A 57671-nucleotide genomic window follows, 5' to 3' on the forward strand; every position below is an offset into this window, starting at 1 on the left:
GGCAAAGGCCACGTACCAGCGGGCCGCTCGACGGCATCCGGTCGGGTTGTTATTTGTCATGCTCTGGCAGGTCTCCGCTGTTGCGCGCCAGCGCCGAATTCGCGGGTGGATTCAGCAAGCGTCCCCAATCCGTGCGCTGCGCCATCTGTTGCGCGATCTGTTCGCTCACTACCTGCTGCCCCTTCGCCACTTCCCAGCCGCCGCCGAGCGCGCGATACAGCGACACCGCTGCGAGCGCGGCGAGCCCCTGGTTCTGTGCGAGCGAGTCGCCATCGCGCAGGGCCGAACGCGATGCGTCCAGCACCGTGTCGTAAGTGACCGAGCCGGCCCGATACTGGAGATTGGCGAGTTTCAGCGCACGCTGCGAAGCATCGGTGGCACGCGCGGACGCCGCCAGCGCATCGAGCGAGGTACGCAGTCCGGCAATCGCGTCTTCCACTTCCTTTTGGGCCTGCAAAACGGTGTTCTGGTAATCGAGCACGGCTTCCTGGAAGGTCGCATCCTGGATACGCACCGCGTTCTGCAACTGGCCGCGATCGAGGATCGGCAACGTAATGCCCGCTGAAAACAGCCCGATCGTTTTGCTGCCCCATTGCGTGAGTCCGATACCGTGCTGCTCGCCCGAGGAAAGCCCGAACAGGCCGGTGAGCGAAAACGACGGATACAGCTTGGCTTTCGCCGCGCCGATCAGCGCGGACTGCGCCGCTGCATTCAGCGCGGCCTGCCGGACATCGGGACGCCGGCGCAGCAGATCGGCGGGAATGCCCACGTCGATCTGCGTCGGCGCCACGGGAATCGCCTTGGTGCCGGCGAGTTGCGCGTCGACGGCGTCGGGTGGATCGGCGAGCAGCACAGCGAGCGAGTCGCGGTCCTGCGCCCGCGCCTTGATGAGCGGCGGAATCTGCGCCTCGGTTTCGGCAACCAGCGTGGCCGCCTGCTCGACGTCGAGTTGCGTCGAGGCGCCGCGTTTGTACCGCGCCTGAGTGAGCGTGAGGCTTTGCTGCACTGCTTTCAGATTCTGCTGCGCGACAGCAATGCGCTGTTCGAGCGCGCGCAGGTCGATGTAGGCATTGGCGACGTCCGCGAAGAGCGAGACGAGCGCATTGTCGTAAGCGGCTTCGGACACCCGCAATTGCGCGCGATCCGATTCGATCTGACGGCGATATTTGCCCCAGAAGTCGATCTCCCACCCGGCGTTCACACGCAGATGTTCGGCCCACAGATGCGTGGGCGGCAACGGTCCCACGCCGCTCGTGTTGATGTGGTTCGCGCCGGCCGACACGCTGCCCGATTGCGGCAGCAGGTCCTGCACGCTGATCGCGAGTTGTGCGCGGGCCTTGAAGATATGCAGGCCCGCAGTCTGAAGCGTGAGATTGCGCTCGTATGCGCGCTGCTCCAGCGCGCTCAGCACGGGATCGTTGAATGCCGTCCACCAGGCCGCTTGCGCGCCGGGCGCGGACGACGCCTCGGCGGCCAGACTCTCGAGCCACTGGTTTTCCAGCGTGACGTCCGGCGATTTGAAATCGGGACCGACGGTCATGCAGCCCGTGAGCGACGTAAGCGACCCGAGCAGGACGGCCAGCAGCGCCGTTTTCGCCGCAGCGCGCACCGGCGCACTCTGGGTGCGATCGGCGGGCAGACGGCTGGACGAGGCTGGTTTCATCGCGCGATCGAGGCTCGGAGGATCGGAGGGAACTCGGATGACATCAACGAATTCAGGCGACTTCTACGATCCCGCCATTTCACGCGCGGCTCAGTGCGCTGCCCCGCGTTCCTGCATGAATGCCGCGATCTGCGGCAACGTGATATAGCCCGCTTTTTGCGTATCGATCTCGTCGAAATGCTTCGCGACGATCGGCATGCCCGCAGCGGCTTGCGCTTTCGTGAGCTTGCCGTCGTGCGTCGTGTTGGCGTTGGCAAAGCGCGCCTGCAGTTGCTGCGCCATGCGTTCCATCCGTTGCGGGTCGCCGCCCTGGGGCGCGGCGCTCTGCGCGAAGGCGGCGGTGGATGCGAAGCACAGCAGAACAATGGCGAGCAGCTTTTTCATGATCGACTCCTTGGGTTGAGGCATCGTGCGTCGCCTGCAACCTGCCGCGATCCGTTCGATGACAGGCCGAATTCTTGTCGATGCAAGACGCGACGGCAATCGAACAATCATGTCGCCGTATTTCACGGCAGCGGGCTAGGCGTTCACGCCCGGTCCGACATCGAATGAAATAACTCCGTGCTGCCGCTCCAGCGTGCATGTGCGTATCTTTCGTCTGGCGCGCTGAAGCCGGGTTGAGGCGATTTTGTCAGGCGCTTTTATCAGGAGTTCTCACCGTGAATCTTCGTCACGAGTTTCGTCATCGACTGGCTTATTTCGTCACCACGCTCGGCCTCGCCTGTTCGACCGTGGAATCCGCCCGCGCTGCCAATCCGCCGACCGTTTCCGTCCACGCGCCGCCGCCGCGACCGGCCAGCTTCTATGCGCCCGCTACATATGCCGCGCTGCGTTCGCGCATTACACCTGACGAAACAACCGTTAAATCAGCATAGGACATGCGTCACGCGGAATTGCCTGGTGAATTCCCGTTGTTCAACGCGTGGAAAGAATCGCAGGGTGTGCCGAGGCGCGGCCGCATGAATCCGCCAGCGGCGTCGCCGTATGGATTGAATGCGTGAGTTGAGTGAACAACCCGCCCCGTCTGGCGCGATCAATAAGCTGACGAAAACCAACGGTTTTAAACCGCTGCCAATAAGCCGGTGGCGAGTCGTGGGGAACGAGCCTTGCTCTATTTTCGACATCGAAATATCGACATCGAACGGTTCCATTCGTTAGACGCAAGGCGGCGGATACCATAGCGCCGCCTCTTTTCGACTCACATCATCTTTTCACTGGGATGCCAGATGAGCCACCTGGATATAGACAAAGAACTCAGCCACCTCGAACGGGTATTCGGGCAGATTTCCGCCAACGATCGCATTCCGCTTTCCTACTGGCGCAATCGCCTCGTCATGCTGCCGCGAGATTCGCTGATGCCCTCGCAGCGCGCACGGCTTGCACGCCTCGACGCCACCCTGAGCGCACTCGAACATTCCTCGCAAAAAGCCGTGGTGGACTGAGGCATCGGCATCCTCGCGCCTCAGTCCACCACCTCACCCCATCAGGATGCGCGCGCCGAGCGACAACACCAGCGCAGGCAGCATCACCACGACACCGACCTTCAGAAACTTCATGAAGCTGACGTCCTCGCCCTCGCGGCGGATCGCGTTCAGCCAGAGAATCGTCGCGAGCGATCCGGTAATGGAAAGGTTCGGACCGAGATCGACGCCGATCAGCAGCGCGTCGATCACGCGCTCCGGACTGTGCGTCGCGATCACCGTCGAACTCGCAATCAGACCCGCCGGCAGGTTGTTCATCAGATTGCTGGCGATGGCGATGATGCCGCCCGCCGACGCCGCAGCCGTCAGTTCGCTGTGTTGCGTGGCACGCTGCAACAGTTCGCCGAGCGCTTTGATCACGCCCGTGTGATCGAGCATTTCGACGAGCACGAACAACGCGGCCACCAGCGGCAGCACGCTCCACGAAATATCGCGGATCATCGGCAGCGGTGATTTGCGCTCCTGAATCAGCACGACGAGCGCCGTCAGCGCACCGAGTATCGCGGTGGGCAGCCCGAGCTGGATATCGAATGCCGACACCCCCAGCAATACGACTGCGGTCACGGCGATGCCGGCCAGCGCCACCCGTCCGCTGCTGGACAAGGTCAACGCGTCGAGATTCGCCTCGCAGGTGCCCGCCAGCGCTTCGCGCTGGGTCCAGCGCAGCAGCAGATACGTCGCGACGATCGACAGCACCGAAGGCAAGGTGAAGCGTGCGAGCCAGGCGCCGAGCGCGGGCGTGTGGTTGCCGTACAGCACGAGGTTGGCCGGATTGGAGATCGGCAGCACGAAGCTCGCGGCGTTGGCAATGAACGCGCATACGAAGAGCAACGGCAACGGTTCGGTTTTCGCCTTTTTAGCCGCGGCAAAAACGGCGGGCGTCAGCACGACCGCGGCGGCGTCGTTGGAGAGAAAAGCCGTGATGACCACGCCCACCAGATAGACGAGCAGGAACAGCTTGCGCGGCGAGCCTTTGGCGTGATTCACGGCATACACCGCGACCCAGTCGAACAGACCTTCGCGACGCCCCACTTCCGACAGCAGCATCATGCCGAACAGGAAAAGATAAACGTCCGTGCCTTTTCCCACTGCCTGCAGGGCGAGATCGACGGGCAACAGGCCGAGCGACACCAGCAGTACCGCACCCGCCACGGCCCAGATGGCCTCGGGCCATTTGAACGGACGCGTGATGACGCCGGCCGTGGCCACGGCGGCAATACCCCAGGAGAGGAAAATGGAATTCACTGCGCGTCGTCCTCAGCCCAGGCGGCTGACTGCCGCGATGCAGTCACGTCCGTTGTCTTTCGCGTGATAGAGCTGCGTGTCGACCAGATTCACGAATTCCACCGGATCGCCGGATTCCGCTGAGGGCATAACGCTGCCCACGCCGAAACTCGCGGTCACGATCTGCCGGAACGGCGACCGTTCATGAGCAATCTCCGCCGAGCTGATGCGGTCGCGGCAGCGTTCCGCCACCTGACGCGCGGCTTCGCTGCCGGTGTTGGGCAGAATCAGCACGAACTCTTCACCGCCGAAGCGGCCGACGAAATCGCCCGGACGCACGGCGGCGCTCAACACGCCGGCGACGCGCTTCAGGCACTCGTCGCCCTGTACGTGGCCGTAGTAGTCGTTATAAGACTTGAAGAAATCGATATCGACCATCACGAGCGAGAGCGGCGCGTTATTGCGGCGGGCCACGCTCCATTCGCGTTGCAGCACGGCGTCGAATTCGCGGCGATTGCCGACGCCCGTCAGGCCGTCCTTGAACGACAGCGCTTCGAGTTCGCACTGCAGTGCCAGCAGCTTTTCCTCGGTACGCTTGCGCTCGCTGATGTCGAACATGAACCCCACCAGCGACTCGACCTCGCCGCTCGCATTGCGCACCACGTGGACCACGTCGCGCAGCCAGACGTAATCGCCCCGGCTCGTCAGCGCGCGATAGTCGGCTTCGTGGTCGGTGCCCGCCTTCGATTGCGCCACGCAGAAATCGACCACCTTCTCGCGGTCTTCCGGATGCATGCGCGCCGCCCAGTCCTGCACGCTTTTCCAGCCCGACGGCGCCCAGCCGAGCAAGGCCTCGATCTGCGGCCCGATATAGGTGAATTCCAGCGTTGCCCAGTCGATCTTCCAGGGAATGGCGCGCGTCGACTCCAGCAAGGTCCGGTAGACCGCGGCGTCATGCTCCATATACCCCTCGACCCCGGCGGCCGGCGCCGCGTCGTGCCGCAAGAAATCCGCGCCGAGCGCGCTGTTGTTCTGTTCAGTTGGGTTCATTGTTTTAAACCTGTTCCAGGCGGTTGAGCCGGCAAATTACCACAATGCCGGGGCCGTTCCGCGATTTTTGCCGGGCAACGCGCATGGGCGCCCGATCATTAGCGTCACTGGCACAACAATCTGTTCTTCTCTACCCAGCTATTCAGTTTTCATTGGCTTACCTACTATCCGCTTCTGCAATCGGCATTCCCACTTAGGCCACCATGAAAACAGTCGAGAAATATCCTGTCGAGATCGACCGCTATAGCGCACCCGCCATTGCGTTGCACTGGCTGATTGCCGCGCTGATCATCTGCGGCTTCTATATCGGCTGGATCATGACGGACATTCCCGGCTTCACGCCGACCAAGCTCAAGTACTTCTCCTGGCATAAGTGGATCGGCGTGACGGTCTTCGTGCTCGCCGTTATCCGCGTGCTGTGGCGCGCCACCCACCGCGCGCCGCGTCTGGACGACGCGACACCCGCATGGCAGAAAGCCGCCGCCCATCTCGTGCATGGCGTGCTGTACGTGCTGATGCTGGCCATTCCGCTGTCCGGCTATTTCTATAGTTCCGCGGCCGGCATACAGGTGGTGTATCTCGGCGTCGTGCCGCTGCCGACCATCATCGGCCCGGACCAGGCGCTCAAGGCGAGCCTGCGTAGCGTGCACGTGCTGCTCAACTACACCTTGCTCGCACTCGTCGCGATGCATGTACTCGCAGCGCTCAAGCACCAGTTCGTCGATCGCGACGGCCTGCTTGCCAGGATGATTCCGTTTCTCAGGTAGACAATTGGCCACGGTCTGTTGGCAATTTAATTCCCAACGGTGTGCAATCAACGCCCGCCGGTTCGATAGGATGCGTAACACTATGAAAACACCTTTTTCTCACTCGCTTCTCGCCGGCGTCGCCGCCCTCTCCCTGTTCGGCGCGAGCCTCGCGCACGCCGATGTCGATACGTCCAAAAGCAGCGTTATCGCCACCACCAAACAGATGAACGTGCCGGTGGACGGCAAGTTCAGGAAGTTCTCCGCGCAGTTGAATTTCGATCCGGCCAAGCCGACCGCGGGCAGCGCCAATGTGTCGATCGACACCGGCAGCTACGACCTCGGCGCCGACGACTACAACAAGCAGGCGCAAGGCAAGGAATGGTTCGATAGCGCGACGTATCCGGCCGCCACCTTCGTGTCGAGCGCCATCGCGCCGGCCGGCGGCAACCAGTACAAGATCACCGGCAAGCTCACCATCAAGGGCAAATCGCAAACCGTCGTGGTGCCAGTCACCATCGCGAGCCAGGGTGCCACGCAAACCTTCGACGGCTCCCTGCCGATCAAGCGCTCGCAGTTCGATGTGGGCACGGGCGAATGGAAAGACACGTCGGTGGTTGCCGACGAAGTCGTCATCAAATTTCACATCGTCGCTTCGAAGAAGTAATCCGGAACGTCGAAGCGCAGTCTCCCTTTCTGAAACCTGGAGTAGAACATGAAGAAGCAAATCCTGATCGCCGCCGGCGCGCTGGCAGCGGCACTGTCGTTCAATGCAATGGCAGCGGATACGTATCAGCTCGACCCGACCCACACCTACCCGAGCTTCGAAACCGACCACTTTGGCGGCATTTCGGTGTGGCGCGGCAAGTTCAAGAAGAGCAGCGGCACCGTGGTGCTGGATCGCGCGGCGAAGACCGGCACGGTCGACGTGACGATCGACATGAACTCGGTGGATATCGGCAACGACAAGCTCGACGCCGAACTCGTCACCGACAAGTTCTTCGACGCCGCCAAGTACCCGACCGCGACTTACAAGGGCACGCAGATCCGCTTCGACGGCGACAAGCCGGTGGAAGTGATCGGCACGCTGACGATGCACGGCATCACCAAGCCGGTGAACCTGAAGATCGAATCGTTCAAGTGCTTCACGAACCCGATGCTCAAGCGTGAAGTGTGCGGCACGGAATCGACCGCCACGTTCAATCGCGACGACTTCGGCGTCGACTTCGGCAAGGCCTACGGCTTCAAGATGCAGACCACGCTGCATATCCAGGCCGAAGGTATCAAGCAGTAAGTATCAAGCGGTAGGTTTCACGCAGTAGCGCTGTAAACGACGACGGCCTGCATCGCAGGCCGTCGTATCGATTCACTCCCCTTCCTTTTCTTCAGCCGCCGGTCAGTGTGCGGAAATTGTCCACGCTTTCCGTATAAGTCCCCGTCTGCCCGTTTGCCACCACCGTAATACCGACCGTTGCCGCATTCTGGGCCGTGATGGTTTCGACGGTATCGTTCGTCGTCAGCTGGATGACGCCGGCCTGCACGTCGCCGTTGCTGATCGTAACCGGCGTGGGCGTGTTCACGTTGAAGGCGATCACCGCGTCTGCCGCGTTGATGCTAATACTGCCGCTCGTCGACAAGGTATCCGTGAGCGCATCGGCGCTGTGCACGCGCGAATAATTGAACGACGTGATCGTAATGGTCCCGGTGATGCTGCCCGAGCCCGCCGCCTGCTTGCGGTCGAGCGTGACGGTCGGCGCGCTGGCGGTCGTGGTCGTGACACCGGTTTTTGCGTCGTAAGTCATGGTGTAGCTGACCGTGCCGTTCACCGTGGTCGTGCCGCTGGCGGAGGTCAAGGTCAGCGCATTAGCAGTTTCGATCGCGCTATACGACCAGTCGTTCGTCGTTTTGCCCACCACCCCTTGCACGTTCTGAATCTGCACGCTCACCGTGCCGGTAATCGAAGCGCTGGCCGAGACGCCGGGCGCTTTTACCTGTCCCGAGCACTGATTGAAGCCGATGGTGGCAGCCTCTCCGTTCTGCAGGCCGCTGACTTGACCGCCCGAGCCGGCCGGCGCGCCCTGTACGGCAACGCTGATCGAACCGCTCGCGGGACAGGCCGTGGTGGTATTCGCCGTCGCGGCCGTCACGCCGTTCACGAGCGACTGCACCACCGACGTATAGATGGACGCGACACCCGGCCCGGACAACATGCCGAAAGCGCCCGCATAACGCGCGACGTGTTCGCTCTGCACCGCGGACGAGAGCTTCAGCACGTTACTCGCGGTGCTGCTGCCGCCGCCCGATCCTCCGCCGCCGCATGCGGATAGCAACACGGTTGCAGCCGCAACCACTCCAGTACTGATGATTCGTAAAGTTTGAAACGACATCTTTGCTGCTCCGATTCAGGAAAGCGGCCGCACGCGAGCGGCAACACAGTAAAACGAGATGCGCGCTACGCAAAAAGCGAAATGCAGCACACCTCTCTTCGTCAGACGAATAAAGTCCGCGGAATGCGTACCGTTAACAGCATTACGGGACTCTCGACGAGATGAATTATCGATGCGTGCACAACTTGTTCATCTCTCGAATAGCCCTTTAAAAAAGGCCTATTCTGACTTCAATCGCGATTTGAATCGGCTGTTCGGCAAGACTTACAGGTCATAAATTCCGCTTTACGCATTCGCTAAAACTTGAGCCGGAAGAGCCGCCATAATCACCCGCTGTTCTTCCATTTGAACCGCGTGGTTAAACCGTAAAGTCGCCAGCACGGAAATGATCCTTGTTGGAGACAGTGCGGTGAAACAGGTAAGAAATGCAGCCCTCGCTGCGCTTTTGGTAACGGCATTCACATTCGCCACGACCGGTTCGGTCAGTGCGCAGGAAATCTACGTGCATGGCGGCACGCTCGGTGCGGGTATCGGCGCGGCGCTGCCGCTCACTTCGTGGTCGGGCGTTCACGCGGAAATCGAAGGGCTGGGGTTTTCGCATTCGGTCGATGTCGATGAAAACCGCTACGACGGCCACCTCAAACTTTTGCAGGGCGGCCTGTACCTCGACCTGTTCCCGTTCTCATCGAGCGGCTTTCGCGTGACGGCCGGCGCGCTGCTGAACGACGACGAACTCTCGGCCCACGCGGTGCCGAATGCGCAAGGCAACTACAAGATCGGCGACGACTATGTCCCGGCCGTCGGCGCGGCGCCCTCGGCCACCGCCACGTTGCCGCACGTCATGCCTTATCTGGGTATCGGCTACGGACACAAGCCCGTGTCGAAGGGCTTCGGCCTGACCTTCGACCTCGGCGTCGCCTACGGTCGTCCGCGCGTGTCGTATAACGTGCCGCAGATCTACTCGCTCTTCACGACGCAGGCGAATATCGACAAGGAAGAAAAGGACATCAGCGACAAGGTGTCCCGCTACAAGCTGTATCCGGTGGTCCAGATCGGCGTGACGTATCGCTTCTAGGGCGCCCCGGCGGCCGGTGGCGATGCGCCGGCGCCCGCAGGTGCTTGCCGGCGGAGCAAGGTAAGATGACGGTTTGTCCGGCAGCGCACCGATCCGCTGCCCGCGCCGTCATCTGCTCCCGTCATCCATGAGTTCTGCAAGCCGCTATATCGCGCACCTCGACATGGACGCGTTCTACGCGTCGGTGGAACTGTTGCGCTATCCCGATCTGCGCGGCAAGGCGGTGGTGATCGGCGGCGGCCGCAATGCCGCGCCGCAATTACTCGCGGACGGCACGCGCCAGTACGCGCGCCTGCGCGATTACGCGGGCCGGGGCGTGGTCACGACATCCACTTACGAAGCGCGCGCACTGGGCGTTTTTTCCGCCATGGGCATGATGAAAGCGGCGGCGCTCGCGCCCGAAGCCATCCTGCTGCCCACCGATTTCGAATCGTATCGCCATTATTCTCGGCTCTTCAAAGCCACGGTCGCGACGTTCACCGACCAGATCGAAGACCGCGGCATCGACGAAATCTATATCGATCTCACCCACGTGCCGGGCGATCCGCGCGACACGGCCGCGCGCATCAAGCAGGCCGTCAACGACGCAACCGGCCTCACCTGCTCGATCTGCGTCGCGCCGAACAAGCTGCTCGCCAAGATCGGCTCTGAACTCGACAAACCCAACGGACTCACGATTCTCACGCCCGCCGACGTGCCCCTGCGCGTGTGGCCGCTGCCGGTGCGCAAGGTCAACGGCATTGGGCCGAAGGCGGCGGACAAACTGACGGCGCTCGGACTCGCCACCGTCGGCGATCTGGCGGCAGCGGACGCCGGTCTGCTGCAGGATCATTTCGGGCGCAGCTATTCGGCGTGGCTGATGCAGGTGGCGCAGGGCTATGACGAGCGGCCGGTCGTGGTGGAGTCGGAGCCGAAGTCGATGAGCCGCGAGACCACCTTCGAGCGCGATCTGCATCCGCGTAACGACCGGCCCGCGCTGTCCAGCTCGTTTACCGCTTTGTGCGTGCGGGTGGCGGAAGATCTGGTGCGCAAAGGCTACGTGGGCCGCACCGTCGGCATCAAGCTGCGCTACGACGACTTTCGCACCGTCACGCGCGACCTCACGCTGGATGAGCCGACGGCCGACGCCGTGGAGATTCGTCGCGCCGCGACCGAGTGCCTGAAAAGAGTGGAATTGAAGCGCAAGCTGCGCCTGCTCGGCGTGCGCGTCAGTGCGCTGAGCCCGGCCAATGCGCAGGTACCGCGACAGCGTCTGCCGGTTCAGGCCGACTTGCCCTTCAGCGACGAATAGCCCGCGGCGGCGGTCTGTTCAGCCGCGAGCGCCGCGGCACCCGCATTCACACGTGCCGTCGCCGCAGAATCGCTTTCGACGCGCGACGCCGCAATCGAAAACGCAAACGTATTGATCCCGTTCGCGCTCTCCACCGAGACCGCGCCGCGATGCATCTCCGCAATCGCCTTCACGATGGCGAGACCGAGCCCGTGATTCTCACGGCTATTGGTACGCGAGACCTCCGCGCGATAGAAACGGTCGAACAGATGTTCGAGCACGGCCGGCTCGATCGGGTCGCCCGGATTCGCCACCGCCACGCGCAACTGATCGACGTCGCGCGCAATCGTCACGTTGATCGTGGCGCCCGGCGCGCAGTGCTGGATTGCGTTCATCAGCAGATTGGTACAGGCGCGGCCGAATAGCGAACGGTTCACGCGCGCCATGGCGTCGCCGTGCAATTGCGCGAATACGCGCGCTTCTTCGAGCGGAATCTCCAGAAACTCCAGCGTATGCGCGACTTCCGCCGCGAGCGAGACTTCCACGAGACCCGTCGCGCGTTCGCCCTGATCGGCGCGTGCGAGGAACAGCATGTCGTTGATGATGGCGCGCATGCGCTCGAACTCTTCGAGGTTCGATTGCAGTGTATGGCGCAAATCTTCCACCGAGCGGTTGCGCGTCAGCGCCACCTCGGTCTGACCGATCAGGATCGTCACCGGCGTGCGCAGTTCGTGCGCCACGTCGGCGTTAAACGATTCGAGCCGGCCATACGCGCCGTCCAGACGTTCGAGCGCGCCATTGAAGGAGTTGGCCAGGTCGTTCAGTTCGTGCGGCAACGCGGCCGTATTCAGACGCTGCGAGCGGTTGTTCGGGCTGACCTCGGAGGCTTCGCGCGTCAGACGCGTGAGCGGCGCGAGACCGATGCGCGCCACCGAATAACTGAGCAGCAGCACGGCCAGACTGCCGAGCGCCGACAACGCGGCGAGCGCCGAGCCGAACACGCGCATGGTGCGAACATTGGGCGAATAGCTCGAGGCCACCTGCAACTGCACGGGCGGACGCGCGCCGTAAGCGGGAATCGTCACCATCACGGTGAGCATGTCCTGACCGCCGCCCGGCGGCGACACCCGCGCATAGCCGCCTTGCCAGCTCTTTTGCACGGTGCCCTGAACCGGCGCGCTGTAGTGGAAATACGGATCGGTGCTCGACACGGAATAAACCGTGCTGCCGTCGTGCGGCGTCATATCCGTGAGTTTTTCGCGCGCCATGCGCCATTTTTCCGGCGTGACCGCGTGATAGACGATGATGCGCGCGATCTGCGTGCGGTCGTCGAGCGACTCGCGCAAATGGTGCTCCAGCTGCGTGCGCAGCACCAGAAACAGACCCGTGCCGACCAGCGTAAAGACGAACAGCGCCACGAGGGCGAACATCAACGCAAGGCGGCGGGCGATCGAGCGGTTCATGACTGTTCAGCCTCTTCGCGCACTTCGAGCACATAGCCCATGCCGCGCACGGTGTGCAGCAGCTTGGACGGGAACGGGCCGTCGAGTTTCGCGCGCAATCGCTTGATGGCCGTCTCGACCACGTTCGTGTGACTGTCGAAATTGACGTCCCACACGAGTTCGGTGATCGCCGTTTTCGACAGGATATCCCCCTGGCGGCGAGCCAGCACGCTCAGCAACTGGAATTCCTTGGCGGTGAGGTCCAGACGCACGCCGTCGCGGGTGGCACGCCGTCCGATCAGATCGACGAACAGATCGCCCACGGAAATCAGCGTGGATTCCTGCGAGCGCGTGCGGCGCGCGAGCGCATGCAGACGCTCGACGAGTTCGAGGAACGAGAACGGTTTGGTGAGATAGTCGTCGGCGCCTTCGCGCAGGCCGCGCACGCGGTCGTTCACGTGATCGCGCGCGGTCAGCATGATGACCGGCGTGGATTTGCGCATGCGCAGCGCCTTCAGCACGCTGAAGCCGTCGCGCTTGGGCAGCATCACGTCGAGCACGATCACGTCGTAATCGAACTCGGTGGCCAGATGCATGCCCTCCTCGCCGTCGAGCGCAACGTCCACTACCCAGCCCTGCTCTGTCAAACCGGAGCGCAGGTAGTCCACCACTTTGTGCTCGTCTTCAACGATCAGCAATTTCATGCGCGTCCCCTTGTCCCTGCATTATACGAAACGCCTCGTTTTACTCTTTCCAGTGCGGCCATGCGAGTGCGGCACGGCATCCGCGCGTGTCTAGCGGGCGGGCGCCATCGCCGCCTGCATATCGGTGCTTTTTGCGCCGCTGCCGGTGGTGCGGGTACTGCCGATAGTGCTGGCAGCATTGCCCGGCTGCGCGGGTGTGTCACCGTCCCTGCCACCGTCCCAGCCGCCGCCCAGCGCCTTCACCAGCCCGACCGACAGCGTGAGCTGCTGGCCGTGAATCTGCACGTCCTGGCGCTCGCTGGTCAGGAGCGACTGCTGCGCGGTGATGACGTCCAGATAGGCGACGAGGCCGCCCGAGTAACGATCGTTGGCGAGCGCGAGCAGATGCTGCGCGTCGCTCACCGCCTCGTGCGACTGCTTCGCCGCGCCGTCGAGCACGGACAGTCCGGTGATGCCGTCCTGCACCTGCTGGAACGCGGTGAGCACCGTTTGCCGGTAGTTCGCCTCGGTGGCCTTGTAGCCTTCGCTCGCGTATTGCACGTTGGCGGCGCGCCGCCCGCCGTCGAACAGCACCTGACCGACCGTCGCGCCGAGCGTCCACATCAGCGTCGGCGCGCTCAGCAGACTGGCGAGTTGCGTGCTCTCCCAGCCGATGCCGGGCGTGAGCGTCAGGCTCGGGAAAAACGCCGCCTTGGCCACGCCGATCTGCGCATTCGCCGCCGCCATCGCACGTTCGGCGGAAGCGATATCGGGGCGCCGCTGTAACACGTCGCTGGGCACGCCGAGCGGGATCGCGGGCGCCTGCACGTCGAGCACTTTCGGCGCGACGCTGAACTGCGGCGCGGGCACGCCGACCAGCGCGGCAATCGCATGTTCGAACTGGGCGCGCTGGTTGAGCAGCAGTTGCGCCTGCACGCGAGTCGAATCGAGCAAGGACTTCTGCTGCAGCACGTCGAGGCCGGACACCGCGCCGAGATCGTGCTCGGACGTGACGTAGTCGAGCGCTTTCTGCTGCAGTTGCACGGAGCGGTTCAGCACGTCGATCTCGGCGTCGAGTTCGCGCAGCGAGAAATAGTCCGTCGCGAGGTCGGTGGTGAGCACGAGCCGCGCGTTGGCGAGGTCGTCCGCCGATTGCTGCGCGGACGCCGCCGCGCCTTCCACTTCGCGACGTATACGGCCGAACAGATCGGTGTCGTAGTTGATCGTCGGACCGAGCTGCACGTTGTTCTGCACCGTCGACATGGTCGGCGTGGCGTAATTCGTCACCGGACGATCCTGCGAAATGCGAAAGCGCGAACCGGTCACGCCTAGATCCACTTCGGGTATGCGCTGCGCGCTGTTGTTGGCGAGCGTCGCGCGCGCCTGCGCATAGTGCGCGCTGGCCGCGACCAGCGTCTGATTCTGGGCCAGCGCCTCGCCCTCCAGCGTGGCGAGCGTCGGGTCGCTGAAACTGTTCCACCAGTCGGGCGAAACCGGCGCGTGCGAGGGCGCGGCGACGCGCCAGTAGGAATCCGTTTGCCACTCGGGCGGCACCTGCGCCTCGGGCCGTTGATAGTTCGGCCCTACCGTGCAGGCCGCGAGCGCGGCCACGCCGCCGAGCGACGCAAACGCGCGGCAAAGGCTTCGCGGCTTCACGACGCCCCCTTGGCGTTTTGCTGCGACTGCGCGTTCTGCGGCTGCGTGACCTGCACGTGGTCGCCGTCCGCAATCGAATCGCTCGGGTTGATGATGATCCTGTCGCTCGCCTCGATGCCGCTTTCGATTTCGAGCGACTGCCCGAGGTCCTGCGCAATCACGATCTTGCGCAACTGCACGTTGCCCTTCGCATCCACCACGGCGAGCCGCGGACCTTCCGCGCGAAACAGCAGCGTGTTGCCTGGCACCATGAGTTGCGCGTGCGCGACGGCGGGCACGGCGACCTGCACATAAGCGCCGGGCCGCAGCTTGTCGTCGGGATTCGGCAGCGTCACTTCGATCTGCAGCGAGCGGGTCGGCACGTCGATCGCGCCGGAAATGTGGGTGATCGTGCCGTGGAACTGCTGTCCCGGCAATTCGGCCTGACTCACCGTCACGTTCTGTCCGACCGAGACGTTCTGCGCGTACGCCTGCGGCAGTTGCACATAAACCCGCAACGGGTCGGACTGCGCCAGCGCGAAGAGCGCGCGGCTCGTGCCGCTGCCCGCGTCGATCAGGTCGCCGACATCCACGTTGCGCTGCGTAATCACACCTGTGAACGGCGCGACGATGCGCTTGAACGATTCGAGCTGCTTCAGGCGCTGCACGTTGGCGTCGGCGGCGGCGAGATTGGCGACGTCCTGCGAATAAGTGCTTTGACGTTCGTCGAGTTCCTGCTGCGAAACCGCGTCGCGCTGACGCAACTGTTGCCAGCGATCCAGCGAGCTTTTGGCAAGCGCCAGGCTCGAACTGGTTTGCTGACGCTGCGCGAGCGCCTGGGCAAGCTCCTGATCGACTTCGGGTGTATCCAGCTCGGCGAGCAGCTGGCCCTGCTTCACGCGCGCGCCGATATCGGCGTACCAGTGCAGCAGATAACCCGTCGAGCGCGCGTAAATGGGCGACTCGACATTGCCGCGCAAGGTGCCCGGCAACAAGGTATTGCCGCCGCCCTCGGCTTGCGTCGGGCTCACCACGTTGACGTATTGCGTGGCGTTCTGCTTCGTCGTTTCGGCCACCGAACGATTTTGCAGCATGTCGGCGATCACCGTGCGCAACGCGCCGACGGCAAGCAGGGCCAGCACGATCCAGATCGCGATCTTCGCGCGTTTCCATTCGCGATTACGCGGCGGCAAAGCGTGCCCGCTTTCGTTTTCTCGCACGGGAATCGCCAGCGATGCATGAGTTTTTTCGGTCATCTCAGTCAGCCATCCAGTCTGCTATTTCACTCATTCGTCATGCACGGTTACGCGGGCTTGCCGGCGCCGTGATCGGGCGCGGGATCATGCGGCCCATGCTTACCGCCGCTATCGTCGTTGCCATTGTCGTTATCGTGGCCGTCGTCGCGCGCGTTGCGTCGATGGGCGAGCCGGTTATGAATGCCCGCGAACACGATCGGCACGAAAAACAGCGTCGATATCGTCGCGAACAGCAGGCCGCCGATCACCGCGCGTCCGAGCGGCGCATTCTGCTCGGCGCCCTCGCCCAGACCCAGCGCCATCGGAATCATGCCGATGATCATCGCGAACGCCGTCATCAGCACCGGACGAATCCGGCTCGCGCCGGCTTCGAGCGCGGCGGTCAGCGGCGGCGCCCCGGCCGAAAGACGCTGACGCGCGAACGCCACCATCAGAATACTGTTCGCAGTCGCGACGCCCATCGTCATGATCGCGCCGGTCAAGGCCGGCACGCTCAGATGCGTGCCCGTCAGGAACAACATCCAGACGATGCCCGCCAGCGCCGCGGGCAACGCGCTGACGATGATCAGCGGATCGACCCACGACTGGAAGTTCACCACGATCAGCAGATACACCAGCACGATCGCCATCGCCACGCCGATGCCCAGACCGAAGAACGAACTGCGCATGGTCTGCACCTGGCCGCGCACGGTGATCTGGCTACCGCGCGGCAAGGAAGCGCGCACGTTGCTCACGAGCTTGTCCACCTGGTTGGCGACGCTGCCGAGATCGCGCTTTTCGACGCTCACGTACAGGTCGATCACCGGACGGATGTTGTAGTGGGTGACTTCGGCGAACTGGGTTTGCGGAGCGACCCGCACGAGGTTGCCGAGCAGTTGCGTGGGCCCCGTCGCGGACGCCGACACCGGCGTGCGCAGCAATTCGTCGATCGACGAAATCTGGTACTGCGGCGTTTGCACGGCGACGTTGTACTCCACCCCGTTGCGACTGTTGAACCAGAAACCCGGCGACGTTTGCGAGCTGCCCGACAGGGAAATGAGCACGTTTTGCGCCACGTTGCTCGCGCTGAGATTCAACTGCTGCAAACGCGTGCGATCCATCTGAAGATTGATCGCAGGCTCGTCGAGTTTCTGCTGGATGTGCGTGTCGACGGTGCCGGGAATCAGGCGCACCTGCTTCATGAGCTTGCGCGCCACGTCGAAATTGCCCTGCTGGTCGGCGCCCGAAATCTGCACGTCCACGGCGGCCGGCAAGCCGAAGTTGAGAATCTGCGTCACGATATCTGCCGGTTGAAAAAAGAACTCGACACCGGGGAAACGCTGCGGCAGAAGCGCGCGCAGTTTGTCCATATACATCTGCGTGGGCTTGTGGTCTTCGTTCAGCGCCACCTGAATTTCGCCGTCAAGCGTGCCGATCGTGCCCGAATTGCTGTACGAGAGGTTGATACCGCTATACGGCAAACCGAGGTTGTCGAGAATCGTGCCCAGTTCTTTCGCCGGCACGACTTCACGAATCACCTTCTCGACTTCGTCCGCGAGACGCGCGGTTTCCTCGATCCGCGTGCCCGTCGGCGCGCGCATGTGCAGGCGAATGTCGCCCGCGTCCACACTCGGGAAAAAGTCTTCGCCGAGCACGAAAACGAGGCCCATCGACACGACGCAGAAGGCGAGAAACACGCTGCCGAATACGCCGCGGCGCACCAGCAGACTGCTGAGAATCACGATATACGCCCCGCGCATGCGCTCGAAACCCTGATCGAAGCGATGATAGAGACGCATGAACAGATTCGGCTTCGCGTCGGGCTTCGGCTTGTGCGCGTGCCCCATCAGCAGCATGGCGAGGGTCGGCACGAGCGTACGCGAGAGCACGTACGAAGCGAGCATCGCGAACACCACGGCTTCGGCGAGCGGCACGAACAGATAGCGCGCCACGCCGGTGAGGAAGAACATCGGCACGAACACGATACAGATACATAACGTGGACACCAGCGCGGGAATCGCGATTTCGCCCGCGCCGTCGAGAATCGCGTCATGCAGATTCGTGCCCATATGCAGATGCCGTTCGATGTTCTCGATCGTCACCGTGGCATCGTCCACCAGAATACCCACGGCGAGCGCGAGGCCGCCGAGCGTCATGATGTTGATGGTCTGGCCGAGCGCATGCAGCGCGATCAGCGAAGAGAGAATCGACAATGGAATCGAGATCGCGATGATGCAGGTGCTGCGCCAGTTGCCGAGGAACAGCAGGATCATGGCTGCGGTGAGCGCCGCGGCAACCAGCGCTTCGCGCACCACGCCCTGCACGGCCGCTTTCACGAACACCGACTGATCGAACAGCGGCGTGATGTTCAGATCCGGCGGCAAGGCCGCGCGCGCATTCGGCAGCAGGTTATGCAGCGTATTGACGATGGATAGCGTGGACGCGCTGCCGTTTTTCAGTACCGACATCAGCACGCCGCGATGCCCGTTCTGACGCACGATATTGGTCTGCGGAGAGAAACCGTCGCGCACGTGAGCGACTTCACGCAGATAAGTCGTGGCGCCGTTGAGCGTGCGCACCGGAATATCGTTGAGCCCTTCCACCGTGGCGGGCGAGCCGTTCATGTTGATCGTGTATTCCTTCGGCCCGATCTTGGCTGTACCTGTCGGCAGGATCAGGTTCTGCGCATTGAACGCGCTGACCACGTCGGACGGCGTCAGGCCTTTCGCCAGCAACGCGCGCGTGTCGAGGTCGACGGAGATCAGCCGCGATTTGCCGCCGTACGGATAGGGCACGGAGGCGCCGGGAATCGTCACCAGTTGCGGGCGCAGGAAGTTCAGCGCGGTGTCGTTGAGCGCCTGCTCGGAGAGCTTCGGGCTCGATAGCCCCAGCTGGATCACCGGAATGCTCGACGCCGAGTAGCTGATCACCAGCGGCGGCGTGGCGCCCGGCGGCATCTGCTTCACCTGCGCCTGTTCGACGGCCACCGTCTGCGCGATGGCGGTCTGGATGTTCGCATTAGGCTGCAGGAACACCTTGAGAATCGTGATACCCGCGAGCGACTGCGACTCGATGTGCTCGATGTCGTTGACGGTCGTGGTCAGACTCCGCTCGTTGACCGACGTGATGCGATTGGCCATGTCTTCGGCAGACAGACCCGTGTAAGTCCAGATGATACTGACCACCGGAATATTGATTTCCGGCAGGACGTCGACCGGCGTGGTCAACAGCACGAACGGCGTTGCCAGCAAAATCAGAATGGCCATCACGATGAACGTGTATGGCCGCTTCAACGCTACGTTGACGATCCACATGAAACGCGCCCGAGAGAATGCAGGTAGGAAATTCTGAGTAGGGGTGAATCGGTGCTTATGCTAGATCGGTAGCACCAACGCCTGCATGGCGCGAAAATGGCGAATTTGTCAGGAAGGCGAATGTAAGGGGAAATGGGCGTCGAACGGAGCGCCGAACGGCATGATGAGTGGCATGACGACATTCGCGTCGCAGCGGCCTGGCAAACGTTTGGCAGCGCTACGGCGGCTCAAAAGCAAGGCGCTGGCGAAGGCAGCATTGCACTGCATGAAGCGCTTCGAAGTAATTCTAATAAGAATATCCGGAGCGTGCAGCGAAGCTTCAAAACAGCAGGCGCTAAAAAAACAGGGCCGGCGCCTCATGCGAGGCGACCGGCCCGTTTCGTTGCAACGTCAGCGCTTATTTGGCGAACAGCGATGCCATGTCTGCGAACGCCTTGAATTCCAGCGCGTTGCCCGACGGGTCGAGGAAGAACATGGTGGCCTGCTCGCCGACTTCGCCCTTGAAGCGCACATGCGGTTCGATGATGAAGTCGATGCCGGCTTTCTGCAGCTTGTCGGCCGCGGCCTGCCATTGCTCCATCGACAGCACCGCGCCGAAATGGCGCACCGGCACGGCGTCGCCGTCGACCTTGCTGGTCTGCCGATGCCCCACTTCGTCAGGCGAAAGATGCGCGACGATCTGATGGCCGTAGAAGTTGAAGTCGACCCAGTCCGGCGAACTGCGCCCTTCCGGACAGCCGAGCAACTCGCCATAAAACTCGCGCGCGGCCGCGAGGCTGTGCACGGGGAACGCCAGATGGAACGGCGGCAAAACGGTTTGGTCAGCGCTCATAGGAAACTCGCAGGGAGAGTGAGGTTTTCGACGTAACGGCCCGCGCCATTCACGTCAGGCGGACTGGGGCGGACCGGGCAATATGAAGCGGATTTTAACCATGATTAAAAATGGTGAAAAACGATATATATTTGATCTGACCATCAAAAATATCGATCAATCCAGTCATGCTCAGCGAACTCAGAACCTTCATCGCCGTCAGCCAGTACGGCACGTTTTCCGGCGCGGGCGCGCACATCGGCCTCACGCAGTCGGCCGTCAGCGCGCAGATGCAGCGTCTCGAAGACGAACTCGGTTTCGCGTTGTTCGACCGCACCGGCCGCTCTGCCACGCTCAACGACGCCGGCCGCGAAACGCTGGCGCTCGCCGAAGAAATCATGACGCTCTACGCGAGGCTCTCCGAGCGCGGCGCGGGCGCCGCCGAGAGCGGCATGCTGCGGATCGGCGCCATCGCGTCTGCGCAGGTGTCGTTTCTCGCCGACGCGTTGGCGCATTTTCGCGTCGACCGTCCGGGCTGGCGGATTCGCGTGACACCGGGCGTCTCGCTCGGCCTGCTCGGCCAGGTGGATTCGGGCGAACTGGACCTCGCGGTCATCATCAAGCCGCCGTTTGCGCTGCCGTCCGAACTGGAATGGCGCACGCTCGTCACCGAGCCGTTCGTTCTGCTCGTGCCCAAGGCGCTGGCGCGCGGCAAACCCGCCTGGCGCGATCTGCTGCGCAGCGAGCCGTTCATTCGTTACGACCGCGGCTCGTTCGGCGGAAGACTGGTCGACCGCTTCCTGCGGCGTGCGCGGCTCAACGTGCACGATGTCATCGAACTGGACGAATTGCAGGGCATCGTGCAACTGGTCGCGCGCGGTATCGGCGTGGCGCTGATTCCGAATGCAGCGGGACTCGGCAAATGGCCCGCGCAGGTCGCGGCCATCGAACTCGGCGACGCCACGTTTCACCGCGAAATCGGCCTCGTGCAGCGGCCGCGTCATAGCCGTCAGACGATGGCCGGCGCGCTCGCAGACTGCATCGGCGCGGCGGCCGGAGATTGAAACAGGCGTTCGCGTCCCGGCAAGCCGGGCCGCAGGCCAGATTGTGCTGCCGCACGGGCGCGAAACTGTATCTGTGAGCTTCGGCCAAGGGCGCGCAGAATCGTCGCTCGCGCCCGCATTTGCGTATGCCTTTGCTTTTGCGTTTGTGTTTCCACGCTGTGCGCCCACGACACCGCACAGTTGCCCTTCGCCCGGCTCCCGAGGTTCCCGCCATGATTGCCAGCCCGCTCGTCACCGCCGACGTCCTGATCGCCTATAGCGCCTATTTCGTCGGGACGGCCAGTCCCGGACCGAGCAATCTCGCCATCATGTCGCTGGCGATGAGCGCCGGCCGCAAATCCGCGCTCACCTTCGCGCTCGGCGTCATGTCCGGCTCGTTCTTCTGGGCGTTGCTGGCGTCACTCGGTTTGTCGGCGGTGCTCGCCACCTACTCGGAATGTCTCGTGGCAATCCGGATTGCCGGTGGCCTGTATCTGCTGTGGCTGGGCTTCAAGTCGGCGCGCTCGGCGTTCGGCGCGCAAAAGCCGCTCGCCACGAACAACGGCCGCGACGAATCGCTCAAACGTCTGTATTTGCGCGGTCTGCTGTTGCACCTCACCAACCCGAAGGCCATTCTGGTGTGGCTCTCGATCGTCTCGCTCGCCATGTCGCCCGCCGGCGGCACGTCGCACACGCAGCAAGTCGTGCTGGGCTGCATGCTGATCGGCGCATGCGTGTTCAGCAGCTACGCGGTGCTCTTCTCGACCGGCTCCGCGCGCCGCATCTATCTGTCCACGCGGCGCTGGCTGGACGGCTCGCTTGCGGTGATGTTCGGCATCGCGGGCATCAAGCTGCTCACGTCGAAAAACTGAACGCCCGGCAGAACGGGCGCGCTGTGCCCGCATGACTTGCCCGCGTTGTCTGAGATACTGTCGCTTCACTATCGAAGCGGACCCATCATCACGATGACAGGCGGCAGCAACCCGAATCCGGCGGCACGACACTCGCCCCTGCAAAAGCGTCTCTACCTCGCGGGCATGCTGATCGCCGTCGCCGGAGTGATCGCCGGCGCGCTCATCTACCTCACCACGCCACCGGTCGACCCCGCCATCTCGCAGTACGCCATCGCCGACCCGCGCTATCAGATCGAACTACAGCAGATCGGCGGCAACATGGCGGTGCTGATGGCGCAGTTTCATCAATGGTTCGACAGCCTCTGGCATGGCGCGCGGCTCGGGTGGACGGTGGCCGTGCTCGGTATCGCCATTGCGGGCGCCTGCTTTTTCGTCGGGCATTTCTTCGCCTATGACGATTCGCACGACGCGCACCGCGACTGACACGCCCGCCCGCCGGCTCAATGCGCGCCCGTGAGCGGCGTGCCGGACTGCTCCACCCCTGCCGAGCGCAGCGCTTCGTGCAAGGTGCCGAAAATACAGCCGGCGCCGACGATCGGCGTAATGCCGTGCCGGTCCATATCCGAGCGCAGATAGCGGTTCACACGCGCGAAGATCACGCCGATGCCGCTGGCCTTCAGGTTCTCGCACAATTCGCCCACTGAGCGCGCCGCCGAATAATCGAGGTCGGTGATGGCGGCCGCGTCGATCACGAACCAGTGCACCGGACTCGGCGCGGCCGCAATCAGACGGCGGGTGTCGTCGACGAAAAAATGGTCGTTGGCATAGAACAGGTCGGCGCCGAAGCGATACACGATGAGCCCCGGCGCGGTCTGCATGCCCGGCACGGCCGGCACCGGCACCCAGACGCCGTCGTCGCCCGGCGCGAGGATCATCGTGTGCGGACGGTAGCTGTGCCGCACGTGGCGCAGCAGCGACAGCGCCACGGCCACCAGAATGCCGTGCTCGACGCCGATCAGCACCACCGCGGCCGCCGTGAACACCGCCAGCGTGAATTCGCCGGGGCTCTCCGTGCGAATCGCAAACAGCGTCTTCAGTTTGATCAGCCCGACGGCAATCGTGAAGACGATGCTGGCCAGAATGCAGTGCGGCAGATATTGCAGAAAGCGGCTGAAAAACAGCAACACGACCACCACCACCAGCGCGAAAACGACTTGCGCGAACTGGCTGCGCGTGCCGGCGAGATCGGCCATGGCGGTTTGCGTCGGACTGCCGTTCACCACGAACGCGCCGCTGAAAGCGGCGGCGGCGTTGGCGGCGGCAATGCCGAGCAGGTCGGCGTTGGTGTCGACCGCTTCGTGATAGCGCTCCGCGAACACGCGGCTCGCGGCGGCGCTTTGCGCGACGATCATCACGAAGCAGGACGCCGCCACCGGCAGCAGATCGAGCAACTGCTGCCACGTCACCGAGGGCATGGCGAGCGGCGGCAGGCCGCCCGCGACCGGCCCGAGCACGGCGATACCGTGGGCGGAGAAGTCGAACAGATCGCTGGCGGCGATGCCCGCCACCACGGCGATCAGCGGCACCGGCACGCGCGGCAGGAAGCGCTTGCACACGAGGATGGCCGCCACCACCAGCAACGAAATACCGAGCGTGGGCAGATCGATGCGCGGTGCCTCGCGGATCACCAGCAGCAATTGATCGACGCTGCGCGACGCGTGGCCGGGTACGCCGGTCATGTCGCCCAGCATGGCAATGCCGACCTGCACGCCGACACCCGCGAGAAAGCCCACGAGCACCGTGCGCGAGAGGAAGTCGGCGAGAAAGCCGAGTTTGAAGACGCGCGCGATCAGCAGCAAGGCAGCGGTGAGCAACGCGACCATCGCCGCGAGCGACGCATATTCGACGCTCGACGGCGGCGCCATGGTCGAGAGACGGCTGGCGAAAATGGTGGCGGTGGCGGAATCGGCGGCGACGACGAGATGACGCGAAGCGCCGAAAAACGCGAAGGCGACGAGTGGTAGAAAAACCGTATAAAGCCCGGTCACGGCGGGCATGCCGGCAATGCGCGCGTAGCCGAGCACCTGCGGAATATCCATCGACGCCAGTTGCACGCCGGCCAGCGCATCGCGCGCGGCGGAGGCCCGGCTCAAGGGCAGAATGCCCTTCAATACGCTGAAACGCTGGGTGATGCTTGCCAGAACGCTGGCCGGAGATTCCTGCATGCGCGATGCCGTCCGAAGCTGAGGTTATCGCGCATCGTGCCGCGACTCGGCGCACAAAAGCAAGGTCAGAAGAAAGACGTCGACCAAAGACGTTCCTTCATCCGGACACTGACTCGCCTTGCCGGCCGGGCGCCGGCAACACCCCAACCTGCGAGCGCGCGTTTGAAATCAGCGCTTGAACTGTCCTGTCACCGGATCCACATGCCGCGCGAAACTGAACAGCGCCGCAATGCCGAACGGACAGGCGATGAAAAAGAAGGTCAACATCTCGCACCCCGCAACAGTAACAACTTGTTACTCCAAGTTTAAGCGATGCATGGCGAATCAAGTGCGAGGAAAACCGCAAAACACTGTTGCTTTGGAATGAAACAACTAATCTCCAGGCGGGCCGCGAGCGAGCCTGCCGGCGCCTCGAACCCGCGTCCGTCGGCCACACCCGTATAATCCCGCATGACCCGAATCTCCCACTGCCTCTGCACGCCCGCGGCCATCCGCCGCCGCGTCGCAGCGCGCCGCCTCGTGGCGGTCGCATGAAAACACCCAAACGTCTGCTCCCGCTCGTCGAAGAAGGCCTGATCGACGAAGTGATCTCGCAACTGATGAGCGGCAAGGAAGCCACCGTCTACGTGGTGCGCAGCGGCGACGACACGCGCTGCGCCAAAGTCTACAAAGACGCCAAACAGCGCAGCTTCCGCCAGGCCGCTTCTTATCGCGAAGGCCGCAAGGTCAAGAACAGCCGCGAGCAACGCGCGATGGAAAAAGGCAGCCGCTACGGCCGCGAAGTGCAGGAACAGGCGTGGCAGAACGCCGAAGTCGATGCGCTGTTCCAGCTGGCGAACGCCGGCGTGCGCGTGCCGCAGCCCTATATCTGCACCGACGGCGTGCTGCTGATGGAACTCGTGACCGACGCCGACGGCAATGTCGCGCCGCGTCTGAACGACGTGGACATGAGCGAGGCGCGCGCGCTCGAACTGCACGCGCGGCTGCTGACGGAAGTGGTGCGCATGCTGTGCGCCGGCATGATCCACGGCGATCTGTCGGAGTACAACATTCTGCTGGCCGCCGACGGCCCCGTGATCATCGACCTGCCGCAGGCGGTGAACGCCGCCGGCAATCTCGAAGCGCCCGCCATGCTGGAGCGCGACGTGAGCAACCTCGCGGCGTATTTCGGCCGCTTCGCGCCGGCGCTGCTCGACGCAAGCTACGGCAAGGAAATCTGGGCGCTTTACGAAGCCGGCGCCCTGCACGTGGAGAGCGAACTGACCGGCCGAGTCGAACTCGACACCACGCCGATCGACCTCGAAGCCGTGCTGCAGGAACTCGAAGACACGCGTCTGGAAGAAGAGGCGCGTCTGCGTCACGAAGCGGCGTTGCGCGGCGAGTCCTGAGCAGTTCGCGTCGCGTTCGTTACGTCAGGAAATGCCCGCTTTCGTGGGCTTTTTCACCGCTTTTTCAGCGCTTTTTCAGCCTTTGCGGCCTTCGCCGCTTTTGCGTCTCTCGAAGCAAGCAGAGCCGCCGATGGCACCGGTCCGACCGATTCGCGCATCGTCACCGTGATCGGAAACTCGCGGAAAATTTCCCACGTGGTGCGGTAGCACTGATTGACCAGCCAGCGAACGGCGTTCTGCGTGAGTTCCGCTGTCGGGATATGCACCGAGGTGAGTCCGGGCGCCGCGTAAGCGGCGGAATAATCGTCGTCGTAACCGATGACCGACACTTCGGCGGGCACCGAAATGCCCGCCTGGTGAAAACGCGCGAGCACGCTTACCGCCATCGTGTCGTTCGCGCAGAACACGCCCGTGAAGGGCCGCTTCGAGTCGAGCAGCGTCTGCGCGGCGGCGTAGCCGCCTTCCGGCGAGAAGTCCGATTCGATCAGGATCACGTCGTCCTGCATGAGGCCCGCGCGGGCGAGTTCGGCGAAAAAGCCTTCGAGCCGCGCCTGGTTGTCCGACGCCGTGGACGGCCCGGAAATCACCGCGATCTCGCGATGGCCGTGATCGAGCAGCGTGCGCGCCGCCAGTTCGCCGCCGTGCCGGTGGTCGGCGCAGAAAGACGCCTCGGGCAACTGGTCGAAGGCACGGTTCAGAAACACCATTTTCGGGTGCATCTTGTGCAGCATGATGAGGTCTTCGTCGTGCAGATCATGACTGATGACCACCACGCCGTCGCAATCGCGGCCGATCAGGAATCGCACGGCTTCGATCGCCTGCTCGCGCGGCGAGGTCTCGCCGCAACCGGTGGCGACCACCACATGCCGGCGCACAGCGCGCAATTCGGTATCCGTCTGCTTGAGAATGGTGCCGTAATACGAGCCGAAAAACGTCGGCACGAACAGCCCGACCATGCCGAGCGACTGCGTGGCCATGGCGCGGCCGATCGACGACGGCCGGAAATTCAATGCCTCGATCGCGGCCTTCACGCGCGCGGCGGCGTCGGCGGAAATCGGCCCCTTGCCGGATATGGCACGCGACGCAGTCGACATGCCGACTCCGGCGAGTGCCGCGACATCCTTGAGTGTTGCCACGCCCTTCTCCGGTCAAACCCTTGTTATATCCATCACGCGAACGGCCTTGGCCGCCCGCGCCATCACTCGACGCGCTACAGACGCGCGCCGCCCGCTTCGTCGAACAGCGACACGTGCGCGCCGTCGAACCGGAACGCCGCGGTGTCGCCTACCGACACCGGCGCTTTCGTCTGATCGATCGACGCGATCTGAACGCCATGATAGTCGAGCCAGACGACGCGGTGGTTGCCCATCGGCTCGACCAGCGAGACGCTCGCGCGCTCGGACGCCCCTGCGCTGTCGCCCAGATGCACGTCTTCGGCCCGCACGCCGAGCACGCACGGCAGGCGGTCGGCCGGCGCCGCCTTGAACGGATAGCCCGAGACGTCGAAGCGGTGCTGCGGCGTGCAAAAGTATAGCGAGCCGTCGTGCCTTTGCAGCGTACCGTTGAGCAGATTCATGGCGGGCGAGCCGAGGAACGTGGCGACGAACAGATTGTCCGGTTTCGCGTAGACCTCGGCGGGCGTGCCGAACTGCTGGATCACGCCGCCGCGCATCACCGCCATGCGGGTGGCGAGCGTCATGGCTTCCACCTGATCGTGCGTGACGTAGATCATGGTGGCGCCGAGCCGCTGATGCAGTTGCTTGAGTTCGCGGCGCAGTTCGGTGCGCAGCTTGGCGTCGAGATTGGAGAGCGGCTCATCGAACAGGAACACGTCGGCTTCGCGCACGATCGCCCGGCCGATCGCCACCCGCTGACGCTGGCCGCCCGAGAGTTGCGCCGGTTTGCGCTTGAGCAGCGGCCCGAGTTGCAGCATCTCGGACGCGCGCGCCACGCGCCGTTCGATTTCCGCCTTCGGCGTGCCGTTGATCCGCAGCGCGAACGACAGATTGCGCTCCACGCTCATGGTCGGATAAAGCGCATACGACTGGAACACCAGCGCGATGCGCCGGTCTTTCGGGTCCGCCCAAGTCATGTCTTCGCCGGCAATCTCGATCGTGCCGTCCGTCACGTCGATCAGGCCCGCGATGCTGTGCAGCAACGTGGATTTGCCGCAACCGGAAGGCCCGAGCAGCACGACGAATTCGCCTGCCCGCACGTCGAGATCGAGATGTTCGATCACGGTGTTGGCGCCGAGCTGGATCGTCAGGTCGCGCACCGACACGTTGGCCGGCTGCGTCAGATCGGCCACGCCGGCTCGTTCCGCGCGTTTCGAGGCGTCGGCGATATCCACCACGTTAGCGAAATGTGTCATGCCTATCCCTTGACGGCGCCGGTTGCGATGCCGCGCACGAACCAGCGGCCCGAAATGAAGTAGATCGCGAGCGGCACCATCGACGTCAGTATGGTCGCCGCCATGTTGACGTTATAGAGCCGTTCGCCCGTCGTCGTATTGATGATGTTGTTCAGTTGCACGGTCATCGGCAGATTGCGGGTGCCCGCGAACACCAGCCCGAGAATGAAGTCGTTCCAGATGCCCGTCACCTGCATGATGACCGCCACGACGATGATCGGCGTCGACATCGGCAACATGAGTTGCACGAAGATGCGCCAGAAGCCGCCGCCGTCGATACGCGCCGCCTTGAACAGTTCCTGCGGAATCGACGCATAGTAGTTGCGAAACAGCAGCGTCATGACCGGCATGCCGAAGATGGTGTGGATCACCACGATGCCCGGCAAGGAGCTGAACAGATGCACGCTCGCCAGCACGCGCACGAGCGGATACACCATCACCTGCACGGGAATGAAGGCGCCCATCAGCAACACGCCGAACAGCACACCCGCGCCGCGCGGCCGCCAGAACGACAGCGCGTAGCCGTTCACCGCGCCGATCAGGATCGACAGCAGCGTGCTCGGCACAACGATGCGCACCGAGTTCCAGAAGCCGACCTGGATGCCGTTGCAGTCGAGTCCCGTGCAGGCCGATTGCCACGCCGCGCTCCACGCGTCGAGCGTGAAATGGGCGGGCAGCGCGAGCAGATTGCCGAGGCGGATTTCGCTCATCGGTTTGACCGACGTGACCAGCATCACGTACAGCGGCAACAGGAAAAACAGCGCGGCGGTCAGCAGGAAAGCGTAGACACCGAGACGCGCCGGCGTGAAAGCGCGGCGCCTGCGCTTTGGCGCGCGGTTTGGCGCGCCACTTTTCAGCGGAGAGCTGAGCGTGTTCATCAGACGTCCTTGCGCAACGCGGCGCGGCTGCGGGCATAGAAGAACGGCGCGAGAATCGCCAGCACCGTGGCGAGCAGCACGATCGACGCCGCCGACGCGAGGCCGATATTCGCGCGGCCAAACAGATAGTCCATGATGAACTTGGCCGGCACTTCGCTGGCCGTGCCGGGACCGCCCTGCGTCATCGCGACCACGGCGTCGTAGAGTTTCACCACCATCACGAAGAGCAGCACGAAGGCGGTGGACATGGACGGCCCGAGCATCGGCACGACGATGCTCGCATAGACGCGCCAGCGCGGAATGCCGTCGATGCGCGCGGCCTTCCACAGTTCGTCGTCGATGCCGCGCAGTCCGGCGAGCAACAGCGCCATCACCAGACCCGAGGCCTGCCACACCGTCGCGATGACGATCGTGTAGATCACCCAGTCCTGATCGACGATCCAGTCGAAGCGTGCGTGCACGAAACCCAGTTTGTGCAGCACGGCCTGCGCGCCGAGTTCGGGGTTGAGAATCCACTGCCACACGAGTCCCGTGGCGACGAACGACATCGCGTACGGATACAGGAAAATGGTGCGCAGCGCGCCTTCGGCCACCACGCGCTGGTCGATGAAGATCGCCAGCAGCAAACCGATCACCATGCACGCGGCGATGAAGCACGCGCCGTAGATCACGATGTTCTGCAGCGACAGCAACCAGCGGTCGTTGTTGAACAGCCGCTCGTATTGCGTGAAGCCCGCGAAGTCGCCGGACGGAAAAGTGCGCGAGTTGCTGAGCGACACGCGCGCGGTCCAGACCATGGTACCGAGATAGGCGAACACCACGGTCAGGACCATCGGCAGCAAGGCCAGCCACGCCGCGACCGGCAAGCGCTTTTTCAGCGGCTTTTTCAACGGCGCGGTCCGCGCGCCTTGAAGCTTGAGCGCGTGCATCGCGGCGCCTAGCTCTTCAGTGCGCTGGCGAACGCCTTCTGCGCGTCGTCGACCGACTGGTTCTTGTTCCAGAAGTTCGTGATGACGTCGATCAGCGCGCCTTGCGTGTCGGGCGACAACAGCATTTCCGGATTCGGCAATTGCCGCGACTTGTCTTTCATGATCGCCATGCCCTCCTTCGCGCAAATGTCGAGACTGCTGACGTCCACGTCGGGACGAATCGGAATCGAGCCTTTCTTCGCGCTGAACGCCACCTGCGCGGAAGGCGACGTCATGACGGTGGCCAGCAGATTTTGCGCCTTGATCGCGGTGGGGTTATCGGTTTTCGGGAACACGAACACGTCGCCCGCCACCAGATACGGCGAATGCGGACCGAAGCCAGGGAAGCAGCCGAAGTCTTTGCCCGCCGTCTGATTGGCCGCCGAGAATTCGCCCTTGGCCCAGTCGCCCATGATCTGCACGCCGGCCTTGCCCGAAATCACGAGCGCCGTCGCGTCGTTCCAGTTGCGCCCCGGCGAGCCCGGATCGACGAAATCATGCAGACGCTTGAACGCGGTCAGCACTTTCTTGAAGGCATCGGACTTCACCGCGTTCGCGTCGTGATCGCGATACACCTTCATGTAGAGATCGGGACCGCCCACGTCCGCGAACACGGCGTCGAAGGTAATTTTCTCCTGCCACGGCTGGCCGCCCAGCGCGAGCGGAATCACGCCGGCTGCTTTGAGCTTGCCAAGATCGGCGAGGAATTCGTCGTAGCTTTTCGGCTCGCCCGCAATGCCCGCTTTCTGGAATACCGGCTTCGAATAGAAGAACCAGGCCGGCATATGGATATCGACCGGCGCGGCGTAGTAATGCCCTTTCACCTTGATGCTGTCGATGATCGACTGCGGGAAGACGCCGTTCCAGTTTTCCTTCGCGGCGACGTCGTCGACGTTGTTCAGCAGACCCTGATCGATCAGGTCGTGAAACTGCCGTGACGTGTTGAATTGCGCAGCCGTGGGTGGATCGCCGCCGACGATGCGGTTGATCGCGGTCGAGCGCGCCTGGTCGGCGCCCGCTACCGCGTTGTCTACCCACTGCCCGCCGGCCTTGTTGTACGCGTCGGCGAATTGACGGATCGCCGCCGACTCGCCGCCCGAGGTCCACCAGTGAATCACGTTAGCCTTCAGGGGCTCCGCCTGCGCAACGACGCCATACAGCGACAGTGCCGCAACCATGCCTCGCAAGACCATTTTTCTGCTGTTCATTCCGTCTCCTGTCGGGCGCGCCGTCGCCGGGCGCCCGTGTTTTCGAGTCGACATACAAACCAGCTGCCGTGCCGCGATTTTCTTCTTCACCGAGGTCTAGGAACCGCGTGTCTTGCGCTCCTCCAGAAAGCCGGACACCAGTTCCGCGCTGCGCTTGACGGTGCGTTTCTGCGTACTGTAATCCACGTGTACGACACCGAAGCGACGCTCGTAACCGAACGCCCATTCGAAGTTATCCATCAGCGACCACAGGAAATAACCGCGCACGTCCACGCCCGCCTTGATGGCTTCGTCCACCGCGCCCAGGTGCCGTTTGAGAAACGCGATGCGCTGCGTGTCTTCCACGCGGCCGTTCACGACCTTGTCGTCCGAGGCCATGCCGTTTTCGGTGATGTAGATGGGCGGCAGATTGCGGTACGTGCCGCTGAAGCCGATCAGGAGATCGCGCAGGCCATCGGGGAAAACTTCCCAGCCCATCTGCGTGCGCTCCACGCCTTCGAGCGGCACTTCCCTAAACCCGTGACCGCCGTCGCTCTCGACATTGGTGCGGAAGTAATAGTTGATGCCCAGAAAATCCAGTGGCGCGGCGATTGTCTGCATGTCGCCGTCGAGCACCAGCGGTTCGGTGCCCGGCCACAACTCGAACAGGTCCTGCGGATACGCGCCCTTGAGCAGCGGATCGAGAATCCACGCGTTGTGCTGCATTTCGAACAGCTCCGCCGCGCGCCGGTCGGCGGCGCTGTCGCTGTTCGCGGTGCCGCGGCCGATGTTCGCGACGATGCCTTTTTTCGAGGCCGGATCGTTCGCGCGTAGCACCGGCAGCGCGAGACCGTGCGCGAGCAGCAGATGATGCATGGCCTGCGTGGCATAGCGTCCGTTGGCAAGACCCGGCGCATGGTGTCCGTTGCCGTAGCCGAGGAAAGCGGAACACCACGGCTCGTTGAGCGTCGCCCAGGCGTCGACCATGCCGGCGAATTCGCGGCTGACGAGGTCGGCGTAATCGGCGAAACGATAAGCCGTGTCGCGATTGAGCCAGCCGCCGCGGTCTTCGAGATGCTGCGGCAAATCCCAGTGATACAGCGTGACGAAGGTCTGGATGCCCTTCTCTTTCAGACGCGTGAGCAGACGCCGGTAGAAGTCGAGACCTTTGCGATTCGGCTGCCCCGCCGCGTCCATCACGCGCGGCCACGCAATCGACAGCCGGTAGGCTTCGAGGCCGAGGCTCGCCAGCAGATCGACGTCGGACTCCCAGCGGTGATAGTGATCGCATGCCACCTCGCCGGTGTCGCCCGCCAGCACCTTGCCGGGGGTGGCCGAGAACGTGTCCCAGATCGACGGCAGGCGGCCGTCTTCGTGCACCGCGCCTTCTATCTGATACGAGGCCGTGGCGGCGCCGAGCAGGAAGCTCTTGCGCCACAGCGAGGAGTCGGCGGGCGGCGTGAAGGGATTGGCGTTGGGATCGATCCGCGACTCGCGGGAGGAAGCGGCGAGCTGACCGGAAGGTGCAGCGTCGGATACCACAGATGCGTCGTTTGCCACGGATTCTCCTGCGCTGAGGTCATTGAACCGGGTACGGCGAAAGCGCGGGTGGAAGCGCTTCCACAAGACCAGCGAACGATATCAGCGGGCTGTTTGACGCAGCAATCAGGGTTTGTCTGGAGCGCGGCTGGCACGCGCCATGGCGGCATGCGCCGTGCATTGGCGCGCGCGCCGGCGGCGCTGCGCGCGTTTCATTTTTTCGCGGACAGATCGAACGCGCCGCGATCGTAGGCATCGCAATAGGCCTTCCAGTCCGCCACCACCTGCGCTTCGCATTGCGTCGCGAGATCGATCAGCGGCAGTTGCCAGTCGCGCCGCTGACCGAAGGCGATCAGGTCGTCCGCGATCGACGACTTCTGCCGGCCGCCGCTGCGCAGATGCGCCCAGGCGCTCAACTCGGCCATGCTGTTGATCACTGCTTCGAGGCGCGGCAGCTTGCCGTCCCAGTCGGCCAGCGCGACGCGATCTTCGGACGGTTGCAAACTGCGCAATACGTAGGATCGCTGATTGAATTCGACTGCATGCAGGAACGCCTGCGACACCGCCTGATTGCGGCGCTGAATCTCGACCACGCGTTGCGCTTCGGTCTGCCATGCCGGCTGCGGCGTGCGGACGTGCGGCGTGACCGACGAAGGCAACGCTTCCTTCAGGTCGATCAGATAGTTGCCGTCCGGCGAGCCCTTGCCCGCCACCAGAATCACGTAGCGATCCACGCCCAGGCTGCCTGTTCCCGCGATGCGTCGCGCCACGTCCAGCACGCGGTAAAAATCCGGATTCGGCTCGCCGGCAGCGAAGGTCTGCATGAACGACGTGACCTCGGCGCGCGCCTGATCGCTAACCGGCAGCGCTTTCTTGCCGTCCACTTTCAACACGCGCGTCTTGCCTTTGAGGACCGTGCGCCGGTCCAGGTGCGCGGCGCGCGAGCGGCTCGCCAAGGCGTCGAACAGATCGCGCACCATGCCGACCGACGTTTCCGGCTCGATCCAGCGCGCCTTGCCGAACGCCAGCGCGCCGCCGTACGACTCCACGGCGGTCTGGCACAACGCCAGCGCCTGCGCGCGGCTGAGCTTCAGATCGGCGGCGCCGACCAGCACGCTCGCGAGCAGCCGCACCAGTTCGTACAGATTCGGCGCGAGACAGGCCTCGTCGAAATCGTTGTTATCGAAGTAGACGAGGCGATTGTCGCCCTTGTAGCTACCGAAATTCTCCAGATGCATGTCGCCGCAAATCCACACCGGCGGCGCATGGTCGAGCAGTTCGTTGCGCGGCAGCCGCGTGTAGAACAGGTGGCAGGTGCCGCGCAGAAACACGAACGGCGAGGCGCGCATCAGCCGGTATTTCATGGCGAGCCGTTCCGGGTCGCGGCCTGCATTGAAGGTGGCGATGAGCTGCGCGATATCGGACATGCGTGACCTCTTCGTTGCGAGTACTTCGGGCGGAAATACGCGGTGTGGGTTGGGTGTTCGGGTGTTGGGATTTTGAAGTTCGACGTATGAAAGTGCGGCCCGAGGCCAGTCTTTCAGGCCGCGTCCCGCGTGCCGAACTTCTTGCGATAGGCCGCCGGACTCGTCGATACGACGCGGCGAAAATGCCGCCGCAGCGATTCTTCGGAACCGAAGCCGGCCAGCTCCGCGATACGGTGCATGGGCAGCGGCGTGGATGCTTCGAGCAGATCGCGCGCCATCGCCACGCGTTCGCGCACCAGCCATTCGTACGGCGCCATGCCGGTGGCGTCGTGAAACTGCCGCTGCAAAGTACGCGGACTCATCGACGCCTGCTTGGCCAGCGAGCGCAAGGTGTGCGGCAACGCGGGATTCGCGCGCACCCAGTCCATCAGCCGGGCCAGACGGCCGCCTTCATCCTGCGGCATCGGGCGCGGCACGAACTGCGCCTGACCGCCCTCGCGATGCGGCGGCACCACCAGCCGTTGCGCGACGCGGTTCGCTACCGCGCTGCCGTGATCGCGCCGCACCAGATGCAGCAGCATGTCGAGACCCGCCGCCGATCCCGCCGAGGTGATGATCTGTCCTTCGTCGACATACAACGCGTCGGGCTGCACGCGTAACGCCGGATAGCGCTGCTGCAGTTTCTCCGCGTAGCGCCAGTGCGTGGTGACGGTCTTGCCGTCGAGCACGCCCGCTGCCGCCAGCACGAAAACGCCCGAGCAGATCGAGCACAGGCGCGCGCCGCGTTCATAGGCGGCGCGAACGCGTGCGAGCAGCGCGGGCGGCGGCAGTTCGTCGGCGTCGCGCCAACCGGGAATTACGATGGTGTCGGCCTGGTCCAGCAATTCGAGCGTGTACGGCGCGGCGACGGTGATGCCGCCCGCCGCCCGGATCGGACCGGGCTCGCTCGCACACACGGCGAAGTCGTACCAGGTCACGCCGAGTTCGGGCCGCTCCAGCGCGAACAGCTCGGTCACGCAGCCGAATTCGAAGGTGCAGAGCCGGTCGTAGACCAGCGCGACGACGAGATGATTGTCCATGGCGCGATGTTACCGGAGATTGATGCGTGCGCCGCGGGTTGCGCCACCGGTTGCGCCACGCCGCGCGCCGGCTGGGCTCGCGTTTTGCTCACTGGAAGGTGTGGCCTCGACCGGCGCTCCGCGCACATAAGTGCGACACGGCAAGGCCCGCATTCATGTGAAGGAGACGACCATCATGAAATCCAGTGCAAACGGATCGAACGACGCGCAGCAGGACAAACGCGCCACGGATAAGCCTGCAAGCAAGGACGCGCACGCACCGTCCGACACGCAGCAAGGCAAACGCGACGCGAAGGAAAAGGCGAGGCACAGCGAGTCGGAAAATGCGTTGCCGTCTTCGCAGGATAAAAACCCGGTGCCGCCGGGATCGACGCGGGAATCCTAGGCGTCGGCGCAGGACAACAACCGCCCTGCGCCAACGTCCCTCACGTCCCGCACGTCCCTCACGTCCCGCACGTCCCTAACGTCCCTTACTAGCCGAAGATTTTATCCAGCGTCACCGGCAAATCGCGCACGCGCTTGCCCGTCGCATTGAACACCGCGTTCGCCACGGCCGCGCCCACGCCGGTAATGCCGATCTCGCCGACACCGCGCGCGCCCATCGGCGTGTGAGGATCGGCTTCGTCGTTCCAGATGATGTCGATCGCGGGCACGTCGAGGTGAACCGGCACGTGATAGTCGGCGAGCGACGGATTCATCACTCGGCCGGTTCGTTCGTCGAACTGGGTTTCCTCCATCAGCGCGAGGCCGAGGCCCATGATGATGCCGCCGCGAAACTGGCTGGCCGCGGTCTTCGCATTGATGATCCGGCCGCAATCGAACGACCCGAGGAACCGGCTCACGCGAATCTCGCCGCTGATCGCGTTGACTCGCACTTCGCAGAACAGCGCGCTATGGCTGTGCATCGACCAGTGTTGTAGTTCGAAAGGCATCGGCGCTTCGGCCTCGACGGTAATCTGCGCCTGCCGCGCGCGCTCCAGAATCGCGCCGTAGGATTCAAAGCGGCTTTCGTCCTCGAGCGAGCACAAGCCGCCGTCGCGTCCGCCCACCTCGTCCGGCAACAGACCGGACAGCGGCGAGCGATTGCCCGCGAATTGCAGCAAGCGTCCGACGAGTTTGTGATGCGCGGCAATCACGGCGGCGCCGATCGCGGCCGTCTGCTGCGAGCCGCCCGCCAGCACGACACCTGGCAACGTCGAATCGGCGTACTCGAAGTCGATGTCTTCCATGTTCAGTCCGAGGCGCTCCGCGATGATCTGCGTTTGCGCGGTCGAGGTGCCCATGCCCATTTCGTGCGCGGCGATGCTGACGGTGGCGCGTCCTTTGTCGGTCAGGGTGATGCGAGCCGCACCGCCCGGCATCCGGTAATAGGGATAGGTGCCGGTCGCGCAGCCCAGACCGATTAACCAGTCGCCCTCGCGCCGGCTGCCGGGTGCGCCGCGCGCCGCCCAGCCGAACCGCTCGCGACCCGCGTTCCAAGCCTGCACGATGCCGCGCTGGGAAAACGGCAGGCCGGTGGTCGGGTCGCGTTCCGGTTCGTTCGCGATCCGCAAGTCGATCGCATCCATGCCGATGGCGTGCGCGAGTTCGTCGATGCCGCATTCCAGTCCAAACGTGCCGACGGCTTCGCCCGGCGCGCGCATGAACGTATTGGCCGTCATGTTCATCTTCACGGTTTCGACGTCGAGAAGAAAACTGCGCGACGCGTACGCGCTTCTGGCCGGCAGGATGAACGGCTCCGGCATGTTGTTGTGCGGCGTCATCGCCACGAGGCCGGTGTGGATGAGCGCGTCCAGCGTGCCGTCGGCCTGCGCGCCGAGCGCCACGCGCTGCTCCGTGACGGTGCGCCCGCCGACGATGCGGAACACGCCTTCGCGCGACAGCGTGATGCGCACCGGACGTTGCACCAGCCTCGCCGCCGCCGCAGCCAGCACCTGATGCTGCCAGACGGTTTTCGAGCCGAATCCCCCGCCGACATACGGTGAACTCACATGCACCTGCTTCTCGTCGATGCCGAACACGTGCGCCATGGTCCAGGCTTCGTGGGCCACCGCCTGCACGGTGTCGTGGATGCGCAGCGTGTCGCCGTCCCAGGCGAGCGTCGCGGCATGCAGTTCGATCGGATTGTGATTGTGCCGGGGCGTCGTGTAGCGCACGTCGATTTTGTGCGGCGCGGCGGCCAGTTTCGCTTCGGCGTCGCCGATTTCGAGCTTCAGCGGTTCGCCCTGAAACACGCCGGGCTCCGAACCATTTTTGCGGGCTTCCGCGAGCGAGGTCACGCCATCGTCCGCCGTCTCGTAGGTCACCTGCACGAGCGATTGTGCGTAGTCCGCCTGCTCCTGCGTGTCGGCCAGAACCAGCGCGACCGGCTGGCCGTTCCAGTGAATCTGGTCGTCCTGCATGACGGGCAGACTGTCGCCGCCCGCGGCTTTCGGTTGCGTCATGAACGCCGGCATGGGTTTCAGACGCGGCGCGTTTCGATACGTCATCACCAGCACGACACCGGGCGCGGCCTCGGCCGCAGCGGTGTCGATGCCGACGATGCGCCCACGCGCGATGGTCGAATATTTGAGCGCGGCATAGGTCATGCCATCCAGCGGAAATTCAGCGGCGAAAGCGGCCCGGCCCGACACTTTCAACGGCCCGTCGATCCGGCTCACCGGCGCACCGATCAGACCGTGCCGATGGCTGATCAGCGGATCGGGCTCGCCGCCGGGAATGAAGCTGTCGGGGGCGAGTGCAATGGCTTTTTTCATCACCGCCTGCATGGTGTCCTTGATGATAGGCATCAGCGATTCTCCTGACGAGCCGTGAGCTTGACGAGCGTGTCGACTACGACTCGCTGAGCCAGTTCGATCTTGAATGCGTTGTCGCGAAGCGCCCGGGCGTCGGCGAGTTCCGCCTGCATCGCGGCGCGAAATGTGGCTTCGCTGGCCGGCGCGCCCGTAAGCGCGGCCTCGGCCGCGTTAGCCCGCCACGGCTTGTGCGCGACGCCGCCCAGCGCGATCCGCACCTGCTCCACCACGCCATCCCGCACCTGAAGCGCGGCCGCCACCGAGATCAGGGCGAACGCGTACGACGCGCGGTCGCGCACTTTGCGATAGGTCGAGTGGCCGTCGAATGCGCGCGGCAAGGTGACGGCGGTAATCAGTTCGCCCGCTGCGAGCGTCGTCTCGATGTGAGGCGTGTCGCCGGGCAGCGTGTGAAAGCCGGTCAACGGAATCTCGCGCGCGCCGTTCGGCCCGGCCACGCTCACACTTGCGTCGAGCGCGGCCAGCGCCACCGCCATATCCGACGGATGCGTGGCGACGCACGCGGACGACGCGCCGAGAATCGCATGCATGCGATTGAAGCCGTCGATCGCGTCGCAGCCCGTTCCCGGCGCGCGCTTGTTGCAATGCGCCGCGTCGTCGTAGAAATAGCCGCAACGGGTGCGCTGCAGGAGATTGCCGCCCACGGTCGCCATATTGCGAATTTGCGCCGACGCGCCGGCCAGAATCGCTTCGGACAGCATCGGATAGCGTTCGCGCACGCGCCGGTCGGCCGCCAGTGCGGTGTTTTTGACGCCGGCGCCGATGCGCAATCCGCCGTCGTCCGTGTCTTCGATATCGCGCGAAAGACCGCTGACGTCGACGAGCATCATCGGATGTTCGATGTCCTCGCGCATCAGATCGACGAGGTTGGTGCCGCCGCCGAGATAGCGCGTGCCGGGCTGGGTGCCGAGTGCGAGCGCCGCCTGCTGGTCGCCGGCGCGTTGATAATGGAATGGGTTCATCATGCGGCCTCGCGTTTTGCAGGCTGTTTTGCAGACTGTTCGGCAGGCTCGGCCGTGTCCGATCCGAACGTTTCCTGGATCGCGTCGACAATGCCGTTGTACGCGCCGCAGCGGCACAGATTGCCGCTCATCCGTTCGCGCAGTTCGAGGTCGGTGAGCGCGAAATCGTCGGCGGCCACGTCGTCGCTGACATAGCTCGGCACACCGCGCCGCCATTCCTTTTCCATCCCCACGGCCGAGCAGATCTGGCCGGGCGTACAGTATCCGCACTGAAAACCGTCGTGCTGCACGAAGGCCGCCTGCAGCGGATGAAGATTGCCCGGCTCGCCGAGTCCTTCGATCGTCGTGATCTCGCAGTCCTGATATTGCACCGCGAGAGCGAGACAACTATTGATTCGCGTGCCGTCGACGAGCACGGTGCACGCGCCGCAAGCGCCCTGATTGCAGCCCTTTTTTGCGCCGAAAAGATGAAGCCGTTCGCGAACCAGATCGAGAAGCGATGTTCTGGGATCGAACTCCAGATCCATCTCCTTGCCGTTGATAACGAAATGCATGATTGCTCCCGTTAAATTGGGGACTGCGCCGGGGTTGCGTGTCCCGCCTTTCAGATGCAAACCGTGGAGGGTTTGCCGTGTGCTGTTTGCCGCGTGCCATTTGCTGACGGGTGAGGAATGCGAACGGCCGCCTGCCTGCTCGACCTTTTCAGACGAGGTGCGAGCGTAGGCGTCGCTCAGCGCGCCGGACAGTTCGAACGTGGATGCGTGCGTTCCCGCGGAAGAGTGCAGCAAGTGAGATGCCTGATGCGGCAGTGCCGCAGCGATGGCGGCAAATGAGGTGCGTGCCGCGCGTGCACGAACGCGCGGCTGCGTTTGATGGCGAATGGTGGCGAGAGGGAACGATGGCGCCGTTGTATTGCATCGACGCCGATTCGTCGTAGTAGCGCGGGCGCCCTGAAAGAAGCGCCGCCAAGTCAGTCGGCCTACTTGCCGGCCGCTCCTGCGAAATAATCGCGAACGCGCTGACTCGCGGCTTCCCACAAATCCGGCGAGCCGCGTTTAATCACCGGTCCGTATCGCTCCATCACCTGCTGCTCGGTGACACCGTTTTCGGTCCACGTGCCGCCGTTCGACAGCGTGTTGATCAGCAGGGGCTGCAACCGATCGAGTGCTTTGGCAAAAATGGCTTCCGGCGTTTGCGCCGCCTCGAACTCGTGCCAGAGTGCGAGCAATTCGCGCCCCTGATCGTCGGGCAACAGGCCGAAAATACGCTCGGCCGCGCGTTGCTCGGCTTGCGCGATTGCCTCGGCCTGACCGCTCGTTGCATGCAGCGGATGATCGCCCGCGTCGATTTCCACGATGTCGTGCACCAGCAAAAGTTTGACGGCATGAAGCGCGTCGACGTCTTTCGCGTGATTCGACAGAACGAGCGCGAACATGCACAGGTGCCACGAGTGTTCCGCCGAATTCTCCTTGCGGCTTCGGTTGATCAGAGGCGATTGCCGCATGATCGACTTCAGTTTGTCCAACTCCATGAGAAAGGTGAGTTGGCGGGTGGTCTGATCGAGGGACGGACTAGTCATTTGAAACGTACCTGTTTGTCTGCAAAATGGTCGCGGTGTGTACTCGGTGGACACACCGTATGTGATGAGCGTCTGGACGGTCGAGGCCTGGCGCGATATTCATCAGAGCGCCCGGCGCTGGCGGCCACGCTCCGCACCACGGGTTGCGGGCGCGCGTTTGATTTCGAGCGACGGCGGGCGCTCCAGAAGCGAAGGCGACGCCTCGGCCTCGACGCGCCTCGCTTCCTTGAATTGCTGGCGGAAAGCCGCGGGCGTCAGCAGCTTCGCCGCCTTGAACTGGCGGTTGAAGTTGGCGATGTTGGAAAAACCGGAACGCGCCGCCACCACGGAAATGGGCAAGGCCGTATCGGCGAGCAGACGGCACGCATGACCGATCCGCACGCGCGCGATGTACTGGCCGACGCTTTCGCCGAGATGCTGGACGAAATGCCGCGTGAGCGAGCGCTCGGACAAACCGGCCGCGTTGGCGAGCGTGGCGAGCGGCAATGGTCGTTCGAACTGGGTTTCTATCAGCGAGAGTACGCGATTGAGCTGTTCCGGCTCGTAACCGGACGGTGCGCCGACACGTGCCACGAAGGCGCTGGGCGACGCGAGCGGCGTGGCCGGTAAATCCGCCAGCCACACCAGAATGTCCAGCACGGCGCCCAGACGCTCACGGGCATTCTCGGACAACAGCCGGTCCAGATACCGATGCATCTGCGCGCCCGAGCCTTCTTCGAACACGAGGCCGCACACGGCGCGCCGCAGAAGACTACGCAGATCGGAATACTCCGGACAGAGGTCGGCGAGGCGCCGCACCCACGTATCGTCGAACCAGACGACGATCGCGACCTGCGAACTCGACGGGTCGATCGAAAGATTGGACGCCCAGGTGTGCGGCATGTCCGGCGGAACCAGCACGAGGTCATTGTCGCCGTACACGGAAACCGAATCGCCGATGTACCGTTTCCCCTGACTGTTCATGGTGAGCGTCAGTTCGTACTCGGGATGATGGTGCCACTCGAACGGAATTCTCGGCAGCCGCCGATGATAGATCCTGACCGAACAGTTCGCGCCGAAGTCGACATGCTCGTAAGCTGCTTTCATGGCCGCATCCGCTAAGAGATTGGCTCGATGTTATCACCATGAAAAGCGCCGACGCCGTGGTCTCCGGCGCGAAGGTTCTTCCGGCGTTACGTCAGCGCTTCGCCTACCTGCGCAAGCTCGAAACCTTCGTCGAGCCAGCCCGTGATGCCGCCGATCATGATCTTCACCGGACGTCCCAACTCGGCGAGCCGGATCGCGGCGCGCGTCGCACCGTTGCAATGCGGTCCCGCGCAGTAGGTGACGAACAGCGTCTCGGGCGGATAGGCGGCCAGCTTCGACGCCACGATCTTGCCGCGCACCAGGTTCACGGCGCCCGGCACATGACCGCGCGCGAAATGCTCGGGACTGCGCACGTCGAGCAGAACGAAATCGACCGAGCGCGGATCGTCGTCCGTCAGGGCGGCGTGGACATCGGCGCAGTCGGTTTCGAAAGACAGCGACGCGCTGAAATGGGCCAGCGCGGCGGCGCTCGCGGCAGCAGGGACAGATGAAACAACGGACATGTCGGCTCCTTGGGCTCGGGTAGAAATGTGGGTCGATGACCGGTTGCGTGCGGCCAGTTGCTACGCATTGTCCGGCGCCCCGCTCGCTCCAGCCAGTGGCGCAAATGACAGATTCCGGTAACATCGCGCCACCTCCTGCTTCTACGGCCCGGTGGCATAGCCGCAGTGCGGCTCACCCGCCCTGCAGTTGCCGCTCGATAGCGGCTTTATCGATAATCGACCAGACCCGCCCGATCTTTCCGTCGAGAAATTCGTAAAACACGTTTTCCGAAAACACGACGCGCTTGCCGTTTACCGGCAGCCCGAGAAAGACGCCGACGGGCGTACAGTCGAAATGCAGCCGGCTCGCCACGTGCGGCGCTTGGCAAACCAGCGTGACGATCTCGAAGTGCAGATCGGGAATCTCGCGAAAGTCCCGCTCCAGCATGGCGCGATAACCGTCCAGACCGATGCGCTCGCCGTTGTACGCCACATCGTCGCCGACGTATTCGCCGAGCGCCGCCCAGTCCTGCCCGTTCAGACAGGCGATATAGCCACGGTAAGTTTCTGCAAGATCGCGTTCATTCATTGCGCGCTGCCTCCATCCATGAATAGATAAACCGATTCCCGGTGAAACGCTTAGGTGAAGCAAGCCGGACGGGCGATTGAGCCATGCCGGCCTATAAACATAGTCAATGGCGAATATGCCTAAAATCAATTAAATAAACGCCCCGAACTGTCGATAACAAGTTCAGCCGCCTCCCTCATCGCGGTTGGACTTGACATGCAGAGCTCATACAACTTTTGGCTGGTCGCGATTTCGTTCGCTGTCGCAATGCTGGCGTCGTTCACGGCGCTCGACCTGACGGGACGCATTTTCGTGCTCGCGTCGGCTCGCCTGCGACAGGCGTGGCGTCTGGGCGGCGCGGCGGCGTTGGGCGTCGGCATCTGGTCGATGCACTTCATCGCCATGCTCGCCTTTTCGCTGCCGACACCGCTCGGCTACGACCTGCCGATTACCGCGTATTCGCTCGCCCTCGCCGTCGGCGCGTCGTATCTGGCGCTGTTCGTGACCACGCAATCGCGCCTCACTTTTGCGCGGCTCGCGCTGGGCGGCGTGCTGATGGGCTGCGCGATCGCCGGCATGCACTACACCGGCATGGCCGCCATGCGCATGGAGCCGGGCATCGACTATCAGCCGGCCTGGTTCGCATTGTCGATCGCCATTGCCATCGTTGCCTCGACCGCCGCGCTGTGGCTCGCCCGCGCGCTCAGCAACGACGAGGATCGCTTCGTCCTGCACAAACGCCTCGCCGCGGCGCTGGTCATGGCGGTGGCGATTAGCGGCATGCACTACGTCGGCATGGCGGCGGCCAATTTCCCGGTCGGCTCGATCTGCGGCGCGGCCAACGGCGTGAACTCGGCGTGGCTGGCAACCTCGGTGATCCTGTTCACCTTCGCGATCCTGATCGTCACCCTGATGATGTCGCGCTTCGACGCGCGCACCAGTTTTCTGTCGGGCGCGGTATCGCGCCTGAACGGTCAGATCGTGCGACTCGCCACGCTCGACACGCTCACCGGCTTGCCGAACCGCAGCACGCTAACTGAACGAATCGACCGCGCGATCGGCAGCGCGCGGCGTCAGCGCGCGCTGTTCGCGATCCTGTTCATGGACCTCGACGGCTTCAAGACCATCAACGATTCGCTCGGCCACTCGGTCGGCGACGAAGTGCTGTCCGCCTTCGCCCAGCGTCTCCTGCAATGCGTGCGCTCCAGCGACACGGTCGCGCGACTGGGCGGCGACGAATTCGTCGTGCTGTCGGAAAACCTGCCTTCGCGGGAAGCCGCGGGCATGCTGGCCGAAGGCGTGCTGGAACGGATGCGTCAGGGCATGTGGACCGATTCGCAGCCGCTGCAGGTCATGCCGAGCATCGGCATCGCCCTCTATCCGCAGGACGGCGACACCGTCGACACCCTGCTCAAACACGCCGACGCCGCCATGTACGAGGCCAAGCGCGCCGGCCGCGGCACCTATCGCTTCTTCGAGCGCAGCATGAACGAAGCGGCCACCCGCACGCTACAGATTCAGAGCGCGCTGCACGACGCGCTGGCCGCCGGTCATTTCTCGCTGCACTTCCAGCCCAAGTTTCACGGCAAGGGTGACTCGCTGGCGGGCGCGGAAGCGCTGATCCGGCTGGAGCATCCCGAACTCGGCGCGATCACGCCGCTGGAATTCATCCCGATTGCCGAACGCTCCGGGCAGATCGTGCAGATCGGCAACTGGGTGTTGCGCGAAACCTGCCGGCAGATTCGCCGCTGGGTCGACGAAGGTCTGCCCGCGATGAAAGTCGCGATCAATCTGTCGCCGCGTCAACTGGCGCAACCCAATCTCGTCGCGATGATGCTGGAGATCGTGCGCGACGAGGGCGTGCGTTGCGAGCAGATCATGTTCGAAATCACCGAGACCGTGGCGATGCAGGACGCGCCGCGCACCATCGAAATGATTCGCGAATTCCAGGCGAGCGGCTTTGAGATCGCCATCGACGATTTCGGCACCGGCTACTCCAGCCTCGCCTACCTGCAGCGTTTTCGCGTGAAGCAGCTGAAAATCGACCGCTTCTTCACCAACGGACTCGACGAGCACGGCGCGGAAGGCAGCGCGATCGTCTCGGCCATCATCGCGCTCGCGCATTCGCTCGAAATGGACGTGGTGGCCGAAGGCGTGGAAACGGAGTCGCAACTGGACATATTGAAAGCGATGAGGTGCGACGAAATGCAGGGCTTCCTGCTCGGCAAACCGCTCAACGCTGCCGATTTCGGCGCGCTGTTGAGAGGGAAAATGGTAGCTGCCTGAGCATCTGAAACTGTTTGATACGCGTATATCCCGCTTTGACGAACAAGCAGCACGGGTGCCGGAGAATTCATGAGATTTGATGTAGCGACGTTCACGTCGATGTGTTTGATTACGTTTTTATGCTGCGCGCTCATCACGACGGCGTTGTCGCATATGTTCCGTCACGTCACGGCGTTCCGCTTCTGGACCGTCGGCTTTTTTCTGCTGTGCGCCGCTTCCGCCTGCTTTGCGCTGCACATGAGCTGGGACACCGACTTGCTGCTGATCGCGACCGCCACCCTCGCGCTGCAGAGCCGCATTCTGATCTGGTCGGGCACGCGCGAACTGTTCGGCGCGAAAGCGCCGTGGCGCTATGGACTGCTGGTCACGGCCGTCTTCGGCGCGCTCTATGCGGCCGCGCTCGCGTTCAAGCTGCCGCTCGTGTTGCGCGGCTGCCTGCTGGCGCTGTTCTTCCTGCCCTGCCGCGCCGCCACGCTGTATGAAGCATTTCGCCGACGCCGCCCTCGTCTCGGACCGGCGCGGCTGATGGTCGCGCTCGGCAGCGTGATCGCCAGCCTGAACGGCCTCGTGCCGCTCACGCTCGTGCTGCTCAATCACGGCAATCTTTCGTTGCTTCTGGGCAATCCGCAGAACACCTCCGCGGTGTACGCCGTGGTGTTCGCCGGCGACCTGCTGCTGGCAAGCGGACTGATCGTGCTCGCCTTCCAGTTGCAACTCGTCGAGCGCGACATGCTCGCCACGCTCGACCGGAGCGCGCTGCGACGCCTCGCCGAATCGCGGGAAACGCGCACGCAGCGCGGCCTGCTGTCGTCCGCCGCGCCGTTCGGCCGCGGCAACACGCCGTCGCGCCGCTCGCTTCGCGGCATGCTCTGATCGTTCGATCTTCGCCGGCGGCCGTTCTGGCCGCCCGCCCGGCCGCGCGGCATCTTGCGTGCGGCCGGCTTCAGCCAGCGCTTCGTCTGGCGTCACAAAAATACTTGACTTCTGCGGCAGGAAAACTAATATACGCACCGCGTACATATTCGGTGCGCGACTCTTTTCCGACAGGTGCCCGCATGAGCGTCCCGCAACAAGCCTTCTTACGCGATGCCATGCGTCGCATGAACATGACCCGCGACAGCTTCGCGAGCCGCATCGGCGTTTCGCGCCGCGCGCTGGACACGTGGCTTCTGCCGGACGACTCGCAGGAATCGCGCGCCATGCCGGAGATCGTCGAGCGCTTCGTGTCGGAAATCGTCGTGCATGGCGAGCCGGGCGAAAACTATACGCAAAGCGTAGACTCGCAGTCGCTGGCGAGCCAGATGCTGTTCGAAGGCAAGCCGCAACTGCTGTCCGTCGATCAATTCTCGCGCGACTCGGTCGAGGCGCTGTTCCGCGTCGCCGACATCATGCAGCCGATCGCACGCCGCCGGAAAATCTCGCGCGTGCTCGAAGGCGCGGTGCTCGGCAACCTGTTTTTCGAGGCCAGCACGCGGACCCGCGTGAGCTTTGGCGCGGCGTTCTGCCGGCTCGGCGGCTCGGTGTGCGACACCACTGGCTTCACGTTCTCGTCCATGGCGAAAGGCGAGTCGATCTATGACACCAGCCGCGTGATGAGCGGTTACGTCGACGCCCTGGTGATCCGTCATCCGGACCAGGGCTCGGTGGCCGAATTCGCGCGCGCGACCAACGTGCCGGTGATCAACGGCGGCGACGGACCGGGCGAACACCCGAGCCAGGCGCTGCTCGACCTCTACACGATCCAGCGCGAATTCTCGCGGCTCGGCAAGATCGTCGACGGCGCGCATATCGCTCTCGTGGGCGACCTGAAATACGGGCGCACGGTGCACTCGCTCGTGAAATTGCTCGCGCTTTATCGCGGCATCAAGTTCACGCTGATCTCGCCGCCCATGCTCGAAATGCCGAGCTACATCATCGACCAGATTTCGCGCAACGGTCACGTGATCGAGCAGACGCACGACCTGCCGGCAGGCCTGCGCGGCGCCGACGTGGTGTACGCCACGCGCATCCAGAAAGAACGCTTCACGGACGAATCTTTCGAAGGCTATACGCCCGACTTCCAGATCAATCAGGCGCTGATGGACAGCGTCTGCGGACCCGACACGCTGATCATGCACCCGCTGCCGCGCGACAGCCGGCCGGGCGCCAACGACCTGAGCGTGGACCTGAACCACGATTCGCGTCTGGCGATTTTCCGCCAGACCGACAACGGCATTCCGGTGCGCATGGCCATTTTCGCGGTGCTGCTGGGCGTCGAAAAGCTGGTGCAGCACTCCATGCGCGACGCCGCATGGCGCCCGCCTGTGTACCTCGGTCCGGACGACGCGGTATTCCACGGTATCGACTGACATCGGCCGACCGGCTTCGCACTGATTGCGAAGCTGGTTTAAAAAATCACTAGACGACTGGTCTACTATCCATTAAAGTCGCTTCATGAGCACTGCCAACACCTCCGAAACCGTCGACGTCCGCGCGAATATCATCGCCGTCGGACAACGGCTGATCGGCGCCAAAGGCTTCTCGGCAGTAGGACTCAACGAAATTCTGTCCGGCGCCGGCGTGCCGAAGGGTTCGTTTTATCACTACTTCGGTTCGAAAGACGCGTTTGGCGTGGCCATGCTCGAAAGCTATTTCGAAGAGTATCTCGCCGAGATGGACGCAATCCTCGCCGCGCCGGATCTGACCATGGCGCAGCGACTCATGAACTACTGGGGTGTCTGGCAGGAAACCCAGTCGTTCTCGGAGTGTCAGGGCAAATGTCTCGCCGTGAAACTGGGTGCCGAAGTCGCGGATATGTCGGAAGCCATGCGGGCGGTGCTCGATCGCGGCACGGCAGGCATCGTCGCGAGACTGGCCGACGCCATCGAGGCCGGCGTGGCGTACGGGTCGCTCGCGATTCACGGCAACCCGCGCGGCGTGGCGCAGAGTCTTTATCAGCTCTGGCTCGGCGCGAGCGTGATGGTCAAGATCGTTCGGAACACCGAGCCTTTCGCCACGGCTCTGGCAACAACACGGCACATGCTGAATCCGTCGGACTGAACATCGGCCGACGACCGCACTTCTTCGGAAGTGCTTTTTTTGACCCAGTTACTAGACGACTGGTCTACTATAGAACCACCTTCACTCACCCCGATGGAGAAGCGACATGAAAGTACTGATGGTTTTGACCTCGCACGATGAATTGGGCAACACGGGCCGCAAGACGGGGTTCTGGCTCGAAGAGCTTGCCGCGCCGTACTACGCGTTCAAGGAAGCCGGCGTGGAAATCGTGCTGGCTTCGCCCAAGGGCGGCCAGCCGCCGCTCGATCCGAAGAGCAACGAACCGGCCAATCAGACCGACCTCACGCGCCGTTTCGAGCAGGACGCGCAGGCAAAGGCGCAACTCGCCGCCACCGTGCGTCTCGACAGCGTGAAGCAGGCGGACTTCGACACCGTCTTCTATCCGGGCGGCCATGGTCCGCTGTGGGATCTCGCCGAAGACCGTCACTCGATCGCGCTGCTCGAATCGTTCGTCGCGGCCGGCAAACCCGTCGCGCTGGTGTGCCACGCGCCCGGCGTGCTGCGTCACGTGAAGTCGGCGGACGGCAAGCCGCTGGTCGACGGCAAGAAGGTGACCGGCTTCACCAATAGCGAGGAAGCCGCGGTGGGTTTGACCGACATCGTGCCCTTCCTCGTCGAGGACGAACTCAAGGCCAAGGGTGGCGTTTATTCGAAGGGCGACGACTGGGCGCCGTACGTGGTGAGCGACGGCCTGCTGATCACGGGACAAAACCCGGCTTCTTCGTCGCCGGCCGCGGCCTTGTTACTGAAGCATCCCGCACTCGCGGCAAAGTAAGCGCTGCATCGCGCGCTGCTCGCCTCGCCGGCAGCGCGCCGTTGATTGCTACGCAAGAGCAGCTTCTTCAACGTCGACCCGGCGCTTAGTTACCTGTCTAGTCACCTGTTTAGTCACGTCGCGGTCGACCCGCCCGTCTTCCAGGCGTCGCCCGACTCCTCATCCCGCACAAAACTGTCTTTCGCTTAACACCGGCAAAGAAGCGCGGTCCCCGTATTTACTTTCCCGATCGTTGAGCGCACCTTCCTGCTTGGCGCGCGTCACGACCAGGCATCCGCACGAATGGTTGCGCGTGCCACCATTCGCGCGCATCCGTTTCTGTCTTTCCTACGAGCGCGAAAAGCCGGACGCACGATCCGCGTACCGGCAACGGCATCGAAATTGCTGCATCTGATCCTGTCCCGGATCAGTCAGGCCGCGAGCTTCGAGCAAGCATGCATGAATCGAAGACCGGCACGTCGCCAGCCTGCATTGACCTTTCAATGGAGCCAGCAGAACGTCATGTCAACGAATAACGATCGTCGCAATCCGGACTCGGGCGAGCCGCCCGACACGACACCGGGCCGTCCTTCACGCCGCCGCTTTCTGCAATCGGCCGCCGCGGTTGCCACCGTCGGCGCGGCGCCGCATCTGCGCGCGCAGGCACCCGCGCCTGCCGCGCCAGGCGTCGAAACCCACGCTCCCGTGCCGCCGCGTCCGCTCACGCTGACCGTCAATGGCCGCGCCTATACCTTGCAACTCGAACCGCGCGTCACCCTGCTCGATGCGTTGCGCGAATACGCCGGCTTGATGGGCACGAAGAAAGGCTGCGACCGCGGACAATGCGGCGCCTGCACGGTGCTCGTGGAAGGACGCCGCATCAACTCGTGTCTGACGCTCGCGGTCATGCACGACGGCGAAAACATCACGACGGTCGAGGGTCTCGCACGCGCCGGTGCACTGAGTCCGATGCAGCGCGCCTTCATCGATCACGACGCGTTTCAGTGCGGCTACTGTACGCCCGGGCAGTTGTGTTCCGCGACTGCCCTGCTCGAAGAATTCCGCAACGGCACGGCAAGCACCGTGACAGCGGATGTGCGCAGCCGCCCGCCGCAACTGTCCGACGACGAGATCCGCGAGCGCATGAGCGGCAACATCTGCCGCTGCGGTGCGTATGCGAACATCGTCGCCGCGGTGCGCGCGGTGCACGACAGCGCCACGACAACCAGCAGTAGCAATAACAAACCATTTGGCAGCTGCAACGCCTGACGGAGCGACCAGCATGGATGCGATCTCTTACGAACGCGCCGGCGACGTCGCCGGTGCCATACGTGCGGCACAACAGCCCGGTGCGGTGTTCATCGGCGGCGGCACTAATCTTCTCGATCTGATGAAGGGCGGCGTAACTCGGCCCGCACGCCTGATCGATATCACCCATATTCGTGGACTCGATACGATCACCACGCTGCCCGACGGCGGCGTTCGTATCGGCGCGCTGATGCGCAACAGCGACGCGGCCAATCACGCGCTGATTCGCGAGCAATATCCGCTGCTCTCGCAGGCCTTCCTCGCGGGCGCGTCGTCGCAATTGCGCAATATGGCGACCGTGGGCGGCAATCTGCTGCAACGCACGCGCTGCGGCTATTTCTACGACACCGCATTCACGCAATGCAACAAGCGCTCGCCGGGCAGCGGATGCGCCGCGCTCGACGGCCACAATCGCACGCATGCGATTCTCGGCGCGAGTCCGCAATGCATTGCCGTGAATCCGTCCGATATGAGCGTGGCGCTGGCCGCGCTCGATGCCGTGGTGCGCGTCAACGGCCCCGCCGGCGAGCGGACCATAGCATTCGCCGACTTCCATCGCCTTCCCGGCGACCGTCCCGACGTCGACACCACATTGCAGCCCGGCGAACTGATCACGGCAGTCGATCTGCCGCCGCCGCTCTTCAGCGCTCACTCGCACTATCTGAAAGTGCGTGACCGCGCCAGTTACGCATTCGCGCTGGTGTCGGTGGCCGCTGCGTTGCAGATGGACGGCGAGCGCGTGCAGACCGCGCGCATCGCGCTGGGCGGCGTCGCGCATAAACCATGGCGCGCGAGCGCGGCCGAAGCGATGCTTGCCGGCAAGCCGCTCACGCAGGCAACGCTGAACGACGCCGCGGCGGCCGCACTGCGCGACGCCCGGCCGCAACAGGAAAATCGCTTCAAGGTGCAGCTCGCGCAACGTGCCATCGTGCGTGCCGTGAATCAGGCAGCAGGCCACGCGGGAGGTGTCGCATGAATATGATCGGTCAACCGCTGGACCGTATCGACGGTCTGCTGAAAGTGACGGGCGAAGCGCGCTACGCCGCCGAGTTTCCCGAAGCGCGGCTCGCGCATGCAGTACTCGTCACGAGTACGATTGCGCGCGGCACGATTACATCGATCGACGCGAGCCGCGCCCAGGCGCTGCCCGGCGTGCTGCTCGTCATGACGTATCAGAACGCGCCGCGTTTGCCCAATGGCGGCAAACCGCCGCTCGCGCCACCTGCCGGGCGGCGTCTTTCACTTCTGCAGGATAACGAAGTTCATTACAGCAACGAACCGGTGGCGGTGGTCGTGGCCGATACGCTCGAACATGCCACCGACGCCGCGCGTCAGCTGCGCATCGTCTATCAAAGCGCGCCCGCGACACTCGATTTCGGCGCGGCCAAGCCGAACGCGCACGCGCCCGACAAACCGCAGGGCCGGCAAACCGACACGCAGCGCGGCAGCTTCGACGACGGCATGCAAAGCGGCGCCGTGCATATCGACGCGACGTACACCACGCCGATCGAACATCACAATCCGATGGAGCCGCACGCCACGATGGCGCACTGGGACGGCCCGCAACTCACGCTCTACGACGCGACGCAAGGCGTCAGCAGCGCGGCGCTCGCCGTGGCGAAAACGCTCGGCGTATCACCCGGCGACGTGCGCGTGATTTCACCGTTCGTCGGCGGCGGTTTTGGCTGCAAGGGCTCGTCGTGGTCGCACGTGAGTCTGTGCGCGATGGCCGCGAAACAGACCGGACGTCCGGTGCGGCTGGTGCTCGAACGGCCGCAGATGTTCGGGCCCGTGGGCGCGCGGCCGCGCACCGAGCAGCGCTTCATACTCGCCGCGCGCCGCGACGGCACGCTGACCGCGATGCGTCACGACAGCATCTCGCACACGTCGATGATCGAGGACTGGACCGAGACGTGTTGCATGGTCACGCGCATGTCGTACGCCGTGCCGAACCAGATCACCACGCACCGGCTCGTGCCGCTGAACGTCGGCACGCCTACCTTTACGCGCGCGCCGGGCGAGACGACCGGTTCGTTCGCGCTCGAATCGGCGATTGACGAACTCGCCGTCGCGCTGAAGATGGACCCGCTCGCGCTGCGTCTGAGAAATTACGCCGAGGCCGATCCGCAGGAGAACAAACCGTGGTCGGGCAAATCCTTGCGTGAGTGCTATCAGATCGGCGCACAGAAATTCGGCTGGTCGCATCGCAATCCCGCGCCGCGTTCGACACGCTCGGGCAACACGCTGGTCGGCATGGGCATGGCGACCGCCACGTATCCGGCCAATCGCAGCGAGGCCGCCGCCATCGCGCGGATTCTGCCGGACGGTACGGCCATGGTCGCCTCGGGCACGCAGGATATCGGCACCGGCACCTACACGGTGATGACCCAGGTCGCCGCCGACGCGCTCGGTTTCGCGCCGGAAAAAATCCACTTCGCGCTCGGCGATTCGTCCTTGCCGAGAGCGCCGGTGTCGGGCGGCTCGCAGTCGGCCGCGAGCGTCTCGCCCGCCGTGCGCGACGCCGCCAGTCAGGCGCGCAGCCAGTTGATCGCGCTCGCGCTGGCCGACGCCGCCTCGCCGGTGCACGGCATGCCGCTCGACGACATCACCGTCGACAACGGCTGGGTGACGAGCCGCTCGCAACCGTCGAAGCGCGATCCGGCGGCGGCGATCATCGCGCGCGCCGGCGGCAAACCGATCGAAGCAAGCTCGACGGTCAGACCCGGCGACGAAAAACAGAAGTATTCGTTTCACTCGTTCGGCGCGGTGTTCGTCGAGGTTCACGTGGACGCGGACCTCGGCACGATACGCGTGGCGCGCGTGGTGGCCGTGTACGACGTGGGCCGCGTGCTGAACATGAAGACGGCGCTCAGTCAGATGATGGGCGGCATCGTGTGGGGCGTGGGCGCGGCGCTGGAGGAAGAGAGCACGCTCGACACGCGGTACGGCCGCTTTACCAACGCCAATCTTGCCGAGTATCACGTGCCGGTGAACGCCGACATCGGTTCGCTGGACATCACGTTTCTCGACCGGCCGGACCCGTACATCAACTCGCTCGGCGTGCGCGGCATCGGCGAGATCGGCATTACCGGCGTGTCGGCGGCGATCGCGAACGCGGTGTATCACGCCACCGGCGTGCGCGTGCGCGATCTGCCCGTGACGCTCGACAAGGTGATGGTCTGATCGCTGGACGTGCGGGCTCGGCGCGCGCCGCGACTCGCCCGCACGTAGCCGGCAGTGGATGAGCCAGCGACGATTCACCGACGAACGGCGCCCACGGATGCAGGCGGGCCGGAATAGATTCCCGCTTGCCTGTCGCTGCGTTGCATCGCACAATCGGTCTCATCCTCTCTACCGGTGCCCGCCCATGGCCTACGCTTCGCTCGCCACCGGCGTGTTGCTCGCCGCCGGCTTCGGCTCGCGCTTCGATCCCGAAGGTTTGCACAACAAGCTGCTTGCCCGCATGCCTGACGGAACGCCGGTCGCGCACGAAGCCGCGCACCGTTTGCTGCGGGTCGTGACGCGTGTGCTGGCGGTGGTGCGGCCGGGCTCCGACGCCCTCGCCCGCCTGCTCAACGACGCCGGATGCGACGTGGTGTTCACTGCCGACGCCGAGCGCGGCATGGGCGCCAGCCTAGCAGCCGGCATCGAGGCGAGCGACGAGGCCGAAGGCTGGATCGTGGCGCTGGCCGACATGCCGCGCATCGAGATTGCGTCGATCGAAGCCGTGGCGCGTTCGCTCGACGGCGGCGCCTCGCTGGTCGCGCCGTTCTACCAGGGACAGCGCGGCCATCCGGTCGGCTTCGGCATCGCGCATCGCGACGCCCTGCTCACCCTCGACGGCGATACCGGCGCGCGCTCCCTGCTGATGTCGCAACAGGTGACGCGGCTCGATGTCGACGATCCGGGCATTCTGCGCGACGTGGATACACCCGACGATCTGCGCAAGCTATAAGGTTGGCCCAAGGCAGCGCCGGCAACCGCGGGCGCACTTGCTTCGACAGCAGGTTCCGGCGCATACTGTACATCCATACAGTATTTTAGCCGACTGAACGTACAGCGCCAATCGAAGCGCGTTCGCGCAGCACGGCGCGTCGGCATGAACCGCATTTCAATCGATCCATTTTTCTCCGCCTGGCGCCGCGCCGCGCGCGCCCTGTTGCAGCAGGGCGTCGAGCCGTCGCAGGTGGAGTGGATCGAGAACGGCAATGGCGTTGACGCTGGCAATGCGGCCGAGTCAGCGGCCGTGGCTGCGGGCGCTGGCGCGCAAACGGCCGCGAACGTCTCTGGCCGGAACGGCGCGTCCACGCCTTCGCTCGCGGTTCCACGCGATCTGCTGGTCCGTCTGAAAACCGCCGCGTGCTGCCGCGTGCCGGATCGCTGGGGCCTGCTCTACCGCATCCTGTGGCGCTGGACGCACGGCGATCGCGAGGCCATTCACCTGACCGACGCCGACGGCGCGCTACTCGACGAACGTGTCCACGCGGTCGAGAGCGAAACCATGGATCTCATGATCCACACCCGCTTCCGACGGCGCGATCCGTCGATGGGGTGGCCGGAATTCGTCGGCTGGTACGAACCGCGCCACGATTTGCTGGAGCGGGCCGCCGCCCGCTTCGTCGACCGCATGGGCGATTCCACGTGGATGCTGGCCACGCCGCAAGGCGCCGCCTTCTGGAACGGCATGCTGTTGCGCATCGGGCGGCCGGTTTCCGAAGACCTCGTCCAGAGCGTGTCAGCTGTGCCAACTGTGTCACCCGACGCCATGTCCGGTGAAGCCGTCACCAGCGAGGCCACCGAGGCGCTCTGGCTCGCGCATTACGCCAGTGTCTTCAATTCGACGCCTGCGCCGGTGCCGCTGCGCTACTGGTGCGTGCCGGCCGCGGGGCCGCCTTTACCGGCGCAGCTTGCACGCGCGCGCAGCCGTCGCGGCGCGCAGAGCGGCGTGGTCACGGTGCCGGCCGCACCGCCCGTCGAATACTCGGCCATGACGCCCCCGCTGCGCGAACACAATGGCCCGCTTGCCACCTGCAGGCGCTGCGCGCTGTGGCGCAATGCGAAGCAGGCCGTCGCGGGCGTGGGGTCCGGGCAGGCGGCCATCATGGTGGTCGGCGAGCAACCCGGCGAGCATGAGAATCAGCACGGCACGCCGTTCAGCGGACCGGCGGGCCAATTGCTCGACAGCATCCTGGCGCGCGCCGGCCTCGAACGCGAGACGCTTTACCTCACGTATGCCGTCAAGCATTACAAGTGGGAAACGCCTGGCCGTCAGCCGGGTCAGGCCGCGCCGCAGCAGCGCGTGCACCGCCCGCCCGCGCGGCGCGAAGTCGAGGCTTGTCAGTTCTGGCTGGACGACGAACTGGCGCGCGTCGCGCCGCGCGTGGTGGTCACGCTCGGCGCAACCGCGTTGAAGGCGTTGACCGGCGCGCATGTCAACCTGTCCGAATATCTCGGCCAGACCATCGCTCATGGCGGACGGCTGATCGTGCCGGCCTGGCATCCGGCCTACGCGCTCAGAACTGCCGACGTGCGACTGCGCGACGACATCGTGGCAACGATCGTCGCCGCATTCGCTCACGCCCGATCACTCGCGGCCAACTCTCTGAATGTCGCGGTGTGCGACGCGTTACCGCTTTCCACGTGAGGTGGCGCGACACGACCACCAGCGAGCCTCGCCAGCCCACTCATCGCCAGGCACGCGGATTGCGCCATGCACAACGGCTTCGCAAGTCGCGCCGATTCAGCCTAAGCTGAGGTGACGCGCCGCGCTCACGCCGCCACGCGCGCAAGCTTCGCCCCGGACACCGCCCGCGCCTCGACAACCAACCGATCCATGAGCGAAACCAGCCCTCGTCTTTTCATCGTCTCGCCCCATTTCGACGACGCCGTATTCAGTTGCGGCGCCCTGCTCGCCGCTCATCCCGACGCCGCGGTCTGCACGGTTTTCGCCGCGCCGCCCGAGCAGCGCATGCATACCGAATGGGACGAGCGAGCGGGCTTTCACGACGCTCACGAAGCCATTCACGCGCGCACGCTCGAAGACAACATCGCGCTCGACGTATTCGACGCCATTCCGCTGCGCATGCCGTTTCGCGACAGCCAGTATCTCGACTCGCCGTCGATCAGCAAACTGGTCGCCGCGCTCGAAGAAACCATTTACCGCACCACCGCGAACACCTTGCTGATGCCGCTCGGTCTGCATCACGACGATCACGTCCGCGTCTTCGAAGCGTGTTGCGAACTGCTGCCGCGTCTGTCGCACCTCGAATGGTTCGGCTACGAAGAAGCGATCCACCGGCGCACGCCCGGCGTGGTGCAGGCGCGCCTCGCCGATCTCGCGCAGCGCGGCATCGTGGCGACGCCCGCGCATCCGAGCGAGCATCATACGATCGACGTGCAACGTCAGATTCTGCTCAAGCGCGAAGCGGTGAACGCCTACGAGAGTCAGTTGCGCGCATTCGGCGCGGGGAATTACGAGGATATTTTCGCCGCCGAACGCTACTGGCAACTCAGCGCGGGGCGTCGGTCGAGAAGGTAGCGGAATGAGAAAACGCGGCGCAAGGTCCGCTTGTCATATGACGCGTCATTCGACGCGCCACGATCTGCCTCACCAGGTGATGCCATGAGCTACGACATGCATACGAGCCCAATTCCCGACCCGAACGCCGATCCGAATCGCGATCCGGAAGCCGACCCGCTAGTGCCGCCTTCGCCCGGCCATCACACCGAGGAACCCCAGCGGCCCGACGGACCGCCGGACAAGGACCCGGTGTGAAGATGGCGCGAGCAGGCGTAGCCTAGCGCGTCAGTTCGCTGAAGCCTTGCAGCAGACGGTCGATGTCGGCCGCGTGGATATTGCCCATCGTCGAGATACGGAACAGTTCGGCCGACAAGCCGCCCTGTCCCGCATAAATGACGAAGCCGCGCGTCTTTAGGGCGTCGTGCAATTGCGGATACGACACGCCATCGGGCAAACGGTACGCGCGCAACACCACCGACGACTGCTCCGGCGGCAACACGCTGCCGATGCCGCGCTCGGCGAGACCCGCACGTGCCTGTTCGGCCAGCGCGGCGTAGCGGGCGTGACGCGCCTGCCAGCCGCCTTCGTCGGCGAGTTCGCGCAACGCTTCGACCAGCGCGTAATACGCGTGCACCGAGGGTGTGAACGGCGTGTTGCGCTGATCCTGCAGGCGCGCGAGACGAACCAGGTCGAGGTAATACGTGCGGCTCGCCGCCTGTTCCAGCGCGGCACGCCGCACCAGCACGAACGACGCGCCCGGCACGCCGTGCAGACACTTGTTGGCGGTCGCCGCGACGGCGTCGAGACTGATGTCGGCGAAGTCGATCGCTTCGGCGCCGAAACTGCTCACGCCGTCCACCAGCAGACGCAGGCCGCGCTGGCGGCACAACGCGCCGAGCGTGGCCAGATCGTTCAGACGGCCGGTGGTGGTCTCGTGATGAATCACCGCGACGTGCGTGAAGTCCTTATCGGCGTCGAGCCGTTCGGCGATCTTCGCGAGATCGGGCGCCTGCATCCAGTCGTGCTTCAGCGACTCGTGCGCGATGCCGTATTGCGTGGCGATCTGCGAAATGCGCTCGCCGTACACGCCGTTTTCGATCACCAGCAGCTTGCCGTTGCGCGGCACCAGCGCGGCCGTCATGCTTTCCACGGCGGCTGTGCCGGAGCCCGTCATGAGCACGGCCTGCCACTGGTTTGCGTCCAGACCGTACAGATCGACCAGACGCGTGCGCGCCTCTT

At 64.1% G+C, this 57671-nt stretch carries 53 protein-coding genes (2 of these 53 running past the window's edge); 24 read left to right on the plus strand and 29 right to left on the minus strand.

Annotated elements, in window-relative coordinates:
- The 3 genes from P3T18_RS20035 to P3T18_RS20045 form a co-directional block, all read right to left on the minus strand.
- Nucleotides 1-60 carry the 5' end (the start) of an efflux RND transporter periplasmic adaptor subunit gene (locus P3T18_RS20035; RefSeq protein ID WP_429301700.1) on the minus strand. Its footprint begins 1044 nt before the window's first position, so the window shows 60 of its 1104 coding nt (coding positions 1-60); it begins with the start codon at nt 58-60; the stop codon falls past the left edge of the window.
- The gene (locus P3T18_RS20040; protein WP_429301701.1) at nt 50-1663 is read right to left on the minus strand and encodes an efflux transporter outer membrane subunit; all 1614 of its coding nucleotides are present in this window, start codon (nt 1661-1663) and stop codon (nt 50-52) included. Before P3T18_RS20040 ends, P3T18_RS20035 begins: the two co-directional genes overlap by 11 nt.
- Nucleotides 1664-1753: 90 nt before the next feature.
- Nucleotides 1754-2047, minus strand: coding sequence for an EF-hand domain-containing protein (locus P3T18_RS20045; RefSeq protein ID WP_429301702.1), 294 nt, complete (start codon nt 2045-2047; stop codon nt 1754-1756).
- Between the two features lie 275 nt (nt 2048-2322).
- On the opposite strand from P3T18_RS20045, the gene P3T18_RS20050 reads away from it, so the two are divergent.
- Both P3T18_RS20050 and P3T18_RS20055 read left to right on the plus strand, forming a co-directional pair.
- Entirely contained in the window at nt 2323-2538 is a 216-nt protein-coding gene (locus tag P3T18_RS20050; RefSeq protein ID WP_429301703.1) for a hypothetical protein, read from the plus strand.
- A gap of 351 nt (nt 2539-2889) precedes the next feature.
- Complete coding sequence (locus tag P3T18_RS20055; RefSeq protein WP_429301704.1) at nt 2890-3105, plus strand: hypothetical protein; 216 nt, start codon at nt 2890-2892, stop codon at nt 3103-3105.
- 33 nt (nt 3106-3138) lie between these two features.
- Here P3T18_RS20055 and P3T18_RS20060 read toward each other — a convergent pair whose 3' ends face one another.
- Together P3T18_RS20060 and P3T18_RS20065 are read right to left on the minus strand one after the other, a co-directional pair.
- Nucleotides 3139-4389 carry an arsenic transporter gene (locus P3T18_RS20060; RefSeq protein ID WP_429301705.1) on the minus strand — a complete coding sequence of 417 codons (1251 nt, stop codon included), beginning with the start codon at nt 4387-4389 and terminating at the stop codon, nt 3139-3141.
- 12 nt (nt 4390-4401) lie between these two features.
- Nucleotides 4402-5418: a sensor domain-containing diguanylate cyclase gene (locus P3T18_RS20065; protein ID WP_429301706.1), complete on the minus strand. Its 1017-nt coding sequence runs from the start codon at nt 5416-5418 to the stop codon at nt 4402-4404.
- Between the two features lie 203 nt (nt 5419-5621).
- On the opposite strand from P3T18_RS20065, the gene P3T18_RS20070 reads away from it, so the two are divergent.
- The 3 genes from P3T18_RS20070 (at nt 5622) to P3T18_RS20080 (ending at nt 7458) form a co-directional block, all read left to right on the plus strand.
- Nucleotides 5622-6185, plus strand: a complete 564-nt coding sequence (locus P3T18_RS20070) for a cytochrome b (RefSeq protein WP_429301707.1) — start codon at nt 5622-5624, stop codon at nt 6183-6185.
- Between the two features lie 82 nt (nt 6186-6267).
- Complete coding sequence (locus tag P3T18_RS20075) at nt 6268-6831, plus strand: YceI family protein (protein WP_429301708.1); 564 nt, start codon at nt 6268-6270, stop codon at nt 6829-6831.
- Nucleotides 6832-6879: 48 nt separating this feature from the next.
- Complete coding sequence (locus P3T18_RS20080) at nt 6880-7458, plus strand: YceI family protein (protein ID WP_429301709.1); 579 nt, start codon at nt 6880-6882, stop codon at nt 7456-7458.
- A gap of 91 nt (nt 7459-7549) precedes the next feature.
- On the opposite strand, the gene P3T18_RS20085 is transcribed toward P3T18_RS20080, so the two are convergent.
- Nucleotides 7550-8551, minus strand: coding sequence for a hypothetical protein (locus P3T18_RS20085; protein ID WP_429301710.1), 1002 nt, complete (start codon nt 8549-8551; stop codon nt 7550-7552).
- A 385-nt stretch (nt 8552-8936) separates the two neighbouring features.
- Here P3T18_RS20085 and P3T18_RS20090 point away from each other — a divergent pair, with 385 nt between their 5' ends.
- A complete protein-coding gene (locus P3T18_RS20090) occupies nt 8937-9626 on the plus strand; it encodes a hypothetical protein (RefSeq protein WP_429301711.1) in 690 nt (229 codons plus the stop codon).
- Nucleotides 9627-9753: 127 nt separating this feature from the next.
- Nucleotides 9754-10917 (plus strand): DNA polymerase IV, encoded by a 1164-nt coding sequence (gene dinB / locus P3T18_RS20095; RefSeq protein ID WP_429301712.1) that lies wholly within the window; start codon nt 9754-9756, stop codon nt 10915-10917.
- On the opposite strand, the gene P3T18_RS20100 is transcribed toward dinB, so the two are convergent.
- The 6 genes from P3T18_RS20100 to P3T18_RS20125 all read right to left on the minus strand — a co-directional run bounded on the left by P3T18_RS20100 (nt 10887) and on the right by P3T18_RS20125 (nt 20037).
- A complete protein-coding gene (locus P3T18_RS20100) occupies nt 10887-12359 on the minus strand; it encodes a heavy metal sensor histidine kinase (RefSeq protein WP_429301713.1) in 1473 nt (490 codons plus the stop codon). The genes dinB and P3T18_RS20100 overlap by 31 nt on opposite strands.
- Nucleotides 12356-13042 carry a heavy metal response regulator transcription factor gene (locus P3T18_RS20105; RefSeq protein ID WP_007176723.1) on the minus strand — a complete coding sequence of 229 codons (687 nt, stop codon included), beginning with the start codon at nt 13040-13042 and terminating at the stop codon, nt 12356-12358. Before P3T18_RS20105 ends, P3T18_RS20100 begins: the two co-directional genes overlap by 4 nt.
- A gap of 90 nt (nt 13043-13132) precedes the next feature.
- The gene (locus P3T18_RS20110) at nt 13133-14677 is read right to left on the minus strand and encodes an efflux transporter outer membrane subunit (protein WP_429301714.1); all 1545 of its coding nucleotides are present in this window, start codon (nt 14675-14677) and stop codon (nt 13133-13135) included.
- On the minus strand, nt 14674-15912 hold the full coding sequence (locus P3T18_RS20115) for an efflux RND transporter periplasmic adaptor subunit (protein WP_429301715.1): 1239 nt from the start codon (nt 15910-15912) through the stop codon (nt 14674-14676). Before P3T18_RS20115 ends, P3T18_RS20110 begins: the two co-directional genes overlap by 4 nt.
- Before the next feature lie 47 nt (nt 15913-15959).
- Complete coding sequence (locus tag P3T18_RS20120) at nt 15960-19205, minus strand: efflux RND transporter permease subunit (protein WP_429301716.1); 3246 nt, start codon at nt 19203-19205, stop codon at nt 15960-15962.
- Between the two features lie 397 nt (nt 19206-19602).
- Entirely contained in the window at nt 19603-20037 is a 435-nt protein-coding gene (locus tag P3T18_RS20125) for a VOC family protein (protein WP_429301717.1), read from the minus strand.
- 167 nt (nt 20038-20204) lie between these two features.
- On the opposite strand from P3T18_RS20125, the gene P3T18_RS20130 reads away from it, so the two are divergent.
- The 3 genes from P3T18_RS20130 to P3T18_RS20140 all read left to right on the plus strand — a co-directional run bounded on the left by P3T18_RS20130 (nt 20205) and on the right by P3T18_RS20140 (nt 22396).
- Nucleotides 20205-21080, plus strand: a complete 876-nt coding sequence (locus tag P3T18_RS20130; protein WP_429301718.1) for a LysR family transcriptional regulator — start codon at nt 20205-20207, stop codon at nt 21078-21080.
- Between the two features lie 212 nt (nt 21081-21292).
- The gene (locus tag P3T18_RS20135) at nt 21293-21931 is read left to right on the plus strand and encodes a LysE family translocator (protein ID WP_429301719.1); all 639 of its coding nucleotides are present in this window, start codon (nt 21293-21295) and stop codon (nt 21929-21931) included.
- Between the two features lie 45 nt (nt 21932-21976).
- On the plus strand, nt 21977-22396 hold the full coding sequence (locus tag P3T18_RS20140; RefSeq protein WP_429301720.1) for a hypothetical protein: 420 nt from the start codon (nt 21977-21979) through the stop codon (nt 22394-22396).
- A 17-nt stretch (nt 22397-22413) separates the two neighbouring features.
- Here the strand turns inward: P3T18_RS20140 and P3T18_RS20145 are convergent, their stop codons facing one another.
- Nucleotides 22414-24138: a SulP family inorganic anion transporter gene (locus P3T18_RS20145; protein WP_429301721.1), complete on the minus strand. Its 1725-nt coding sequence runs from the start codon at nt 24136-24138 to the stop codon at nt 22414-22416.
- A gap of 530 nt (nt 24139-24668) precedes the next feature.
- On the opposite strand from P3T18_RS20145, the gene P3T18_RS20150 reads away from it, so the two are divergent.
- Entirely contained in the window at nt 24669-25526 is an 858-nt protein-coding gene (locus P3T18_RS20150) for a PA4780 family RIO1-like protein kinase (RefSeq protein ID WP_429301722.1), read from the plus strand.
- Between the two features lie 53 nt (nt 25527-25579).
- Here P3T18_RS20150 and P3T18_RS20155 read toward each other — a convergent pair whose 3' ends face one another.
- From P3T18_RS20155 to ftrA, 8 genes are all read right to left on the minus strand, one after another.
- Nucleotides 25580-26662, minus strand: coding sequence for a LacI family DNA-binding transcriptional regulator (locus tag P3T18_RS20155; RefSeq protein WP_429301723.1), 1083 nt, complete (start codon nt 26660-26662; stop codon nt 25580-25582).
- A 74-nt stretch (nt 26663-26736) separates the two neighbouring features.
- Nucleotides 26737-27897, minus strand: a complete 1161-nt coding sequence (locus tag P3T18_RS20160; protein ID WP_429301724.1) for an ABC transporter ATP-binding protein — start codon at nt 27895-27897, stop codon at nt 26737-26739.
- Between the two features lie 2 nt (nt 27898-27899).
- On the minus strand, nt 27900-28814 hold the full coding sequence (locus tag P3T18_RS20165; protein WP_429301725.1) for a carbohydrate ABC transporter permease: 915 nt from the start codon (nt 28812-28814) through the stop codon (nt 27900-27902).
- A complete protein-coding gene (locus P3T18_RS20170; RefSeq protein WP_429301726.1) occupies nt 28814-29743 on the minus strand; it encodes a carbohydrate ABC transporter permease in 930 nt (309 codons plus the stop codon). Before P3T18_RS20170 ends, P3T18_RS20165 begins: the two co-directional genes overlap by 1 nt.
- A gap of 8 nt (nt 29744-29751) precedes the next feature.
- Entirely contained in the window at nt 29752-30990 is a 1239-nt protein-coding gene (locus P3T18_RS20175) for an ABC transporter substrate-binding protein (RefSeq protein WP_429301727.1), read from the minus strand.
- 96 nt (nt 30991-31086) lie between these two features.
- Nucleotides 31087-32529, minus strand: coding sequence for a GH1 family beta-glucosidase (locus P3T18_RS20180; RefSeq protein ID WP_429301728.1), 1443 nt, complete (start codon nt 32527-32529; stop codon nt 31087-31089).
- A 191-nt stretch (nt 32530-32720) separates the two neighbouring features.
- Complete coding sequence (locus P3T18_RS20185) at nt 32721-33935, minus strand: DUF2252 domain-containing protein (protein ID WP_429301729.1); 1215 nt, start codon at nt 33933-33935, stop codon at nt 32721-32723.
- Nucleotides 33936-34048: 113 nt separating this feature from the next.
- Entirely contained in the window at nt 34049-35014 is a 966-nt protein-coding gene (ftrA, locus tag P3T18_RS20190; RefSeq protein ID WP_429301730.1) for a transcriptional regulator FtrA, read from the minus strand.
- Nucleotides 35015-35189: 175 nt separating this feature from the next.
- On the opposite strand from ftrA, the gene P3T18_RS20195 reads away from it, so the two are divergent.
- Nucleotides 35190-35399, plus strand: a complete 210-nt coding sequence (locus tag P3T18_RS20195; protein WP_429301731.1) for a hypothetical protein — start codon at nt 35190-35192, stop codon at nt 35397-35399.
- 88 nt (nt 35400-35487) lie between these two features.
- Here P3T18_RS20195 and P3T18_RS20200 read toward each other — a convergent pair whose 3' ends face one another.
- The 7 genes from P3T18_RS20200 to P3T18_RS20230 all read right to left on the minus strand — a co-directional run bounded on the left by P3T18_RS20200 (nt 35488) and on the right by P3T18_RS20230 (nt 42525).
- Nucleotides 35488-37803, minus strand: coding sequence for a xanthine dehydrogenase family protein molybdopterin-binding subunit (locus tag P3T18_RS20200; protein ID WP_429301732.1), 2316 nt, complete (start codon nt 37801-37803; stop codon nt 35488-35490).
- The gene (locus tag P3T18_RS20205) at nt 37803-38789 is read right to left on the minus strand and encodes an FAD binding domain-containing protein (protein WP_429302084.1); all 987 of its coding nucleotides are present in this window, start codon (nt 38787-38789) and stop codon (nt 37803-37805) included. Before P3T18_RS20205 ends, P3T18_RS20200 begins: the two co-directional genes overlap by 1 nt.
- Entirely contained in the window at nt 38789-39343 is a 555-nt protein-coding gene (locus tag P3T18_RS20210; RefSeq protein WP_429301733.1) for a 2Fe-2S iron-sulfur cluster-binding protein, read from the minus strand. Before P3T18_RS20210 ends, P3T18_RS20205 begins: the two co-directional genes overlap by 1 nt.
- Nucleotides 39344-39768: 425 nt before the next feature.
- Nucleotides 39769-40368 (minus strand): HD domain-containing protein, encoded by a 600-nt coding sequence (locus tag P3T18_RS20215; protein WP_429301734.1) that lies wholly within the window; start codon nt 40366-40368, stop codon nt 39769-39771.
- Nucleotides 40369-40470: 102 nt separating this feature from the next.
- The gene (locus P3T18_RS20220; RefSeq protein ID WP_429301735.1) at nt 40471-41454 is read right to left on the minus strand and encodes a helix-turn-helix domain-containing protein; all 984 of its coding nucleotides are present in this window, start codon (nt 41452-41454) and stop codon (nt 40471-40473) included.
- Nucleotides 41455-41540: 86 nt separating this feature from the next.
- The gene (locus P3T18_RS20225; protein WP_429301736.1) at nt 41541-41957 is read right to left on the minus strand and encodes a rhodanese-like domain-containing protein; all 417 of its coding nucleotides are present in this window, start codon (nt 41955-41957) and stop codon (nt 41541-41543) included.
- Nucleotides 41958-42129: 172 nt separating this feature from the next.
- Nucleotides 42130-42525, minus strand: a complete 396-nt coding sequence (locus P3T18_RS20230; protein WP_429301737.1) for an ester cyclase — start codon at nt 42523-42525, stop codon at nt 42130-42132.
- 195 nt (nt 42526-42720) lie between these two features.
- On the opposite strand from P3T18_RS20230, the gene P3T18_RS20235 reads away from it, so the two are divergent.
- The 12 genes from P3T18_RS20235 to P3T18_RS20290 all read left to right on the plus strand — a co-directional run bounded on the left by P3T18_RS20235 (nt 42721) and on the right by P3T18_RS20290 (nt 56687).
- Nucleotides 42721-44790: a putative bifunctional diguanylate cyclase/phosphodiesterase gene (locus P3T18_RS20235; protein ID WP_429301738.1), complete on the plus strand. Its 2070-nt coding sequence runs from the start codon at nt 42721-42723 to the stop codon at nt 44788-44790.
- A 69-nt stretch (nt 44791-44859) separates the two neighbouring features.
- A complete protein-coding gene (locus tag P3T18_RS20240) occupies nt 44860-45663 on the plus strand; it encodes a hypothetical protein (protein WP_429301739.1) in 804 nt (267 codons plus the stop codon).
- A gap of 182 nt (nt 45664-45845) precedes the next feature.
- Nucleotides 45846-47138: an aspartate carbamoyltransferase gene (locus P3T18_RS20245; RefSeq protein WP_429301740.1), complete on the plus strand. Its 1293-nt coding sequence runs from the start codon at nt 45846-45848 to the stop codon at nt 47136-47138.
- A gap of 85 nt (nt 47139-47223) precedes the next feature.
- The gene (locus P3T18_RS20250) at nt 47224-47829 is read left to right on the plus strand and encodes a TetR/AcrR family transcriptional regulator (protein ID WP_429301741.1); all 606 of its coding nucleotides are present in this window, start codon (nt 47224-47226) and stop codon (nt 47827-47829) included.
- Between the two features lie 106 nt (nt 47830-47935).
- Nucleotides 47936-48625, plus strand: a complete 690-nt coding sequence (locus P3T18_RS20255; protein WP_429301742.1) for a type 1 glutamine amidotransferase domain-containing protein — start codon at nt 47936-47938, stop codon at nt 48623-48625.
- A gap of 501 nt (nt 48626-49126) precedes the next feature.
- A complete protein-coding gene (locus tag P3T18_RS20260; RefSeq protein ID WP_429301743.1) occupies nt 49127-49873 on the plus strand; it encodes a 2Fe-2S iron-sulfur cluster-binding protein in 747 nt (248 codons plus the stop codon).
- Nucleotides 49874-49886: 13 nt separating this feature from the next.
- On the plus strand, nt 49887-50888 hold the full coding sequence (locus P3T18_RS20265; protein ID WP_429301744.1) for an FAD binding domain-containing protein: 1002 nt from the start codon (nt 49887-49889) through the stop codon (nt 50886-50888).
- Nucleotides 50885-53095, plus strand: a complete 2211-nt coding sequence (locus P3T18_RS20270; protein WP_429301745.1) for a xanthine dehydrogenase family protein molybdopterin-binding subunit — start codon at nt 50885-50887, stop codon at nt 53093-53095. The genes P3T18_RS20265 and P3T18_RS20270 overlap by 4 nt, the downstream gene beginning before the upstream one ends.
- Nucleotides 53096-53279: 184 nt before the next feature.
- Nucleotides 53280-53867: a nucleotidyltransferase family protein gene (locus P3T18_RS20275; protein ID WP_429301746.1), complete on the plus strand. Its 588-nt coding sequence runs from the start codon at nt 53280-53282 to the stop codon at nt 53865-53867.
- A 144-nt stretch (nt 53868-54011) separates the two neighbouring features.
- Complete coding sequence (locus P3T18_RS20280; protein WP_429301747.1) at nt 54012-55556, plus strand: UdgX family uracil-DNA binding protein; 1545 nt, start codon at nt 54012-54014, stop codon at nt 55554-55556.
- A gap of 189 nt (nt 55557-55745) precedes the next feature.
- On the plus strand, nt 55746-56450 hold the full coding sequence (locus P3T18_RS20285) for a PIG-L family deacetylase (RefSeq protein WP_429301748.1): 705 nt from the start codon (nt 55746-55748) through the stop codon (nt 56448-56450).
- 96 nt (nt 56451-56546) lie between these two features.
- A complete protein-coding gene (locus tag P3T18_RS20290; protein WP_165924003.1) occupies nt 56547-56687 on the plus strand; it encodes a hypothetical protein in 141 nt (46 codons plus the stop codon).
- Between the two features lie 22 nt (nt 56688-56709).
- On the opposite strand, the gene P3T18_RS20295 is transcribed toward P3T18_RS20290, so the two are convergent.
- Nucleotides 56710-57671, minus strand: the 3' portion of a protein-coding gene (locus P3T18_RS20295) for a 2-aminoethylphosphonate aminotransferase (RefSeq protein ID WP_429301749.1). Its footprint extends 106 nt past the window's final position; only the last 962 of its 1068 coding nucleotides appear in the window; the start codon falls outside the window, past its right edge — the gene reads right to left on this strand; it ends in the stop codon at nt 56710-56712.

The sequence above is a fragment of the Paraburkholderia sp. GAS199 genome (genome assembly GCF_050436585.1).
Lineage (GTDB): Bacteria > Pseudomonadota > Gammaproteobacteria > Burkholderiales > Burkholderiaceae > Paraburkholderia.

Bases quoted from the DNA above. Each gene is read 5' to 3' on its own strand.
- P3T18_RS20040 (WP_429301701.1), bottom strand. From the start codon at position 1,663: ATGAAACCAGCCTCGTCCAGCCGTCTGCCCGCCGATCGCACCCAGAGT.
- P3T18_RS20045 (WP_429301702.1), bottom strand. From the start codon at position 2,047: ATGAAAAAGCTGCTCGCCATTGTTCTGCTGTGCTTCGCATCCACCGCC.
- P3T18_RS20055 (WP_429301704.1), top strand. From the start codon at position 2,890: ATGAGCCACCTGGATATAGACAAAGAACTCAGCCACCTCGAACGGGTA.
- P3T18_RS20065 (WP_429301706.1), bottom strand. From the start codon at position 5,418: ATGAACCCAACTGAACAGAACAACAGCGCGCTCGGCGCGGATTTCTTG.
- P3T18_RS20070 (WP_429301707.1), top strand. From the start codon at position 5,622: ATGAAAACAGTCGAGAAATATCCTGTCGAGATCGACCGCTATAGCGCA.
- P3T18_RS20075 (WP_429301708.1), top strand. From the start codon at position 6,268: ATGAAAACACCTTTTTCTCACTCGCTTCTCGCCGGCGTCGCCGCCCTC.
- P3T18_RS20080 (WP_429301709.1), top strand. From the start codon at position 6,880: ATGAAGAAGCAAATCCTGATCGCCGCCGGCGCGCTGGCAGCGGCACTG.
- P3T18_RS20085 (WP_429301710.1), bottom strand. From the start codon at position 8,551: ATGTCGTTTCAAACTTTACGAATCATCAGTACTGGAGTGGTTGCGGCT.
- P3T18_RS20090 (WP_429301711.1), top strand. From the start codon at position 8,937: ATGATCCTTGTTGGAGACAGTGCGGTGAAACAGGTAAGAAATGCAGCC.
- dinB (WP_429301712.1), top strand. From the start codon at position 9,754: ATGAGTTCTGCAAGCCGCTATATCGCGCACCTCGACATGGACGCGTTC.
- P3T18_RS20100 (WP_429301713.1), bottom strand. From the start codon at position 12,359: ATGAACCGCTCGATCGCCCGCCGCCTTGCGTTGATGTTCGCCCTCGTG.
- P3T18_RS20105 (WP_007176723.1), bottom strand. From the start codon at position 13,042: ATGAAATTGCTGATCGTTGAAGACGAGCACAAAGTGGTGGACTACCTG.
- P3T18_RS20115 (WP_429301715.1), bottom strand. From the start codon at position 15,912: ATGACCGAAAAAACTCATGCATCGCTGGCGATTCCCGTGCGAGAAAAC.
- P3T18_RS20120 (WP_429301716.1), bottom strand. From the start codon at position 19,205: ATGTGGATCGTCAACGTAGCGTTGAAGCGGCCATACACGTTCATCGTG.
- P3T18_RS20125 (WP_429301717.1), bottom strand. From the start codon at position 20,037: ATGAGCGCTGACCAAACCGTTTTGCCGCCGTTCCATCTGGCGTTCCCC.
- P3T18_RS20130 (WP_429301718.1), top strand. From the start codon at position 20,205: ATGCTCAGCGAACTCAGAACCTTCATCGCCGTCAGCCAGTACGGCACG.
- P3T18_RS20135 (WP_429301719.1), top strand. From the start codon at position 21,293: ATGATTGCCAGCCCGCTCGTCACCGCCGACGTCCTGATCGCCTATAGC.
- P3T18_RS20145 (WP_429301721.1), bottom strand. From the start codon at position 24,138: ATGCAGGAATCTCCGGCCAGCGTTCTGGCAAGCATCACCCAGCGTTTC.
- P3T18_RS20150 (WP_429301722.1), top strand. From the start codon at position 24,669: ATGAAAACACCCAAACGTCTGCTCCCGCTCGTCGAAGAAGGCCTGATC.
- P3T18_RS20160 (WP_429301724.1), bottom strand. From the start codon at position 27,897: ATGACACATTTCGCTAACGTGGTGGATATCGCCGACGCCTCGAAACGC.
- P3T18_RS20165 (WP_429301725.1), bottom strand. From the start codon at position 28,814: ATGAACACGCTCAGCTCTCCGCTGAAAAGTGGCGCGCCAAACCGCGCG.
- P3T18_RS20170 (WP_429301726.1), bottom strand. From the start codon at position 29,743: ATGCACGCGCTCAAGCTTCAAGGCGCGCGGACCGCGCCGTTGAAAAAG.
- P3T18_RS20175 (WP_429301727.1), bottom strand. From the start codon at position 30,990: ATGAACAGCAGAAAAATGGTCTTGCGAGGCATGGTTGCGGCACTGTCG.
- P3T18_RS20185 (WP_429301729.1), bottom strand. From the start codon at position 33,935: ATGTCCGATATCGCGCAGCTCATCGCCACCTTCAATGCAGGCCGCGAC.
- ftrA (WP_429301730.1), bottom strand. From the start codon at position 35,014: ATGGACAATCATCTCGTCGTCGCGCTGGTCTACGACCGGCTCTGCACC.
- P3T18_RS20195 (WP_429301731.1), top strand. From the start codon at position 35,190: ATGAAATCCAGTGCAAACGGATCGAACGACGCGCAGCAGGACAAACGC.
- P3T18_RS20200 (WP_429301732.1), bottom strand. From the start codon at position 37,803: ATGCCTATCATCAAGGACACCATGCAGGCGGTGATGAAAAAAGCCATT.
- P3T18_RS20205 (WP_429302084.1), bottom strand. From the start codon at position 38,789: ATGAACCCATTCCATTATCAACGCGCCGGCGACCAGCAGGCGGCGCTC.
- P3T18_RS20210 (WP_429301733.1), bottom strand. From the start codon at position 39,343: ATGCATTTCGTTATCAACGGCAAGGAGATGGATCTGGAGTTCGATCCC.
- P3T18_RS20215 (WP_429301734.1), bottom strand. From the start codon at position 40,368: ATGACTAGTCCGTCCCTCGATCAGACCACCCGCCAACTCACCTTTCTC.
- P3T18_RS20220 (WP_429301735.1), bottom strand. From the start codon at position 41,454: ATGAAAGCAGCTTACGAGCATGTCGACTTCGGCGCGAACTGTTCGGTC.
- P3T18_RS20225 (WP_429301736.1), bottom strand. From the start codon at position 41,957: ATGTCCGTTGTTTCATCTGTCCCTGCTGCCGCGAGCGCCGCCGCGCTG.
- P3T18_RS20230 (WP_429301737.1), bottom strand. From the start codon at position 42,525: ATGAATGAACGCGATCTTGCAGAAACTTACCGTGGCTATATCGCCTGT.
- P3T18_RS20235 (WP_429301738.1), top strand. From the start codon at position 42,721: ATGCAGAGCTCATACAACTTTTGGCTGGTCGCGATTTCGTTCGCTGTC.
- P3T18_RS20240 (WP_429301739.1), top strand. From the start codon at position 44,860: ATGAGATTTGATGTAGCGACGTTCACGTCGATGTGTTTGATTACGTTT.
- P3T18_RS20245 (WP_429301740.1), top strand. From the start codon at position 45,846: ATGAGCGTCCCGCAACAAGCCTTCTTACGCGATGCCATGCGTCGCATG.
- P3T18_RS20250 (WP_429301741.1), top strand. From the start codon at position 47,224: ATGAGCACTGCCAACACCTCCGAAACCGTCGACGTCCGCGCGAATATC.
- P3T18_RS20255 (WP_429301742.1), top strand. From the start codon at position 47,936: ATGAAAGTACTGATGGTTTTGACCTCGCACGATGAATTGGGCAACACG.
- P3T18_RS20260 (WP_429301743.1), top strand. From the start codon at position 49,127: ATGTCAACGAATAACGATCGTCGCAATCCGGACTCGGGCGAGCCGCCC.
- P3T18_RS20265 (WP_429301744.1), top strand. From the start codon at position 49,887: ATGGATGCGATCTCTTACGAACGCGCCGGCGACGTCGCCGGTGCCATA.
- P3T18_RS20270 (WP_429301745.1), top strand. From the start codon at position 50,885: ATGAATATGATCGGTCAACCGCTGGACCGTATCGACGGTCTGCTGAAA.
- P3T18_RS20275 (WP_429301746.1), top strand. From the start codon at position 53,280: ATGGCCTACGCTTCGCTCGCCACCGGCGTGTTGCTCGCCGCCGGCTTC.
- P3T18_RS20280 (WP_429301747.1), top strand. From the start codon at position 54,012: ATGAACCGCATTTCAATCGATCCATTTTTCTCCGCCTGGCGCCGCGCC.
- P3T18_RS20285 (WP_429301748.1), top strand. From the start codon at position 55,746: ATGAGCGAAACCAGCCCTCGTCTTTTCATCGTCTCGCCCCATTTCGAC.
- P3T18_RS20290 (WP_165924003.1), top strand. From the start codon at position 56,547: ATGCATACGAGCCCAATTCCCGACCCGAACGCCGATCCGAATCGCGAT.